Here is a 57,671-nt window from a genome sequence, read left to right as displayed (position 1 = left end):
GGTAGAAAAAGGATTTAAGATATCCTCTCCATGCCGTAGGTATGGAAGAAGGTAGAAATACGCCTACAAGAAGATAAGATTAATTTCCCATTTAGGATTGTTCTTTCAAATAACCATTTATATCGGCCGTCCCTATGGGACTTCGTCAACAATTCAACACCTTATCTGAATTCCAGAGATTGAAATCTCTGGCTAGGAGACCAATCGTCGCTAAGCGACTTAACTCTTAACTTAAAGCTCGATGGTACTCAAAGCCTGCAAGGCTTTAACTTTTCAATAGCCAGGGGTTTTAACCCCTGGTAAGAACGACACAACCGTCCCCCAGCGCTGGCGCATGGGCTTTGTCTGGATACGGTATCACCATGCCAGCAAGACATCCGAAAAACATTGTGAGTATACCCAATCCCATAGGGATTTTAGCTCGGTAGAAAAAGGATTTAAGATATCCTCTCCATGCCGTAGGTATGGAAGAAGGTAGAAATACGCCTACAAGAAGATAAGATTAATTTCCCATTTAGGATTGTCCTTTCAAATAACCATTTATATCGGCCGTCCCTATGGGACTACATCTAAAAATTCATAACCTTCTTAATTTCCAGAGATTGAAATCTCTGGCTAGGAGACCAATCGTCGCTAAGCGACTTAACTCTTAACTTAAAGCTCGATGGTACTCAAAGCCTGCAAGGCTTTAACTTTTCAATAGCCAGGGGTTTTAACCCCTGGTACGGAAAACACAACCCTCCCCCAGCGCTGGCCCTTTTACCTTGTTTGGAAACGAAATCTACATGCCAGCAAGATAAAGACGAAATCCAAATTGGATGATTATTAAAAAAACCTCCCGGACCAATAATCCTCCAAGGGATTGGAAACCCTTGGAGGATTTACCTAGACTCAAATCATTTTTTTTGTTAAAAACACGCCAAATGGCACATTTTGGCCCAACTATTTTTCAAATGCGCCAAATGGCTTAGGTGATTTTCAATTTTCTTTTTTAAGTTTCTTTTCCAATTCCCAAAACCTTCGAGGTTTGGAAAACCTCAAAGGTTAGAGGAAAAAGAGGGCCAGCTGTGGAAACTGGCCCGGCAGCCTGAAAACCTGCAAGTAAGGCTGCAAAAAGTGAGATAAATATAGTTAAAATACGGAAGTTCATTTCTCTCGATGGTTTGGGTGAGAGACAAGCCAATACCGGTGAACCTCCTCCAGGGAGATGCCGAAAACCCTTGTTAGAGTAGGCAAACAACCAAAACGGTTTGTCCCTTTTTGATGCGTTAAAAAAGGGTCCACAACAATGAATAAACTTTCAAAACTGCTTCCTGCACTGGCTTTGGTGCTGGGGGCAACTTTAGCCATGGCGATGAATTTCGCCCATAATCCGGAAGTTCGCTATGCAGAAGATCCAGCACCAGGTACCGAGATCTGGTATGATCTTACTGACATCACTCCTGGTCCCAATACCTATGAGTGTAATCAGTCCGTTCAACAAACCTGTTCATTTGAGGAACCTATGGTTACTTCTTCTCAGGTAGAACAAGGTGAGTTTATCAAAAACGGATCGCTTCCGTTAGCTCACCCTTAAAATTCAGGGAGGAACTTTCCGGTGGAGAGTTCCTCCCTCCTTTTATCTGGAATTTTGTTGCATAGGATTCAAGTTAATCTCTGCGGGAGGAATCAAAAAGGCATATCGGGGATCATTGGGAGGCAAAGTCTCTTTTCTTTGGTTAAATTTCCGTTCCAAAGTCACCCTGAGATCGGGATAAAGATTGAATCTTTTTAAGTCCAACCAACGGTTACCTCTAAAAACCAGCTCCTTTCTCCTTTCCTCGATTATTTTTTTGAGCAAATTGCTTTCCGACACATCAGCGATAGGTTCAAAATCATTATCAAAACGATGTTCCAACAAATAATTCAACTGTAAGAGGGCCTCAGACTGCTTTCCAATTCTAACCGCGCTCTCTGCCAAATTCAGGACCACCTCATCTACTGCGATTCCACCAAAATGATAGAAATCCCCGGTATAGTTTCCTTTAAAATTAAACAGTCCCGAACCGGAAGACTGGCTAAAGAATAAAGTTTTTCTTAAATCCCCATCTTCATAAAGTTTGATCAGATCTGGATTCACATAACTACCCCCGTTGGTCGTATGGCGGGCGGTAAGATGTTTTTGATAAAAAATTACTTCTTTATTAAAGATTTCAAAAGAGTAAGGAAGAGAAGAACCTAAGTTCTTGAAATCCATCAGTGAATTATCAATGGTTAAAGCCGCTTTGGAATAGGTATAGGCATTTTCATAATCCAGCATACTCAAATAGACTCTTCCCAGAAATGCATTATTGGCCCAAAGTGAGGGACGGGTAGGAATTTCAGCCTTAGCCGGTAAATAGGCTAAGCCATATTCCAAATCCCTGATGATCTGTTCAAAACATTCCCGCATTGTAGATCTTCTGTTTTTTACATTGATGTCAGAAGTCAAGCGGATGGGAATCCCCTGCTGTTCATTCTGGCTGGGGTCAAAAGGAGGAGCAAAATGCATCAATACCTCATAATGTCCCAAGGCCCGAAAGAATCTTGCAGCAGCCCCCAGTTCCTGAATCCGCTTTCGTTCAACTTCATTGGAAGGCTGATACTTTTCAAGCCCCTCCAGTACCAGATTGGCATAGAGTACCTTTCGGTAGGAAAAGGCAAATCCCGGCTCCCATTCATCAGGAAGAAAGGGTTCAGGTTCCCAGAAATAGTGGGCTGATTGACTAAAACTGAGAAGATTTAATAAACCTTCGCTAAAGTAGATATCATCGGAGCTGAACAGTCCATTAATATGGTAGGTATTGAGCCCTCTTTGCTCGGCATCCAACATTTGTTGAAAATCATCCAGGCTCTCAGGAATCACCAAATTTCGATTGGGTTTGCTGTCCAAAAATTCCGAACAGGATTGAATCCCCAGGATCAGGAATCCAACGAATAAGATATGTAATTTTTTCATCTGTTTATTATTTGTTTTTTAAAGGTCACTTGTAATCCCTGCCTGCGTCAGGCAGGTCGCACAGTTTCCCCGATACATCGGGGCACCTAAGTATGTGTCGTTCTCGTCGTGCTCGATATCATGAGTAAATATGTATTATGACCAAGTTTGAGAAAAAGCCCGGGGGTGGCTAAACCATAAACCGGGGAGATGAAAGAGAAAAGCTTTATCTATTTCCCTTTTACCCCAGGGCATGCTATCAGAAGGAGGCCCTCATCCCCACAGCAATAGATCTTAAATTTTGAACTGTTTGAAAATCAGGATCCGGAAGAACTTTGCTGGCTTTCCAAAGTATTCCAAGATTATTGATATAGAGATAAGTTTCCAGACCATTCAAGCCCAATAAAGAGGATTTTTGTGCATTCCAGGAATAAGCCAACCGGATATCCTGAAAGCGGATGTGATCTCCTTTTTCCACCAAAGCCCCACTGCTGAGATAAAATCCGTTCATCAAAGGGTTGACTGTTCCCGGGTCTGCAGGAACTTTTGTGGTACGCTCGTCCCCTGGCTGCTTCCATCTTCTCTCATAATCCGCGTGACCAAAGCCTCCCCGGTTAATGTCCACGTAATCCACTCCTGCTCTTTTGACAAAGTAGCCCAAACGGTAGGTAATATTGGCCGATAGACTGAATCCTTTATAGCCCAGGGTATTTCTGAAAGAACCAAAATGAGTTGGCCTGCCAGCCCCGTGAAATTGGATATTTTCAGGGGTTGCTTCGGCATAAATAGCCGCATACTCCCGACTTGGCTCTCCGTCTAAAATTCCCAGGGGAGCTCCGTCATTGGGGTCCAAACCCGCAAATTCAAAACTGTAAATTGAAAACAATGGTCTTCCTACGGCTGGAGTAGGCAATGCGGGTGTATAATTGATCAGCTGATTGGCAGTCGGTAAATTTTCCACCTCAATCACCTGATCTTTTAAAATGCTGTGAAAGAAATTGGTTTCCCATTGAAAGGCCCCCTTACTGTTGACTGTATTCAAAACCAGATCCCAGCCTTTGGTCAGGGTTGAAGCATAATTGAGAGTAGCCGAAGTAAACCCCGAGGAAATAAAAATGGGGATATTTCCCAAAAGGTCCAGTCCCTTTTTCTGGTAGTATTCTACCGATCCCGAAACCTCGAAGCAAGGAATTCAAAATCCAATCCTGCATTGATAATTTTGATCCGCTCCCATCGAAGCTCAGGGTTGGGTGGTGTTTCCACTCCCAAAAATGGCAGGCGTGTAATCAGGTTTTGGGCGGCCACAAACCTCCTGGCAGTAGAAACTGCCGTCGCATTGGGATTGGTATTTCCGTTAAAACCATAACTGAGTCGAAGTTTGGCAAAATCCACCCATTGGCTTGACGCCATAAAATTTTCTTCCGATAGGATCCAACCCATCCCTGCTGACCAAAGCGGAACCGACTTCTGATTGGTATTTACACCAAAAAGATTGGATGCATCCCTTCGAAAACTGCCATTGATCAAATATTTATCCTTATAGGAATACCCCAGGTTGGCAAAACCTGACACAAAACGGTTGACCCTTCCTCCGAATTCCTCTGTAAATGGAATATTTCTGGAAAGGCTGGAGCCCTGGTTGACAAAACGTGTGAGGTAATCAACCGGAAGCGAGGAACCATTTTCTGCGATATATCCATAAGAGGTATTGCCATACAATTCAGACTGAAAATCCTTCAGTTCTCCTCCTCCAAATACGTTCAGACGGTGATTCGTCCAGTTTTTTTGGTAATTGACCTGGGTCCGGAGGGTATGACTATAGGAATCCGAAATCCGCTGATCCAGGGTTCCGCCCAGCGGGATAGGCAATTCCAATTCCCCATTTCCCACCGGCTGGGCAAAAGAATTGATCAAATGGCGGGCTGCATAGGAATCGGGGGAGTTATGGGTCGTGTTTTGATTCCTATTAGTCCAATATTGGTAATTGGTTGACCATTCCAGTCCTTTTGTTAGTTGATAATTTGCCGTAGCAAAGAGTCGGAGGTCTTGGGATCTGTTGACAGTGCTACTTTTTCCTATCTCTTCCATGGGGACATAGGCCCAGGACAAGGGAAGTATGTCTTTGACAGAATTTTTAAAACGAATGCTGTAATCTCTGTAAACTTCCTGTGGATTACCTTCACCGTCAAGCAGTCTTTCATATGGGAAGAGCCCTGCAACCTGAGGCATGCCATTATAGGAATCGCTTTGTACCCAATAGGCCCCGGTCTGAATCCTAAATTTATCTTTGGCCAGTTTCCAGCTTTGCTGGGTAGAAAGGGTCAATCTTGAAAAATCGGAGGCTATTTCCGAACTCAGGTTTTTGTCATAACCTATACTCACCTGATAATTGTGATTAGTTCCTCCCCCACTCACATTGAGTGCATGCTGTTGCTGGCTGGCAGGACGGGTCAGGTATTGGTCGATGTCTTTTCTGATATCCGCATTGCGGAACTGCTCAAGGGCGGCATCTCGCTCCTGGGCTGAAATCTGTCCCTGCTCAAAGGCGTAGAGGGTTTCGGCAAGTGGAGGAATTACGGGATTTCTTCGGTTTCTGATCAGACTGCCAAAAGCTCCGTTTTCATACAACTCGGATTGTTTGTCGATCAGGAATTGATGGACATTTTAGGATCGTAGAAAGGATCGGCTCGCTGGAAGGTAGTCAGGTTGGAAGTGAAATTGACCTGTATGGGCTTATTGAACGAACCCTTTTTGGTGGTTATCACAATCACCCCATTCCCTGCTCTAGCTCCCCAAATCGAAGCAGCTGCTGCATCCTTCAAAACGGTAATACTGGCTACATCATTTGGATTGATACTGGAAAGGGGTCCGTCATAGGCCAGATTATCGACCACTATCAGGGGCTCAGCCGAAGATATCAAGGTAGCCGTTCCCCGAATGGAAATACTTTCTCCCGATTCCCGGCCACTTATATCTCTATTAAAGATCAAACCGGGAGTCAGGTCTTCCAATCGGTCGATCAGGTTGGTCGAGACTCTCCGGTCCACCAGATCCTGATTTAATCCCACAAAGGAACCGGTAGATCGGGAAAGCGGGAGCTCCTGAAAGCCCGTGGAAACCACCGTGACTTCCTGCAGGTTTAAGTCCAAACTTTCCAGCAGGATATTCAAAGTTGTTTGTTTTTCCCCAAGGAGAATTTCCCGGCTCTGATAGCCAATGTAGCTGACCAAGAGGATGGCTTCCCCATTAGGAATAGGGAGCGTAAATTTCCCCTCATCATCCGATACGGTCCCGACCGTAGTTCCTTTTAGAATCAGATTGACTCCCGGTAAAGGGGATAGATCCTTGGCATCCAGGGTGTTTCCCCGGATTTCTCGTCCTTTTTCCTGGGCCATGGTCCTGCCAAAAATCAGGAACAAAGCCACCAGGAGAGTCAGTGTGTGGGTAAGGCTAGATTTCATAAACTGGTATTGGTTTTAGTGGATAATTCATCGTTAAATTTTTTCCGGAATTCCTGAAGGAGTTCCTTCTGCGTTTCCCCCAAGGGTTTGATGTCAAAGGAGAGAATCCTTGAATCTCTGTCCAGCAACATTACCCGGGGAAAGGAGGTAATTTCATAGAGCTCCTTCCATCGTTCTTTGGAAAGTCCCCTGAGATTGAAATTGGGGATGGAAGGATCCGAGTACTTGAAGATCCGTTCTTTCCACAGATCGGAATCCTCATCTACTGATATGGCTATCAGTTTGATCCCCTCAGCCTCTAGCTCCTGATAGAGTGGGAACAGATAGTTTTTAAAGTAGCTGGCACTGTGTGCGCAGGTGCTGAAATAGAAATAGACCAGGGTCGGCTGATTAGGCAGATCGGAAACGTTTAGGGTATCCCCCGACATACTGATGAGCTGGGCGTCCTCGATGGGTTCGCCGGGGATGGTTGCCCGTTTGAGGTTTTCGATCCGGTCCTTCCATGGACTGGATTCGGTTTTTGAGAGGTAGTTGAGGAGGATCTCTTCCTGTCCGGTATGGGAGGCGAGGTAATTGGACAGGTAAGCTGCCTGCAGGCGGTCTGCCAGTTCCCCGGAATGGTTTTCCTGTACCAGCTCGAGAAAGGATCTGTTTTTCCAAAGGGCATTCAGTATCAATCTTTCCAGTTCCAAATCCAGAAAAGCGGCAGAAATCAGCTTGGATTGGGAATCAAATTCCAGATTCCCCACCCGGGTCAGCAGTTCAGTCAAGCGCTGTCTATAGCGTTCTCGGTCCTTCGCACTGAATTTATTCTCCACATAGGGATAGTGGAATTTTCGGAAGGTGGACAGGATACTGTAGTAGAAGTTGCCATAAACTTCGGCACGGAGGAGGTCCCAGTTCTTAGGGCTCAGTTTGGGCTGATAGAAGTCCAGTATTTCTAGTTTGGGTTTCAGGATGTCCTCAGCTTGGTCGGCTTGAGCAATCAGGTAATGGAGGCTTTCTTTACCGGGTTTAAGGATCAGGAGTTCGGCTCCGAATTTCCCTCTGAAATAGTCGATCTTCTCCCGGCTTCCGGGCCGGGTGAGCAAACTGCTGGTTTCCGGGATGATGAGTTGTCTGGGGGAATCAAATTCCCTCCGTTGGTCCAGGCGTTTCAGGGCAAATTGGGCTTCATAGAAGTCTTGGTTTTTGCCTGCAAAGATTATGGCATTTTTACTGAGGTCCAGCTTCAGTTTGATGCTATCACCGGGCAAGACCAGATAGTCTTCCAGGAGCGGGCGGTTGCCCAAGAAAAGGGAAAGGTACCCAGGTCGGTCGGAAAGTGAAATCCGCGTGTCAAACTTTCTTGTTCTCGGGTTGACAACCCCATCATAGAATTCGCCATTTATTGGATCCAGCAGAAGTTCCTCTTGGAGGAAGGTCGTTCTTGGAGAAATGTAGTATGGCGTAATTTTCAGGGACAATGGACCCAGCGAATCCGGATTGATGATTTCCCCATAGATGAGGGTATAGTTCTCTTCCCCCTTTTGGGCGGGAGTGCTGTACTCCTCCCGCCCGGGGTGAAGGGAACTGGCATCAACAAGACCATTCCCCGGGGGTGAATCAACAACTTGACTCCAACAGGTGAATTCACTTCCGACAAGGCATAGCAATGCCAGGAAGCATGTGAATAGAATTTTTTTCATGCTCATTAATTGTTAGATGACCGATGCCCGATGCCCGATGTCTTGGCCGTCACTGCGCCTGCCCGATAGTGCGGGAGGAGCCCCAAAGGGCGACGCGGCAGTCTCATCATTGGAGTTACAGCTCTCATCTATGAGATTGCTTCGTCGGCTTTTAGATCCCTGTAAAGACAAGGTTTTCGTTTGCCTCCTCGCCCGCCTAAGGCGTACAGGCAATGACGGGGACAGACCTCTCCCATCCTGAGTCCAGATCCTTATCCGGGTCAGTCGGTCTTGATTAGAAATTGATTACATGTGATAAGCGAAAATCCTCTGCAGCGGAAGGCTTATCTAAATTTACCGGAATAGGAATCTTTTTCGTGGTCCGAAGAGCCATTATTAAGTAGGCTCGATGGTTTTAGAAATATGCTTTCAGCGAAATACACTCTGTGAAATACGCTCTCTTCGTTCGCGAAATAATAGCTTCGAAGTAGGAGTCTATTTCAGCCAGCTTGCTGGCTATATTTCTAGGATATTTCTACTGTATTTCCATGACAATTCCACGATATAACTATACCAATCACGGATAACGTCACTCCCTGATCATCGGTGGTAGTCCCCTTGGGTAATACAAACCCCTTGGGAAGCAATCAGAGAGAATAAAAATAGGTTCAAGTTGGGTTCTTGATTAGGTTTTTGAAGAGCATTTTGAGGGAGGCAGAGATTGGCTCACCGCTGGTTTTAGAAGAATGATTTTTCATAGGACGGAAGTTGTTAATTGTCCGATGACCGATGCTAGGTGTCCGATGTTTCGTCCTAACTCAGCTCAGTTAACTAAGGGAACAAAAATCGGAACCAATGATAACAGGATTATTAAACCTGCACATAGAAATAAAATTTCCACCATGCCCGAAAGGGCTGCAAAATACATGGGCTGGGTTATCCATTGAATTCAGCCAAGCATCAGCCAGGTAGTTTAGTAGAATTATCTTGATTCTTGATTCTAGCTACCTGATACTGATCTCATCGTCGCCCGCTGACTCTGAGTGGGATGTCCGTGATGCCGGAGCTGTCAGCGAGAAAAAAGGGTACGTTAAGTTTTAATTCCGGTCAAATCGGATTTTTGGGTTTCAATGCAAATAACTTTTCAAATTCAGTATATTGGAATATGAAGGATTTAAAGCTTTCAAATGTCAATGGCTTTTGCCAAATACCGGCTATCCAATCGCTATGTGTTTGACACAGATTGACAGATTTTGAAAAATTTAAAACTTCTTTCATTTCTAATTAATTCATAGAAAGTGTAGATTGAATTTGATTTAGGTGAGGAGCTAAGTATTCAGTGTATAACTACCTCATATCCAAATGTGAAAAAATCATTTTAGGTAAAAAACCATCGTCCGTGGTATTTAACCACAAACAGAAATTTTATATTTACTTTATGAGTGACGGATTAAAAGACAGAAAACAGATCCATATAGGATACAATCTTCAGCGGGTGCGCGAGATAGTTGGCATGAAGCAACTTGCCCTTGCTGAATTATGTGGATGGAGTCAGCAGCAAATGTCTAAGCTGGAAAATTCTGAAGAGGTAGAAGATGACACTCTGAAAATCATTGCTGAAAAATTGGGAGTAACTCCAGAGTTTATCAAAAATTTCAATGATGAAAAGACTGTTTACTACATCCAAAATAATAATACCTTCAAAGACAATTCTTCCACTCAACATTTCAAACCTCAAATCAACAACGGTTCGGTAGATCAACTTTTCCAATTGTTGGAAAAATATCTTCAGGATGACCAGAAGAAGACAGCTCAAATTGAGGCATTGACTAGAACTGTGATGGATTTGGCGGAGGAAGTGAAGAGAATAAAGGGGGATAAATAGCCCTGTCAAGTAATTTTGATCAATTTTAGAAAAACACTTTGGATGTAGGTGGAATGAAAAAATGATTTTAAACTAAACAATATATTGATGGCAAGTTCTCATGAAATTCTCTGCATTAACAAAAATGACAGACAAAACCCACAAGAAAGGATTACCCACATAGGAGGCAGAAACTCTCCTACTGAGCGTTGGAAACTAAGTTTGGATAGCGCTATTCGTTCAATTGAAAATGGGGAATATTCCTTTTATGTGAACAAAGGTGGACAAAGAGTTGATGTGATTATTTCTACCAGCAAATCTGGAAGGAAGTATCTAAAAACCCGAAACGATGGTGAAGAACCAAACAACCTGCTCAGTTTACCAGAATGTCCTTAATACTTAAATTAGATTTTTAAGTAAAAACCGAGGTGATATCTTTTTGACTATTGGCGTCTAAATGGGTCAAGCATTACAAAATCCAAACTTGTAAAAAAGAAATTACAACTTAGATTTAGGATTATTTTTGTAAAATGAAAAATTTAAAAGCTGTTGATTTCTTCTGTTCCGGAGGTGGCATGAGCTACGGAATACAACAATCTGGTATACAAATACTTGCAGGGATTGATTTTGATGAAAACTGCCGTGAAACCTATGAAGCCAACATTCAAGGTGCCCAATTTATTCTTGCAGATATATTTGAACTGAAGGAAACAGACCTTGAAACCAAGCTTTCACTCCAAAAAAATGATGATGACCTGATCCTGATTGGTTGCAGTCCATGTCAGTTTTGGAGCATAATCAATACCGATAAAACGAAATCGGCCAAGTCAAAAAATTTGTTGATTGAATTTTCACGGTTTGTGAAATATTTCAGACCTGGATACGTGGTTGTCGAAAACGTGCCCGGTGTTTTGAGAAGAAAGGAGGAAAGTGGCTTAAATGAATTTATTGGCTGGTTAAGCGAAAACGGTTATGGCGAACCCCATTTCAAGGTTCATAATGTAAATGATTATGGAGTCCCACAAAGCAGAAGAAGATTCACCTTAATTGCCTCACGAGTTTGCCAAGATGAAATCAAACCTTTAAAAGAACATGGTCCAAAGAAATTGGTGAAAGATGTCTTAGGAGTCGGAAATGGGTTCCCTATGATTGAAGCCGGTCACCGAGATGAAACCGACTTTTTACATACTGTTCCAGCGATTTCCGAGATAAACAGAAAAAGGTTAAAGAAAATCAGAAAAGACGGAGGAAACAGGCTTGATTTCGCAGACGATCCTGAATTACAGCTAAGGTGCTTCGTCGGCAAAGATGAATCATTCAAAGATACATTTGGACGACTATGGTGGGACAGACCAGCCCCAACTATTACCACTAAATTTTCAAGCATTTCTAATGGAAGATTTGTCCATCCTTTTGAGGATAGAGCCTTATCAATCAGAGAAGGTGCTACTTTACAATCGTTTCCACTTACATACAAATTCAAAGGAACTAGTATCGCCAATATCGCCCGAATGATAGGGAATGCCGTTCCACCGAAATATGCTAAAGCAATTGGGGAGGCTATAATTCAAAAACATAATAATGCAGTTTAGAACAAAAGCACGAGCCGTAGATTTATTGGGTAAAGGACAGATTGCTGATCTTCCTACTGCCATATCTGAACTTTGGAAGAATGGATATGACGCTTACGGTGATAATTTGGAATCAGCCTTATATATGCCAAATTATTATGGATATCCAGATCCAGTTTTTGTGCTCTCTGATGATGGCAAAGGCATGGACAATAACGACATTGTGGAAAGATGGTTCGTATTGGGAACAGATTCTAAATCACGTGGTATTGAAGATTCAATTGGCCCAGAAACTTTGAATAAACCGTCTAGGGTTAAGATGGGAGAAAAAGGTATCGGAAGGTTAGCAGTTGCATATTTGGGCCCGCAGATGTTGATGCTTACTAAAAAGCGAGGAAAACCTCTTGAGGTTGTATTTTTTGATTGGAGGATTCTAGATAATTATAATTTATTTTTATCAGACATTAACATACCGGTTCGTTCAGTTGATTCTATTGATTCGTTTTTTAAAGTTTTTCAAGATTTAAAGGAGGAGTTTTTAACAAATTTCCCTAAAATTAAAATAGGGCAAAAAGACCCATGGGAGGATCAAAAAAAACTTAAAGAAGAAATTATTAAAGAGTGTAACCAACTCAATGTACCAAATTTTATTCTAGAAGATTGGATCTCAGATTTACTTATCAATCCCGCCCAATCTCATGCAACAAGGTTTATAATTTTTCAGCCAGATCAGCAACTTGTGGAGTTGAAGAACTTTATAAAGAAAGATGATAATAATGACGATATCTCATTCGCACACACAGTCGCTACACTACTGGGATTATTTAACTTATTCAAAACAAATGAACCAGAACATAAAACACATTTTTGGATCTATGAAGACGAAAATAGGGAGAGATATGATTTATTGACATATCGATCCTTTTTTACTCCTGATGATTTTGAATTATGCGACCATCTTATAGATGGGCAGTTCGACGACCATGGGGAATTCTCAGGAACAGTTAGGATATACAAAAAAACTATCCCGCATAATTTCAAACCGCAAAAGAAAATAGGAAAAAGCTCTTACGGACCATTTAATGTCAAAATTGGCTATATCAATTCAATCGCAGAAGAAAGTATGCTGAACCCAGAACTAAAGCGAGCATTTGAAGATAAGCTAGAACTTTACAGCGGTTTATTTATTTATAGAGATGGATTCAGAGTTTTACCTTACGGACGACCAGATACAGATTTTTTAGAATTTGAAGAGCGCCGAAGTAAAGGAGCTGGTACATATTTCTTCACAAAGAGAAGAATGTTTGGTTATCTAGAAATCACCAGAAAAGACAATGGTAAGTTAAAAGACAAATCTAGTAGAGAAGGATTTATAAATAATCAGGCGTTCAGAGATTTTAAAACGGATTTAATAGCTTTTTTCAAAGACTTGGCGAAAAAGTACTTTGCCACTAAAGCGGAATATGATTATAAACGAGATCAGCAAGACGATCTAAAGGAAAGAGCTGAAGCAGAACATCAAGAACAAGAAAGAGATAAAGAAGCGCGAAAAAGTTTTGCAAATGAGCTAAAGGAAAAGCCTAAGCAACTTGAGGAGCTAAAGAATAAGTACAATAGCCTTCTCGAAGAATTAAGTAAGAAATCATCGCAGACGAATATAATTTATGAAGAAATTCAGGGATTAATAGAAAAAATTGAGGAATGTAAGGTTAAAATTTATAACTATAAAATCAATAAACCCGCACGTTTCAAACCAACAGAACTTCAAAATAAAAAATTTAGAGAATATAGTAAATCATTTGCTCTTACATTAAAACAACTAGACAAGTCTGAAGAAGTTTTATTTCCTATTCGTGATAAACTTAAAATTCACGAACTATTTAAGGAATTCGAGGATAAATCTACTTACTATCAGAATACTTTATCTAGATATTACCAGGACTACGATACTCAATTAAATCAAGCATTTGAAAAAATCAGAGAAGAGTTTAACTCAGAAAAACTTGTTTTTTTGAATGACTTCAATGAAAAGTTCGAAGCTATTATTCCAAATCGAACTGATGCTATTGAGATAACACGTAGTATGAAAATCTTGGAAAATATTTTTAAAGATTCTCAAGAACGAATCCAAAAAAGAATAGACCCCTATCTCGAACATCTCAATCGGCTGAGCTTCGATGTCAACGAAGATAATCTTGTAGGGTACTATAAAGAAAAATTCGTAGAAATGAAGGAAGAGTGGAATAAAACTTATGAGCTTGCTCAATTAGGAATTGCAGTAGAAATAATAGATCATCAATTTAATACACTTTATGCACAGATGGCAGAAGGTATTAAAAAAATGGCTCCCCATTTAAATGATGGACATGAACCTGAGCGTGTATACAGAAACCTATCCACTGCCTTTGAGCACCTACAAGACAACTACAAACTCCTTCAACCGCTATACCGAACTACTGGACGAATTAGGAAAGAGATAACAGGTTTAGAATTAAAGGAATACGCTGAAGATTTTTTTGGATCCCGAATTAATGAAAACAGCATATCATTAACAATTTCAGAATCTGGAAAAAAGTGGTCAACCATTTCGTATGAATCAATCTTTAAACCTGTCCTGATTAACATTATTAACAATGCAATTTATTGGTTACGGCGAGCTGAAAACAAAGAAATAAAAATAGATGCAGAAAAAGAGAAGTTGTTAATCATGAATTCTGGAGAACCGATTGATGATTACAATTTAAAAGACATTTTTAAACTTTTCTATTCGGATCGGCCGAAAGGAAGAGGAATTGGCTTATATCTCGCCAAGCAAAGCTTGAATGGAATTGGTTATGATATAGAGGCAACTAATGACCCTAAATATAATCACCTAAATGGCGCTTGCTTTATTATAAAACCTATCTAACAATGAGTGCTATCGAACCAGTGACACCAACCACCATAATCCAAAACTCTATTTTGTCATCCGTATACATTGATGATAAGATAGTTGAACCTTTTTCGGAAAAGACAACGAGAAACGAAAAATACTACAATGTATCAAAGGGCCTTTTTGATTCATTCAGAAGCGCAAAAAAGACAATAGATTTCTATCAATATAGAAAGGATAAAGATTGGAATATTGATATTGATTACATCTTTAAAAATAGAGATTTACTAATCCTAGACTGGCAATTAGATGATACCGAAGAAATTAAGCAACCAGATACTTTGAAGATTTTAGAAAAAGCGGTGCAAATGGATAATTTGCATTTTGTATCTATCTATACCGAAACAAAAAATCTTGAAGAAATTCTCTATTCTATAAAATCATACTTTGATAATGCTTTTAATAAAAACAGCTTTGAAGCGTGTGGAGAGTTAATGGGAGATTTAGAAACAGTGTTAGGTAGTGACATAATGAGACTTTTCAAAACCTATGATAACGACTTCTTTCAATTAGCCTTAACAGCTGGAGAGGAAAAACAAAAATATCTTACTGAATTAAGATCGAAACTTCAACAAGAACTTGGAGATAATTATAGATATTTCATCAAAGGATTAAAAAAGATAAATATAGATATCAATAAAGCCTGTGACGTTCTTGGATATTATGTACGTAATGAGGACTTTGGCGAAGTTGAATTTGAAACGGAAGTTAAAACAGACTATATCGCCGACAAGTTTATTGTGGTAAACCACACAATTATACAGGTTACAAATAAGAATGATCCTAAACCAAGGGATGTCTTCGATTTTTTCACGAATGCAGTTCAAAAAGTAGCCGGTAATTTACTCACACTTATCAGTCTTGAAGTAAGAGGACTCCTAAGAGAAAGCTCTGGTTTTGTTGGCAAGGATGCTGACATGATTAAAGACGAAATACTCTTTCATCAACTGGAAAAGAAAGAAGGCTTCATTGACTTCCTTATGAATATAATAAAAAGTCATACGGTCTCCTATTTTGACCATAAACAAGGAAGACTGAAAAGCGTCAATCGAGAGTTTTGGGATTCATACCGACAAGAAAAACATAACGAGGCGGATATTAGTCATTTTAATCAAGACAACGCTAAAATACTGCAAGAAATTAAGAAACTAAATGTTTATTATAACATTCTACATATAAAGAAATACCCAGGTTCAAAGCTCAGCTTCGGAGACATATTCTATACTGTAGACCAGAATGAAAAAAAAGACGGCCGTTTCTTCCTATGTGTTACCGCACATTGCGACTGCCTTAACCCTAAAGATAATATTAAGAATAACTTTTTTTTCATTAGTGGCAGTAAAGACGATTTAAATAAGCTAATAACTGAGGGGGACAATGTGTTCTGCTCTTATATTAAAGAAGAAAACGAGGTTTTAGGGATTAGGTGGATGCCTCGGCCGGTAGTAATTAATATTCAGAATTCAGAAATTATGGAAAACAAATTGAAAGGGAGCGATGGTTTACTAAGAGAATACACACTTGTATATCATTCGACTATTAAAGAAAATTATGCTCAAAGAATGGCAAATAACTCCTTCGCACACGCAATGCGTGTTGGAATAGATTTCGCATCAATATAGTTAATCAACTTAAGCGTGAATTTACAATAAAAAAAGAAAATACTCCCGGCATTTAAAACCACCCTCTATACTGCACTGGCTCTTTTCTACAAAAACTATCGAATCCTCCCTTTACTGTAAAAAACCTTGGCGATTTCCCCAAATCAAACACCCGGTAAAGATGGTAATTCGCTTCATTCTCTATTGAAAACCGATATTCATTCGAGGAGAAATAGATAGGAGTTTCTTTGGCCAGTTTCGTAGTTTTTACTTCGATGTATTTGTCGGTGCCATTTGGATTTTTGGACAGAATATCAAAACCAGCTCCGTCATCATAACCGGAAACCAATTCTACTTTTTCAGACAAGTTATAAAAACCGATTTCATTCAATTTCCACTTCTCATACTGTAAGACCAGCGATTCTCCCCTCTTGCCCAACTCCTGATTCTCCTGCTCGCGTTGAAGGTAATTGATTTTTATCTGTCGTCTTTTATAAATTTCTCTTGGTTCTGCCACCTCTTCAATCTTTGGTGGTGCCACCACCATTGCATCAAAACTGATTTTGGATTTGACCATCTCTGGAACCGTTTCAGCAAAGAGCTTGAAACCTTGTTCAAAGTCCTTGAAGTTTATTTTAAGGAATTCAGAAATCTTCTTTTCCAATAATACTTTCTGATAATTCCATCTTGGTTTATAGCCTCTTATAAATGGAAGACCAAAGCTTGCTAAGGCAGCACTTATATTCTGGTGTTTAAACTCGATTGAGCTTTCTGTCCTATTGTTCAACAGCTTAAGTAATTCTTTCCGACGAAAACTCTTATTATAGGATCTACCAAGAAGCTCATCATTAAGCATTTGAAAGTAATCAGCAATTGTTAGTTCTACTTCTTTTTCAGACCAATCTTGGGGCATGGCAATGTCTTATTTTTAGAGGTTTAAGAAAAGTAAGAATTAAATTAACCTTTTTGATTTAGTTAGGAGTAATAGGTGGATCAGAATTCACAAAAACAAGCTCCATGTCCCCCCACGGCTTGTTTACAAACTTATCACCGATAAGCTTATCATAATGAATAGGATTAGTAAGGTAATATCCAATTCTTGGATATCCTCTGCTCTTCTCCATATCAGGCAATCCATTTGTTAGAGTAGAGAGAAATCCAATCATTTCCTCATTAATGCCTGTATCTTTATCAAACGATTTGTGCATCCACCCTTGACGTGTGTTGCAAAACCACCCCTTACCTGCAATGCAAATATTCCCAACTAAAGGCGAATCAAAACAACCAGGATCAACTTTGCTATAAATTTCCAAAATCTTTTCAGGAGAATATGCCTTTGCTTTGTAGCCGAAAAAAAACAGATTGTAGTGAGATTTTACAAAGTAGCTGCTAAGGATTTTGTCACCTTCATGAAATGCAGCGGTGTAGATCAGCTCACTATCTAAATGCAGAAATTTGGCATAAGCATCTCTTATATTTCTAAGGTTAAAATCTGATTTAACTTCAATCGTCTCCAACACTGATTCAATTGGAAACAAACCTGTTTTCTCAAACTGAGAAAAGAATATTGGAGGATGCAAATTTTTGCTGTAGACACACAAATCTATTTCGCCGGAAATGTTACCATGTAGATCGATGATTTTCCCACTTCCTACAGAATAATTCCCATTTAGCATGGGTTCAATTAGCTGATGTAAACAGATCTCTCTTAATCTTCCAGTCAGATATGGATGCTTAATTTCAATTGCTAGCTCAGCATCTTTAAGAGCCTTCTTAATTTTACCATCCAATATCGATCTAAAATACTCATTCATTAAACATAATTATTGTAGGAGATTTGATATTGATAAAACGAAAGCAAATAACCAATGCCGCTGGTTAGCTTTATAGACAATCTCGTGCCTAATACTGTTGGTCTTTTGCCTGTAGGAAATTTGGTTCATTGCTCAACTAAACTAATGAATCTTGGGATAATTTCAAGAAGACACAATGAAAAAATCAGAAAAATTGAATCTGTTTTTAAAATTGAAGAAAATTCTCAATCATATTTTAACCCCAATAATCTTCCCTTTACTTGCTCCATTATAAATTAAGTTTTACTCTGAGAGCAATTTCTGGTTCTTCCCCAAATGAAACTACGAATTGAAATCGAAAAACTTGATCTGGGTATTCATGTAACTGAAATTTAACCGACATATGACAAAAACCCGAAAGTATTTAGATTCGCAGTCCAGATTTCGGACAACAATGGGAGTGGCCCACTACCCAAACCAATTAGGCAAAGTTTTTATTCAATAGACTAAAAAACTATCCTTTCGTACTTGAATAATAATTTTTTTATTAACCTCCGACATTTTTTGTCACTTTTGGTCTAGGCAGGTTAGAATCTTCGGAAGAATTTAAATCTTCACTTTTACCAATACCCACCAATAATTCAAATGACCGGAATAGAATGTTTGATTGGAGAAGTAATTCTCAGCTTTTCCAATGCGGAATTTTTGCTGGATAACCTCTTTCTAAAAATCGGAATAACCCAGGAAAAACTTGAGTATCTTGCCAATAGCAAAACTGGCCAAAAAATCACAGTTTATAAAGTAAAGCTGTTGGAGTCAGGGTTGGAAGAAGCCAAGCAGATCGCCGCTCTAATGGATGAAGTCGATTCATTCAGGGAGCTGAGAAATGCTTTAGCCCATTCCATCATTTTACGAAATAGTGCCGAAGAAGAAGAATTTATTCGACATAAGTTCTTCGCTTCCAAAAAGGGAATAATCCGAAATGTCGAGATATTTTCCATTCCTGAGTTACAAGTTCAAGTTCAGGAGTTTAAAGAAGTATGCCGAAGTTTAAATGATCTGTTGAAGGGATTAAATTGATTTTGTTGTGGGTAAATAGAATTCTACCATTTTGGTCTTGGTAGAAAAATGCTAATTTTATAAGGTATTATGGAAAAGAAAGGCGCTAAAAAAATAGGGTTATTTTCATTTTTTGCAGGAGCAGGATTTTTAGATCTTGGATTTGAGACTACCCCGGGATTTGAAACGGTATTTGTAAATGAATTTCATGCTCCCTTTATGGAAATCTATCGGGCAAGCAGGGAAAAAATGAATATCCCCTCACCGATCTTAGGGCATCATGTTAGGGATATTTCTGACTTTCTGGAGGATTCACGACTTTTAAAATTTTCAGAAAGTCTTGAGGCTGCCAAAGAAAAATTTGATGTCACCGGATTTATTGGAGGTCCCCCTTGTCCTGATTTCTCGGTTGGCGGAAAAAACAAAGGCAAAGAAGGAGAAAACGGAAAACTTTCTGGGACTTATATCCAGCTTATCTGTAAAACACAGCCAGATTTTTTTCTCTTTGAAAACGTCAAAGGACTTTGGAGAACCAAAAAGCACCGGCAGTTTTATGAATCACTCAAGGATAAGCTCCAGAATAGTGGGTACTTCCTCACGGAACGCCTGATTAATGCCATTGAATATGGGGCACCGCAAGACCGGGACAGAATCATTCTGGTTGGATTTCACCGAGATTTTTTAAATAGAAAGTCTTACGAGCATAATCAGACTCAATTTCTTTGGAACTTCGATTGGGATTTTGCCCGTAAATTCGATGCCAACACTATATTTGATTTGGACTGGCCCAAGACAGAGCCCTTTGTTGAAAATGAATTCAAGCCCTCGCCTTACGGTGTATTGAAAGAACTCACCGTCAAGCACTGGTTTGAGAAAAATGAAGTGGAAGCTCATCCCAATAGAAACAAGTACTTTCAGCCGCGGGCGGGTCTGGCAAAATTTCTGACGATAGCCGAAGGGGATGACAAGAAAAAGTCCTACAAAAGGCTTCACCGATGGCGATACTCTCCTACTGCAGCTTATGGCAACAACGAAGTACACCTTCATCCCTATTTGCCCAGAAGAATATCAGTTGCCGAAGCACTTTCTTTACAATCGCTCCCTAAGGATTTTGTGATTCCAGACCATATCACGCTCAGTAATTCATTTAAAGCTATCGGAAATGGAGTTCCCTTTCTGGCCGCAAAAGGACTTGCCCTTACGATTTTAAATTTTTTAGGAAGTATAGATCCAACTTATAAAATATACCTAGATGGAGAAATTGACCGCTCAGAATTTGGCAGCATTTATAAATCAGTTGCCAAAGCAAAACAGCTATCAGTACTTGAATCCGAAGAACAAGAGCCTTATAAAAATTGATCATGTAGAGCTTCCTGAAGGGCCAATTAGGATTCGCAGATGGAACCCGAGTAAAGGGGAAACCATTGACAGCAAGAAACAGGTTACTATTTCTTCACAAATGCTATGGAGGCTTGCCAATGCCATTCAAGCAAATCAACCAATCAATGCGGACCGGACGCTTGGGGCCAGCTATAATACCCGCTCTGTTTTGGAGACTTTACTGGCACATACTCCCCAATTTTATTATTGCTATCCAGGAAGGATAGAGAGCATCAATTCTAGGACAAAAATAAAGGAGGGACACAAGCATCTTCTTTGGAAGCCAGATTCACCCCATGAAAACGGTAAAGCCATCTTAGCCGAAACCGATATTGTGATTTCGGAAATTCCATCCATGGAGGTGTATTATGATTCTTTAGTGCTTCCCCAGTCTAAAGAGAGCACAAATCTGGATATCGAAATACAGCGCAGACATGCTCAAATTCAGATTGCATTATACTTCATAGGACAACAGTTGGGCTTCCGTACTTGGATTGCCCAAAATGATAAAGGTTTGATGTATCAGAATAAGCGGTTGGGAGAATATGACGGTGTAATCAACCGCCTTGAGGAGGAGGTTTTGATCAAGTCTCATTCAGATGCCATAAAAGCCGCTTTATTGATTGATTGTATTTGGTTTAAAAACGGCAAATTGATGCCCGCTGTGATGGAAGTGGAACATTCGACAGGAGTAACTAGTGGGTTAACCCGAATGCTTAATTTTAAGAATCACTTCCCTCCTTTTCCTACACGGTATGTAATTGTAGCTTCTGATGATGACCGTAAAAAAGTGGTTCAAGAAGCAAATAAACCACAATTCAAGGAGCTTGAAGTTAAGTTCTTCCCTTACTCTGCAGTTGAAGAACTTTATTCTCTATGCCAAAGAAGAAAAATACAGGGTGTTTCTCAGGAATTTCTGGATTCTTTTATGGAAAAGGTTGCATAATAATTTGAAAATAAACCTATGATCTTAAAACCGGGCAGTTTTACTCAAAGTAGTAATAAATTAATTTCAGTTTCCAACGCCACCGCCAACTTCTCCATCACCTCCAAAGACACATTCCGTTTTCCCTGCTCGATGGCGGAGATGTAGGGTCTGTTGAGTCCTGACTTTTCTGCCAGTTCCTCCTGGGAAAGTCCCTTTTCCTTTCTGACCAATCTTATCCGCTGCCCAAATTTTTCCTTGATATCCATTATTTATTTTTGTTTACTATTGTAAACATTTTGATTTTTTTGTATCTTATTATCGTTCGATTTGACAACGATATTAACAAAAAAACCATGTACAGCAATTACCTCCCTTCTACTCTACCCCAAAATTGGGTCTTGGCCGAAATCGACCAAGAAAACGAATACATCGAGTTTCTGGGCTTTGACGAAGAACTCTTAGTCTCCATCATGGCACAGCCAGCCGAAAATCCGCAAGAGCCTTATTTCCTTTGCTTGAGCCAGCTCAAGGGAATAGTCGGAAGATACGATTTCGAATCATTAGACTGGCCGGAATGGCATCCCGATGCGGAATCAGCAGTCCTATCCGCCATTAAACTGATGGAATGGATCAATCAGAATTATCAGGACATTGACCCAGTTAGCCAGGCGCTCTATATTTCTCTCGGCACGGAAGAACAGCTTCCAATCCTTCAAAAATACTATGAGGAAGAACTTTTCATCAATGAATACAGAGGAGAGAATCTGGTGTTTAAGAATGCAAGGCTTCTTTCTGGTTCTACTTCCTATTCTGAATCAGCTATTCAATCTATCAGTCATTTTGCAAAATGCTACAAGCTCCCCATCCGTGAAATTAAGGGCGGTTTACTCTGCAATGAGCAATTTGAATTGATAGAGGATATTAGAGACGAATTAGCTACAAGGTTAAAAACCCAATATGCTTAGTGCTTTGATAAGCGTAAACAATGTAGAAATTTCCTTCCATCATCTTATTCATGAAGAAAGATTGAATTTTCATCCCGACGAGGGTTTTGAAAACTACATAAATCTGGAAACCAAGCGTCAAACTTACACAGATGAAGAGGCTGCAATAAGAAATAATTTAATGGAACAAGCCTTTCAAGTTTGTGATAGACAACAAGCTGATATCTATCAAATTGGTGCTGATTTATTAATAAAATACCTGACCTCCAAAACCACAAAAAAATGAGAACACTAAAAATTAAAGATTTGATTAAAGAGCTTAGAAAAGCGAAGAAAAAAGGAGCTAATAATGTAAATTTTGAAGGTACATTGATGCTTTCAGAGTTAAATAATGACATAATTATTTCTACCGAAGCCCAGTGGTGAAAATCTCAGATGAATTAGGGAATTGAATCTAAGACTGCCTTTACACAAATCCCTAAATTCTCCTTCACCTCCAAATCCCAAAACCTTAAAACCGTCCAGCCCTTGGATTGGTAATAGGCATTGACTTCTTGGTCTCTTTCCATATTCCTTTCTATTTTGGCTATCCAGAATTCTTTGTTGGTTTTGATGGCATGTTTACGATTTTTCCAATCATAGCCATGCCAAAAGGACCCGTCCACAAAAATGACGAGTTTATATTTCTTTATGCTAATATCTGGTTTTCCATATAATGGCTTTTCAGGTGTTTTATAACGCACTCCTGCATCCCATAAGGCCTTTTTAATCAATTTCTCGGGTTTAGTGCCCTTGGACCTGATTTGAGACATGTTGAAGGAGCGCTCCTTGGTAGTATAAAATCCATTAGCTTCTGAAAAAGCAGGAACAGCAACCTTTGGACGTTTATACATCTTTTCTCCCATTACCAAATCTAGTCATTTCTCAATCATCTCCCCTTCTTTTCAATAGGGCATACCTCTTATTTAAAGCTTGAATGTGGAAGTTAAATGAAGTAACTCGCTTCTGCCAGAACTTTAAATCAGATAGTCATCTTTTTTACCGACATAAGTTGCCATTTGAAATTTTTTAGTTTCTATGGTTCTGGGCTTGTTAAATTAATTTTGACCATGAACCAACTCATTCCCATCACCACCGAATACCTTACACCCTCCAAAACCATAGCTATTTTGAACTTGGTCCGATTTGAGAAAAGTAAGCAGGTGTATGTGTATAATTATGAAGGAACGCAGTTCAGGGTTTTTGAAAGTTTGGTGGACTTAATCCGGTTTTTTGAATTGGGGAAAGAACCGCTTTGTTCTTTTGATTCAGAGGAAGATTTGGATGAGTTTTTAGAGCAGCTGCCATTCAAAGAGGGTAAGCGACCTTTGAATCTAAAACTCAACTATCGGTATCGGGACGGGGCCAATTACAAGCAATTTGGCTGGGTGATTTTTGCAAATTCCAACTCTCTCAGCCCTCGGGAAGCCAGTGAAAAATTAAAGAAGAAATTGATTTATAGTGAATATTTTGTACCTCAGGATTGGGATTTACCCAAACTTCAAAATCATTCCTATGATCCTGAAATTGATCATGAGTGGCATGAATTTGAGAGTTTTGAGTGGTCAGATGAAGAAGTAATGGATAAGCGGGAAATTTCCAGCTTCTTACATGAGATTCAAAAGGGATATGAGATTTAGTCTAACTGATTTTCTCTGATTGATGCAGATTTTGATTTCCATGGAACCTAAATCTGTGAGCATATGCGAATTTTTCTGCGGTGATCTGCGGGAGAAAAAAAATCCTGCTGATTGGCGAGAAGTTATTTCAATGAATTTAGGCTATAGCAAGAATTGTGTTAGCAAAGACTAGTTTAATTTTGAATACTGAAAAGACTATCTATTCCTTGCTTCGTTCCGCCTGCATTGCAGCGATATTATTGTCTTTGTAGAACTTATCCCGGTATTCCTGGAACTGTTCTTCGAGTTCAGATACAAGGTTTAAGTTGGTATCTACCGCAAAGAAAATAGCGGTAAGTTTCTCTTCTAGCAGTTTTACTCCCAAGTTGATATTGTCGGCTTCTATCTTGGATATTTTCTTTAGTACGGAAGTTTGGGAATTTCTTAAGTCCTCAAATTCCCGAAGGATTTTATCCATCATATCCAGTTTTTCTAGCTTATCCATGTGCGTTTATTTTGGGTTTTATGAGTTGATTCAATTAGAATATAAAAAAAAATATGCGGTAAATGATAATTTATAATTGATTATCAGAAGGTTATTGGGTTTCGGCTGCTCGAGATTTGCAATTCCGAGCAGCTATCGTAGGATTTTCAATCCGACAATACTAAGCCCCTTCCCTGTCTTGCTGGCAGTGAGATATCGTTTTCAAACGGTGATTGTGCGCCAGCGCTGGGAATGCAATTATCCGATTATTACCCCGAGTTGCACTCGGGGCTATTAATGAGTTTAAGCCCTTCAGGCTTTTGATTTCGTGTCCGCTCCCCTCCTTCAGGAGGGGCTGGGGGAGGTCGAAAATGAATTTGTAATCTCGAGCAGCTATCGTAGGATTTTCAATCCGACAATACCAAGCTCCTTCTCTATCTTGCTGGCACTATGATGTCGTTTCCAAACGTAGATTGTGCGCCAGCGCTGGGAATGCAATTATCCGATTATTACCCCGAGTTGCACTCGGGGCTATTAATGAGTTTAAGCCCTTCAGGCTTTTGATTTCGTGTCCGCTCCCCTCCTTCAGGAGGGGCTGGGGGAGGTCGAAAATGAATTTGCAATTCCGAGCACCTATCATAGGATTTTCAATCCGACAATACCAAGCCCCTTCCCTGTCTTGCTGGTAGTGAGATATCGTTTTCAAACGGAGATTGTGCGCCAGCGCTGGGGGTCCAACTATCCGATTATTACCCCGAGTTGCACTCGGGCCTGTGCGCCTTAGGCGTAGCTATTAATGAGTTTAAGCCCTTCAGGCTTTTGATTTCGTGTCCGCTCCCCTCCTTCAGGAGGGGCTGGGGGAGGTCGAAAATGAATTTGTAATCTCGAGCACCTATCGTAGGATTTTCAATCCGACAATACCAAGCCCCTTCCCTGTCTTGCTGGCAGTGAGATATCGTTTTCAAACGGAGATTGTGCGCCAGCGCTGGGGGCGAAATGGTCTCCTTTGACCCGAGTTTCGTTGGCTTAGTTCCTCAGCCATCTCACACGGGGTTATTTAAGAGTTTAAGCCCTTCAGGCTTCTGGTTGAGGTGCCAAAACGGAGCAGGGTGAACATTGAACCATGAACGATTGAACTAATAAATCCATCAATAATATCCAAAAGCTTTGAGCTTCGATTACTCAATTAACCAATTACACAATTACTCCTTTTCACACCGAAGGCATATTTCTAGTTATTTCTAATTTTAATATCTACCCGTCTTGCTGGCATTTAGATAACGTTTTCAAACGTAGTTCTCGGGCCAGCGCTGGGGAAATAGATTTGACTCTTAGACCAGGGGTTAAAACCCCTGGCTAAAAAATTACGCTCCTTCGGAGCTCTTTGAAGGTAGCTTACTAGAAAGTCGCATAGCGACGTACGATTACCTAGCCAGAGATTTTAATCTCTGGAAAAGTGCAGTTAATATGACCAGAGTGAAATAGTCCCATAGGGACGGCCGATTGTAAGGTGTGATATGATGATATATTTTCATCCACCACGACGGGGCTAAAATTCATGCTCCTCTGGAATTTTTGATGCGGGTACTATTTAAGGTTTATTTCGCCGAAGGCATATCTGGCTCGACAGAGGAGAGTCTATCTTGCGAAGCATATCTGTTGAATAGTATTTCGCTGAAGGCGTATTTCTATTTTATTTCTACTGTATTTCGATTAAAATCCCCCCTGCCCCCTTTTATGATACTTATCCTCCCTAATCAATACAGAATTCCAAAGGGGGATTTGATCCGTATCTCGCCGAAGGCATATCTGGCTCGACGGAGGAGAGTCTATCTTGCGAAGCATATCTGTTGAATTGTATTTCGCCGAAGGCCTATTTCTATTTTATTTCTATTGTATTTCATTTAAAATCCTCCTTGCCCCCTTTTAATTTTTCTCACTTCTCCGAAATTTGTATAAAGGTCCAAAGGGGGATTTGCTTCTTTGATAATTTAAGTTTTGTGTATAAAAAAAAATGGCCTGTGGATCCCACAAGCCAAATCGAAAGGTCATTCGAAAAATAAATCAATCAAAAAGTTCCAAAAATCACCCCTAAACTAATATGTAAAATCCCCTCCGATTGATATCTATCTGCAGTAAGGACAGTTTTGCATAGGTGTAGTTATCTGATTCATTTGAGCATACAATCGGCAATACTCTTTCACTTCTCTTGAATCAGGACTTAATCCATTTTTACATAAGTACAGCCAAGCCGCCTGACAAAATCCATCTCGCTGAGGCGCTCCTGTTGGCCCTTGGTAGGTAGTTGTACAATAAGACACTGAAGAACCACCAGATCCTCCTGAGCCACCACCGGAGCCGCCGGAGCCTCCAGAACCTCCTCCTGATCCCCCAGAGTCATCACTGGAAACTGGTGGGGTATAAGGAGGATCATCCCTATTATCAAAACTTACTCTGAAATCAAAACTGATCGGGGTAGGCGGAAATCTAGGGTCAGATCCACCAAATTCTCCATTTCCTTGAAGTCTGAAGGAAATTTTTCCTCTGGTTTCATCTTTTATGTCTTTGGAAAACTCAATTACTGTGGCAGTACCTGATTTGAACTTTGAAGAAAAACCATCTGCATAAATATCTACTTCATCATTGCTAAAGGTATCTGGAACTATGGTAAAAGTCCCTTTTTTAGCAGGAATGGAGAATGTGAGATTTACCATGATATTGTTTCCCAGTATTAAATTCACTTTTGATTCACTGGCATTGAATCCATATATTCTCAAATTGGAATCAGTTTTATCGCCATTTTTTAAGGTACCTGATAATTCTGGAGTACTTAAAGAACCTATGCTGGATATATAATATGAGTCAAGGCTATCACCTTTCAAACCCTCAATCAAATCACAGCTAGGTATCATACAGAAAACCATCAATATGAGTATTATTCTAAATAAGCTCTGCACATGTTTCATCTGTAAATATTTTGTTTTTAAAAAGGCCAGATGGAATGCCCCGGATAATCATTCTCCTTTATGAGATTTTTCCTCATGGGCATTTCATATTTACCTGATCAATTTGAAAATACTCCTCCTCGGTCTTTCTATTTATTTCACAAGTTTCAGCCTAAATATGAAGCCTTCCTATACCTAAAAATTGGTATTTTTATAGAGGATTGTTTTGAATTCAGTTCAATCTTTATCTTGCTTCCGAATTCACCCATCACCCTACACATTCACTCTAGTTTATCCTCTAAATGGGTAAGTGTTTAAAGAATAGCTTCTTTGTATTCATCTGGTACCACCGGTGGAACTTCCGTTCCATTCTTGGCTCTATTCTTTTGATCAATTTGCTTTCCTGCAATGAAAAGGAGGACCAATTGAACTTTGGAGTCTTTCCAGATCAGAATTACACTCCTTCAGAGGCTTGGGAAAGGTTTGACACTTTAAAGCAGAATAAAAGTTTGTTTAATCAGGGTATTACCAAAAGTCAGTGGTGGCTGGGATTTACTGTAGTAAATGATGCGGATAGTTTACAGTCATTATTATTCGTTTCCAACAATCCTCATATCAACCGTATCCAGGTTTTTGAAAATGGAGCTAATTCCTCATCAATGGATCTGGGGGACTTATATCCTTTCGAAAAAAGGCCATTCCTTGACAGGGATTTAATTATCCCATTTACTATTCCTGCGAATGGCAAGCTTCAAGTCCTTTTGCAGATGGATAAATCTGGGGAAACATTTCACATAGAGCCTGAGATTCTGGATTTCCAGACTTTTTATCAAAAAAAGACCAATGATACTTTGATCATAGGGGGAATCCTGGGCTGGATGTGTATCATTTTCATTTTCGCAGTTTTCTTTGCTGCAGAACTGAAGTCTTGGAGTGGAGCAATATATGCGGCCTATGTTTTGGCTATTTCTCTTTGGTTGGCCACCCACTGGGGCTTGACATTTCAATTTCTCTGGCCTACTCAGACTACCTGGACTGGAATTGCCAGACCTTTTTTCAATTTGATGACCAATGTGCTGATTTTGCTCTTGGTGGTCAACTTCTTTCCTCCCACTGTTACTGGAAAAAAAACAGCAAAGTGGATTTGGGTTACTTCAATTTTCCAAGCTTTGATGGCTTTGTCCTTGCTTTTACCTTTTGGAATAATGGATGGTGTTTCAAGCAAATCACTTTTTCTCCAGATTACGCTGCTTGTTTCCTTACTTACCAGCATTTTGATTCTATTATATCCTTTTCTCCAATGGAAAGCCAAGGTGCCTCTTGCTGGATATTACCTGCTCGGTATAGCTATTTTGGCTCTGTTTGGGATTGTACTGCAACTCAATCAAAAAATATTACCCATGGGTTTGCCTCATTATTTGGTGGATTACGGAAGTGCTTTTGCGTTGATGGGTGAAACGGGAGTAATTACCGCAGCTTTCGCCAAAAGAGCCTCACTTTTCAAAAAGGAAAAAGAAAAGCTCTCCATTGAGATTTTGGAAAGGGAGAAACAGACTGCTGAACATTTGATACAAGTTCAGGAAGATGAGCGTAAGCGATTGGGCCGGGATCTTCATGATAGCATAGGCGGAATGCTGGCAAGCCTTTATATCAAAACTGAGACAATAGAAGAAAATTATTCTAAGCAATCTTTAAATGAATTGAGGCAAATGATAGAGCAAAGCATACAGGAAGCCCGCTCGCTTAGCCACAATTTAACTCCTCACTATCTGGAAGAGAATGGTTTGGAAAATGTATTGAAAGTGCAGATTGAGCTCTTGGAGAAAAAATACCCACTGAAAATCCATTTCTATTATCAAGTAAGTACAGATTTGGGGAAATCCACGGAATTGATACTCTATCGAATTATCAATGAGCTACTTCAAAATATGGTTAAGCATTCGGAAGCAAAAAAAGCGCTGATTAGTATTTCAGAGAGGGAGGGTGAACTAGAACTCATTGCAGAAGATGATGGAAAAGGAATTGATCCTGATCTTAGTCTAAAGGGAATTGGCCTAAAAAATATTCAAGAAAGAGTTGCTTATCTTAAAGGGAAAATGGAATTGGAATCCAGCGCAAGCGGAACAAGCCATATCATAATCATACCGCTACATGCTTAACTTCAGTGAAATTAAAATTGTGCATATAGACGATCACTTGCTATTTGCGCAAGGAGTTTATTCTTTGATTGGTACAGAGTCGTTTATTCAGGAACTCGCGCATGCACAGTCTTTTAAAAAGGGTTTGGAGGAGGTTAAAAGAATCCAGCCTGACATTATTTTATTGGATTATTTTTTACCTGATTCTGACGGTATAGCTTCTATCAGGGAATTGAAAAAAGTATCTGTTTCCAGTAAAATAATCCTGCTTACTATGGAAAGTAATCCCAACATCGTGGATAAATGCAGAATGGAAGGAGCTATAGGATATTTGCCGAAATCGATCAGTAAAAAGGCATTGATTCAGGCTTTGAATAATGCTATCGAGGGGATCCCAACTTTTCCTGAGTCCACAGGAGAAAATACCCAGGTTTCAGAAACTTATTCTAAACTAAATATTCTCAGTAAGCGGGAGAAAGAGATTGCATATTTAATAGCGGAGGGTTTGACATCAGCGGAAATTGCCGAGAAGCTTTTTTTGAGTGATTTGACAGTCAATACCCATAGGAGGAATTTGATTCAAAAGTTAGGGTTGAAAAATTCAGCTCAATTGGTGGCATTTGTGGAGAATCAGAAATTTATGGAGTCCTGAGGTTTATCTTGACTTAATTTGTAATTCTCGGACATCTTGCTGGCATTGGGTTATCGTTTCTAAATAGAGCTATTGGGCCAGCGCTGGGGTGATTCTCGTTAACATTTATACCCCGACTTCCAGGCGGGGCTAAGAAATTACGCTCCTTTGGAGCTTTTGAATCGGCTGGTCGAGATTCGCTGCTCGAGATTTGTAATCTCGAGCACCTATCGTAGGATTTTCAATCCGACAATAACAAGCCTCTTCCCTGTCTTGCTGGCATTTAGATAGCGTGCTCAAACGTAGTTCTCGGGCCAGCGCTGGGGAGAAATCGTTACCATTTATACCCCGAGTTGCACTCGGGGCTATTAATAAGTTTAAGCCCTTCAGGCTTCTGGTTTAGGGATCAAACGGAGCAGGGTGAACATTGAACTATGAACGATTGAACTAATAAACCCATCAATAATATCCAAAAGCTTTAAGCTTCGATTATTCAATTAACCAATTACACAATTACTCCTTTTCACACCGAAGGCATATTTCTAGTTATTTCTAATTTTAATATCTACCCGTCTTGCTGGCATTTAGATAACGTTTTCAAACGTAGTTCTCGGGCCAGCGCTGGGGAAATAGATTTGACTCTTAGACCAGGGGTTAAAACCCCTGGCTAAAAAATTACGCTCCTTCGGAGCTCTTTGAAGGTAGATTACTAGAAAGTCGCATAGCGACGTACGATTACCTAGCCAGAGATTTTAATCTCTGGAAAAGTGCAGTTTATATGACCAGAGTGAAATAGTCCCATAGGGACGGCCGATTGTAAGGTGTGATATGATGATATATTTTCATCCACCACGACGGGGCTAAAATTCATGCTCCTCTGGAATTTTTGATGCGGGTACTATTTAAGGTTTATTTCGCTGAAGGCATATCTGGCTCGACGGAGGAGAGTCTATCTTGCGAAGCATATCTGTTGAATAGTATTTCGCCGAAGGCGTATTTCTATTTTATTTCTACTGTATTTCGATTAAAATCCCCCTTGCCCTCTTTTATGATACTTATCCTCCCTAATCAATACAGAATTCCAAAGGGGAATTTGGTCCCTATCTCGCCGAAGGCATATCTGGCTCGACGGAGGAGAGTCTATCTCGCCGAAGGCATGTCTTGATAATATCTTAAAGAGTATCTTCTGAATATTTCGCTGAAGGCGTATTTCTATTTATTTCAACTGTATTTCGATTAAAATCCCCCTTGCCCCCTTTTATGATACTTATCCTCCCTAATCAATACAGAATTCCAAAGGGGGATTTGATCCGTATCTCGTTGAAGGCATATCTGGTTCGACGGAGGAGAGCCTATCTTGCAAAGCATATCTGTTTAATAGTATTTCGCCGAAGGCGTATTTCTAATTATTTCTACTGTATTCGATTAAAATCCCCCCTTCCCCCTTTTATGATACTTATCCTCCCTAATCAATACAGAATTCCAAAGGGGGATTTGGTCCCTATCTCGCCGAAGGCATATCTTCTTTTATCTTAAAAAATATCTTTCCCTTAATTCAGGAACTCCTACTATTTCTACTTGTTATATGCTCTAAATCTGAAACAGGATAATTCTAGAGTTTAAAAATATCTTTTAAGGCTATATTGCAGCCCAATTGAAAATACCCAATGAATAGAGCCCAAATCCAACAAAACTTACAAGTAATTTTAAAAAATATGCCTGCCGATTGGCTTAACTTAACCACGCATCGGTTGGATATTTATGAAGAAAGTCTCGCAAAAACCCAATTTTTAGAGCATTTCAAAAACCTTGTTGAATCTGGAAAAATCAATTCGGAAGGACTTAAGCAACTGCCAACGGCTTACGATTATATTCGCTTGGGGCATCCCCTATCCAGTGTCCTGGAATGGGCAATTGCTGAATTAAATAACTTGCCTTTTGATCAGGTAATCAGCTTTTCTTCTAAAACAGCTCCCATATTAGCTGTGCTTAGAAAAAACCTTTTTCTCCATAAAAAAACTCAAATCGTTTACTCAGAAGATATTTCAGATTTCTTCGGAGCTGAACTCATTCGGGAAGTTTATGGATATGAGTTTGAACTCTTAAAGGCAAGCTCCAATGAGTCTCTTCCAGATTATAAAGGCAGTAGGATTTTTATTTCATCAGCAAACTCATTTGACCAACCTAAACTTTCATTTTCCATTGATTTTGCCGTCAGCATTCATGGGGATTTGGGAAGTGTAATTCAGATTATTGGAGCAAAAAATACTTCCTACATTTCTGAAATACAACATGTGCGAAGACGGGAAACAATCGCCATGACTCCTGCCAATTGCTTTACCGCTTTGGAATATTTAGCCGGTAATTCAAGCTCACTTACATCCCCTACCCGAGATCCAAAAATCAAGGATTCGGTTTTGGAAAGCATCGCTAATATTACAGGCACAGATAGTAAGCCCTTAGTAGCATCCAGCGGCTTATCTATCCAATATGCCATCATGATGGGATTGGTCCATGATGCCATGGAGAAGCATCCTGGAAAGGAAATTAAGTTTATTGTTCCACCTAACTGCTATGGTGGCACCAATGATCAGGCAAGAAGGGTTGCCGCTTGTTTAGATCAGGTAGAAATCGTGGATTTACCGGTAGATGCCGGAAATGACATGAACCAAAGCCTGGAAAGAATTTTAGGTGAATTAGCTCAAAAGGATGCTGTTCCTTACATCATCGCCGAAATTCCTACCAACCCTCGTGTTGAAGTTCCGGACTTACAAAGATTAAAGGAAGTACTCAGTGCCAGCCGTCAAACCAAAAATGGGGAAACGGCTATTGAACCTGTTTTTATCCTTGATCAGACATTTTGCCCCAATGTACAATTCTTGCCTGAGGGGGAAACACTCTCAGTAGTCCCGGCTATTTCTTACGCCAGTGGATCCAAATTCCCAAGTGGCGGTGAATGTACCGCTGGTTACTGTGTAGCCAATTTAAAGGCAGAGAACTTGATGGATAAAATAGCACTTCACCTCGCTCTGTGTGATAATGAAGCCACAGCCCAGCAATATGAGATTTTGGCCAGACAACTCCCATCCATGAACCAGCGAATTCAGGATGCCTATGTGAATACAAGAGAATTTGTCAACTTTATACAAGGCCAACTGCCAAGCGCCAAAATCAATTTTGTATCTGAGGAATTAGCTGAAAGAGGATTTACTCCTTCTGTTTTTTCTCTGGATTTGCCTACAAAAGGAAAAACAGAGGAAGAAAGAGAAGCATACAAAAGGGCCCTAAACTTAAAGCTGATCAATAAAATGATTACTGAAATCCCTGATGAGAGTAAGTTTTGCGTGAGTTATGGACAATTAAAGGGTTGCTATTGGACTGTTCCTGCTACATCCACTCAAGGAACCACCAAAGAAGGAGATAAGGATTATATTGTCAGAGCATCTGTTTCTCACAATATTGACCTGGAGCGACATAAACAGGTTTTCAAGGACTTTGCGGAAAAACTATAGTAGCGAAATTCAGATTTACGATTTTCGACTTACGAAGGGTAAAGTAATCTTTGAAGAGTTAAATATCAATTCAATTTTATAGACAGGATCAAACTTTCGCTTTTCGCACCATCTCTATATGTTCGATCCCATCTTCATCGTAGGTATCTCCTTCTGCCTGGAATCCTAAAGACTCATAAAATCCTAAGGCATAAGTCTGAGCACCTAGTCTGATATTGCATGGCCCAAAAAGTTGATAGCAGTACTCTATAGAAAGCACCATCACCTTTCTTCCCAATCCTTTTCCTCTGTGTGCAGGTGAAGAGACAACACGGCCTATGGCTACTTCTTGATAGGATAATCCTGCAGGAACTATCCTAGTATAAGCCACCAATTCATTCTCTTGATATAGAAGCAAGTGATAGCATTTTTGATCTTTATTATCCAAGTCAAGGAAAACACAGTTTTGTTCTACCACAAACACCTCGCTTCTCAAGCGTAAAAGATCATACAGTTCGGTTACACTTAATTCATGAAAGGCTTTTACAGTATGGCTTAGATTCATATGGCTTACAATTGATTTTTCTTCATTTTTTCAAAAGGCTAATATAACCCATTCATCCTGCAATCACGGAAATTAATGGTTTTCTCATTGGACCATAAAAATTTTAAATAGAACACATCAATCAAAGGAAAATCAACTTCAATATTATGATCTGAAAATCAATAATTTATACCTATATTCCTCAATCTTTCTAGAGAGGAATTACTCACCCAGCCTGAAATGAAAACTTCGCCCAAAGTGTGCCTGCTTTTTTGCTTGGTACTGACCCTCAATACAGCATTAGCACAAGAAAATTCAAGTCCTTCATTTAGAAAAAATGGACTTTCAGGCAGTTTAGGCTTTGCAGGAATTGTGGCCACTGCAACGTCTAATTATGAGCGAATCCTCACTCAGTCTTTGGACAAAGGAATAACAGCGACCTTTGCGAAGGTAGGCCTTGGGACATACGGAGGTTGGGTGGATTCTGGAAGTTACCTGTATTTGCAATATGGATTTTTGACAGGAAAAAACGCCAACCATTTAGAAATCAGCGCAGGTCCTAATTTTAATCTGAACAATGCAGAGGATATGCTTCCAGTAGCCTTTAATATTGGATACCGACTGCAAAAACCCGGAAAAGGATTTATGCTGAGAACTGGAGTGGCCTTTCCAGAAACCCTTTATCTGGGCTTAGGCTGGTCCTTTTAATAGCAGTGTTTATTTCATGTTTGATAGATCAACTGGAGGCCTAAAATCCATCAATCCTTTTTTCTGAATCGTAGCCTCAACATCTTCCAATTTGGAAGGCACAAAGTCGCTGAGATTTTCTACCCCATCTTTGGTCACAAGAGCCACATCCTCTATCCGAATATAAAGGCGCTCATCATGAAGCCATATCATGGGATCTATGGTAAATACCATCCCCTCTTTCAAAGGAACTCCCCTTACTACTCCTACATCATGTACCGCCATCCCTACTGGATGCTGGAAGTGTCCTCTAAACTTCAAACCATCCTCAACAGCTTTTCTATGACTTTCCTTTACAAAGCTTTTATCTTTCAAATATTCTTTCATTTCTGCCGCTGCTTTATCCAATACTTCATCAGAAGTCACTCCGGGTTTGATGTATCTGAATAAAGCATCTCTATAGGCTACAATAAAATTGTATAATTGCTTTTGCTCTTCAGTGAACTTGCCATTCACAGGCCAAATCCGGGTTACATCGCTGGTATAATACCTATAATCCGGAGCATAATCCATCAAGACCAAATCACCATCCTGAAGCATATCTTTTTTATGAAAATAATGTCCCATATAGGCATTGGTTCCACCTCCGATGATAGCTGGATAGGCATCCCCCTGAGATCCGTATAAGTAAAAAATATATTTTGCCACAGCATCCAATTGATATTCATAAACTTCGGGTTGTGTAGACTTCATGGCTTCTATGATTCCCAATCCTGCAATTTGAGTTGCTTTTCGGATGACAGCAATTTCCTCTTCACTTTTGATCAAGCGCATCTGATCCAAAATCGGTGTCAGGTCTTTAATTTCAAATTGTGGGAATCGGCTGTTCAATGTTTGGATAAATCTGGCTTCTCTGGTGGAAGATCCGTCCCATGGATCTGAGGCATTTCTTGCAAGGCCAAAAAGTATCTCATCTCTACTGTCATTACCGATTTCAGCCGGGCTAAATTCCGTAAACAGAACCGGTGCGGGAGGCTTGATCAATCCAGACCCTACTAAATCTGCCGATAAGAATTCTATGCCTTTTACCTGCTCTACCCCGGTCAATTCTTTAACCAGTTCAGCATCTTCCGCTGACAATACTTTTCCTTGATTGTTTTCCATAGCTTCATCTCTATGAGGGAGATAAAGCGTTGCTCTTTTATTCCTTCCATTGAGCAATAAATAGGCCCTGGGAGTTTCTATTCCGGTGAGGTAATAAAAGCTATTGGATTGGCGGAAAACACTAAATCCAGGAATTCCACTGGCTCCCTGAATTACTGCGATTGCCTTATTCCCAATTTGATCAAAGATCTGGGATCTTCTTTTGGCAAATTCTGCCTTAGAAAACTCTGATTGGAAATAGTAGTTGGTTTGCGCCTGAAGAGAAAAAATATTTGTCAAAACAAGTAAGCAAATGGAAATAAGTTTTTTCATAGTAGTGATTTATCTTCCTGAATATAAAAAAATTCTTTGGCAGGAAGTACTATTTAAAAACAAGGCACATTTTCTGGATTTGAATAATATTCAAAAAAGAGCGGGAATTGATCCCGCTCTGATTAATTGGCTCTTCCTAATTGACGAAGCATCAGGATATGGTCCCATAGAGCTGAAAAAAATGTCCCTCTGACCAAATAAGGTATTTTAAACTCTTTGGCTGTTTGGGAGACTATTTTGGCTAGCTTGTTATAATGAACATGACAAATATTTGGAAATAAATGGTGCTCTACTTGGAAGTTCAAGCCACCTATCAGCCAAGAAAAAACTTTGCTTTTAGGAGCATAATCACTCGTAGTTGCCATTTGGTGTTTGATCCATTCACTTTCAATGATCCCCTTTTCATTAGCTTGAGGAAATGAGGTACTGGAAAGAATATGAGCCGTCTGAAAAACCACACTTATGACAATCCCTGTTACAAAGTGCATGCTCAAGAAAGCAGCGACAATGATCCAAACAGGGAGCTGAATCATTATTAGAGGTAAAATCAGAGCATAAGAGTAATAAAGGAGTTTCCATGCTGTAATTTTCATCAACAACTTGGAATACTCCCCTTTTTTGGAAAAGAATCCCATTTTTCTATACCTCGTAGCTTTAACGTAATCCTTCAAGGTGATCCATGAAAAGGAAGAAAGTCCATAGAAAAACCAGATGTAAAGGTGTTGGAAACGATGAATCCAATAGCGTTTGGCATTTGGAGAAAACCTCAGGAAAAACGGAGCATTGATATCATCATCCTCGTGATCAATATTTGTATACGTGTGGTGCAAAACATTGTGCTGAATTTTCCAGACGTTTGCATTGGCACCAATCAAATTCATGGTATAGCCCACCCATCTATTGACAGTTGGATTTTTACAATAAGATCCATGGATTGCATCATGCATAACTCCCATGCCTACCCCTGCCATACCCAGTCCACTACAGATATATAGTGCAAAGACTAGTCCTACGCTAGTGACTATTCCCGTACTCAGAATTACTAAGGGTATGAAGAATAGCGATAGCATAAAGACAGTTTTGATAACCATTCCTTTCCCTCCAAATCTGTTATGATTTGAGCTGCTGAAATAATCGTTTACTCTTTTATTTAAGGTTTTTGAAAATTCAGCGTCGTTTCTTTTTTCAAATTTTACATGTTTCATTGTTTCATTGATTAGCGCCTCAGTTGATCTAGGATTTTATAGCATAGACCAATTCAAAGCGGTTGGTTAGTAAGTTTGGAGTTCAGCGAAAAGCAGCTCCAATTCTTCTCTTGTTTTGTTCAATTTGACAGAAAGCTTTTTCATCATTTTTTCTCTCTGTCCTTCCGGATACTCAAAATCCGCATCAAGCAAAAAAGTAAAACGCTGCTTGAGCATTGCTTTTTGTTCTCTCCAACTTCTGATGATTCTCATAATAGATTTAATAAGTTTCCATTTATATAATTTCACGCTCAAAAAGAGCCAATTCTTTTTTCTCAGGATCTTCAGCGTACGTACAGTAATAAATCTCTTTATAAAACCTTCTTACAATTAAAGGAACTGTTGGATTAACCTTGGTGTAGACCTTATCTCCTGCTTTATACTTCGTGTTATTATCATTTTCCATGATTCTATTTTTTTACGTTATTATATCCTGACGTCCTCATATCCACTTTTGATAATGGTAGAAAGCATCTTAAATCGTTGATTCGCCTTCACCAAATGTTTTACATGAGCAGGAGATATTATGATTTGACCTTCTTCGACTGTACTCCATTTTTTATCTATGCAGACTGATGCATTTCCTTCGATCACCTGAATCAGATGATCAAAAGGGAAATAATAGACCTGCACATTTCCAATGTCGAAAGAGGATAAAGTGACATTTCCTGTGTTTTGCTTTAGAATTATTTTATTGACTATGGAGCCATGGCAATATTCTATTGCGCTTCCTATATTTTGAGGAAGTGATTTTATTAATTCAGAATCATTCATGACTTTGAGTTATTAGGTTTCCGTTAGTCCATATTTTTCTTTTCCTTTTTCTTGATGGATTTAGCTTCTCGTTTTTCCTTTAAAGTTTTTTGAGGAGCCTTGGCACCTGATTTTTCGCTTCGCTTTTTGTCTTTAGACATGATGTGTTAGGTTAGACTCTAGAGAAATGGGCAGTTTATGCCTATTTATCTCATATTCTAAAGTTCGCTTAATTATTATCCTAATGTGTTACACCTATCTGACAGATAGTTACATAAATCCAATGTTTAGGACTTCAAAAAGTCTCTGCAGGATTTTTAAAGATTTTCTAAGTTTTGCTTTCTCTTATTTTTCAGGCCTTTATAAAAAGTGGGCGTAAGGCCGGTGATGCGCTTAAATTGATTGGATAAATGCGCAACGCTACTATAATGCAACTTGTAGGCGATTTCAGTTAGATTCAATTCATCATAAATCAATAATTCCTTCACTCGTTCGATTTTATGAAGAATGATAAATTGCTGCAAGGTGATCCCGTTAACCTCTGAAAAAATTGAGGCCAAATAAGTATAATTGAGATCTAATTTTTCGCTGATATAGTCTGAATAATTCACTTTGGGCAACTCATCCAAATAGTGAATCATCTCGATCACCACATTTTTTATTTTCTCAATGAGAATGCTTTTTTTATCATCCAATAACTCCAAACCGGCTTTTTTGAGATTCTTTTCAAACTTAGCTCTTTGTTTCTCGCTGAATTTTTCTAAGATTTCCACTACTCCCAGCTCCACAATCATATTTTTTACACCCAACTTCTGAAGCTCATCCTTCACCAACATCTTGCATCTCAGACTTACCATGTATTTAATATAAAGCTTCATGAGAGGATAAGGGTTGAATAATAATGATAACAATTAAGCTATTTCTGAGAAGGAATCACTCGATCCCACCTAATCATCTAATGATTGGAAAAGTGTACTTGTCAACCTAGAAATGTTTAATTCCTGCTTTTATATAAACCGGTAAGTCATTCTCTTTGGGGGGAATTGGACAGGAATAATTGGTACTATAGGCACAGTAGGGATTATATGATTTGTTAAAATCGAGAACAATACTATCTCCTTCCGGAATCTCAACATCCATGTATCTCCCACCTCCATAGGTCTCTTTTCCATTTGTTAGATCAGTAAAAGGAAGAAAAAGACTATTTTCATAACCGGGGGTAATGACTTTACTGATACTTTTAAAAAGTGTCAGCTGCATTTCTTGGCCGTCCAAAGTGAAGGTTGCTATGCCATATTTCTCGTAATCTCTGAGGCGATTGTCACTTGTTTTAAAAGTATGTAAGTCGACTTTTGGTAATTTTTGGAAAGTAGCCACCACTCGATAGTTTTCATCAATTGGAAAGAAAGGCAAACCTTCAAACTCTTGCAGCTTTTCTTTACTCAAAGGTGATTTGTCTGGATCAGCATAGCTTTTATTCAACTTTTCCTGAAATGCCAGAACATCAGAAGTATGAGACTGAGCAAAAGCTCCAGAAAGCAGGAGGCAGAATGAAAAACAGAGGCCTAAACATTTTTTTGATAGAAACACAGCGCTAATGGGTTAAGGATTGCTATTAAAATATAAATTATAAATCATTGGATATCAATTTTTATAGAAAAAGAAAAAAGACTTTTGAGTTTGGAATTAAAATAACCTTCCACTGATCTGACACTTCGAAGCATATATTTTATAAATTCAAACATCCAATATTAACACACTATGAAGAAGCTAAACATTATTTACATTTTGATGATTTGGGTAGGTTTTGCCTGCGGATCTGGATCTGAAAAAGATTGGGGTTCCATGATGACAGATACCCGAGACATTAGCGGGATCAATCAAATCAAACTAGAAGGCGCAATCAACCTTTACCTAAGCCAGGGAGACCTCGAATCCATGGAGATCAAAGGCTTCGAGAAAGCCATGGAGTATTTAAAAATATCAGAAAACGGTTCTGAATTAATTATTGATTTTGATCCTGATGGATCTGAGTTCTTCAAAAATAAAACTCCGGAAATCCATTTAACTATAGCAGATTTACAAAGGCTAGTTTTTGATGGTGTAGGGAATATAGAAACAAAAAACACCTTTGAAGTTGGTCAATTGATGATACGGGGAGATGGAGTTGGAAATGTGGAAATGGAAATTCAAGCAGAAAGTTTGGATGCGCAATTTAATATGATGGGAAATGTGGACTTATCAGGAACTGCGACCTATGCTAAAATCAAATTTGAAGGAATGGGAAATCTCGAGGCATCTAACTTGATCACCCAAACGATGGATTTACAATCAAGAGGAATGGGCAATGTGGAAGTTCACTGTGAAGGTGAATTATCCATTGATGCTCAGGGAATGGGTTCCGTGACCTATACCGGTAATCCTACTGTAATCAAGGAGGAAATTAAAGGGCTGGGAAATGTCAATAGAAATTAACGCTCTCTCCTATTGAATTTAGCATTCATCATAGATTTTGATTGATAGCTCTGTTTTTAATCATGATTAAAACTATTTATATCCGCTTTTATGTCTACTAAAAATCAATACGATCCCTGAAGTTTACAATAATTGGTTTCTAACTTCCATCATCGGTCACCAATGCAAAACGACTCCATAGCCTAAAGGCAAAAATCGAAGCATCTTGCCCAAAATCAATGATAATTTGGCAGGTGATTCAATTAGGGATAATCAGAATTTTCAAACAACACTCTTTAAAATTCTATGGAAATATTTACCATCATTACTATTCTGACCATACTTTCTGCACTTTTTGCTTACATCAATACCAAATTCTTAAAGCTACCTTTTACCATCGGTTTGATGATCATAGCCATGCTTTTCACCTTGGTGATCTTAATTCTAGGCTATTTTGAAAGTGCTGTTTTAGAGCAGTCCAAAAGCTTGATTCAATCCATAGATTTTAAAACAGTACTGCTCGAAATCATGCTGAGCTTCTTACTCTTTGCCGGAGCTTTGCATACCAAATTGGATGAGCTAGCTAAGCAAAGAGGGCCTATTATGCTTTTCGCAACTTTTGGGGTCTTGCTTTCCACCTTTTTGATCGGAACGCTTTTTTATTTCTTGGCTGAATTAACCGGTCATCCGATTGCCTACATCTATTGCCTACTTTTCGGGGCATTGATCTCTCCTACTGATCCCATCGCAGTATTGGGTATCCTCAAAGAGGCGAATGCTCCCAAAAAACTTGAAATCAAAATTGTAGGAGAATCCCTTTTCAATGATGGAGTTGGAGTCGTGGTGTTTTTGGTTCTATTATCTATAGCCCAAAGAGGAATAGCATCTGTTGAGGCTGAGGAAGTTGGTTTACTTTTCTTTGAGGAGGTATTTGGGGGCTTGGCTTTAGGTTTGGTTTTGGGCTGGCTTGCGTTCAAACTGATGAAAAGCATAGATCATTATGAAACCGAGGTTTTACTCACTTTGGCATTGGTAATGGGCTTATATGCATTGGCCTCCTATCTACATTTTTCAGGTCCTCTTGCCGTTGTAGTCGCCGGGATTTTGATTGGAAATAAATCGCCCGAAACTGCTTGGTCATCTGTAACTCAGAATTATGTAGACAAATTCTGGGAGTTGATCGATGTTTTCTTAAATGCCATTTTATTTGTTTTAATCGGACTTGAATTATTGATCATCACCATTAATGCAGAATATATTTTACTAGGGGTTTTAGCCATTCCAATTGCTTTGGCCTCTCGTTATCTGGCACTTTCTGGTCCTATCATATTATTCAGGAAAAAACTGGATTTTATTCCTAAGACAGGTCTTTTGATGACCTGGGGAGGAATCAGAGGTGGGATTTCCATTGCTTTGGCCTTATCTTTAGAACCAATCATGGAACGGGAGCTGTTTCTGACTGTCACTTATGTGATAGTAGTTTTCTCCATTATCATACAAGGATTGAGTATCGGTCCATTAGTTAAAAAAATCCTCAGCAAAACCCCTCAATAATGAGCAATTCAAATTCCCTTTCTCAAAAGGGAAAAGCTGCATCTGAAAATCCCATGCGGATTGACCTAGAAGTCTATTTGGATGCCATGGATAATATCTACCATGACAAGGACAATCCTTCGGGTACTTTTCCAATGAATGTAGCAGAAAATCAGCTTTGTTGGGAAATACTCAAAGAGAAAATGCAGGAAATTTCCAGCAAAAAAGAAATCCCTGATTGGGTTACGAGTTATGGAGATCCTGCCGGTGTACTGAGTTTTAGAGAGGCGATTGCTGGCTATTATTCTGACTTTCTGATGAATCATACTGTGGACCCTGAAACACTGGGGCTTTCGGTTGGGGCCACTTCTGTGATTGAAATGACAGCCTTTTTATTAGCTGATCCTGGAGATACCGCAGTAATTCCAGCCCCGAGCTACCCAGTTTACACGGGAGATATTGGAGTTTTCCCCGGTGTCAAGCGTTACGATCTCCAGACTCACTCTGATATTGGAGAATTAAAAGATGGGATTCCATTGCAGATTTCTCAATTAGAAAAAGCTAAAAAGGAAATTGAGGAAAGTGGCAGCAGGTTTAGGATGCTCATTTTGACAAGCCCTGATAATCCTACAGGAGGGATTTATTCTAAAGAACAGCAGGAAGAAGTTGCCGATTGGTGCATAGCCAATCACATTCATTTAATAGTGAATGAGATATACGGGCTTTCCTTGATCGACACTGAAGACCCGGTAGTTTCGGCGGATTATGGAAAGCAATTGAAGTTTTATTCTTTCGGCAACCTGATGAACCAGAAAAAAAGCCCATACCTACATCATTGGTATTCTTTTTCCAAAGATTTAGGGATCTCAGGATTTCGTATCGGTGTAGTTCACACCTATAATGAAGATTTCATTCAAGCTTACAGAAACGTGGGTCTTTCACATGGGGTTTCTAATCATACCCAGTGGTTGCTCGAAGAAGTTTTGAATGATCAAGCTTTCATGAAAAACTATATTGAAACCTATCAAAAAGCACTGAATCAATCCTATAAAATCGTTAGGGGGACTCTGCAAAAGTTAGAATTGAGGTATAGCCCTTCATACGGAAGCCTTTTTGTCTGGATGGATTTATCAGAATTTTTGAAGGCAAAAACAGAACAAGCCGAAAATGAATTATGGCTTAAAGTCTATGAAGAGACCAAAATTTTATTGACTCCTAGTAATGGTTTTGGCCACAAACAAAAAGGCTTATACCGTTTGGTGATCTCCAGTTTTAAACATGCCGATTTACGAGTTGCAATGGACCGGTTCTCAAAATTTGTACTTCAACAAAGAGCAGAAAAATAATAAGCGAAAGGTCATTTTCGGATTAATAAAGTGTTTCAAAAACCCGAATTCAAACTACTATAAAATTCAATTTTTGATTTGAATAAACCATATTAAGTTTCAGATTATCAATATTTTAAATTCATTTTTTTATTTGATACTAGGTTATTTTTTCGTACCTTCTACCAAATCAAAGAGAGTAACTGATGATTAAGCTAGTGGTAGTATACGGACATCCAAAGAATACTGAAGATTTTGAAAAGTATTACATGGAGACTCATATGCACCTTGCTAGAAAAATATCTTGTGAAAGACTTGAGACTTGCAAGTTTATAGGCACTCCAGATGGCAAAAAAGCAACCAACTATAGAATGGCTGAATTGTATTTTGCATCCATGGAGGATCTTCAATCAGCTATGAGTTCAGAAGAAGGTCAAGCAGCAGTTCAGGATATTCCAAATTTTGCTACTGGAGGAGTTGAAGTAAGTATTGCTGAAATTAGTTAATCTGATTATTCGCAATCATCCCAGTTGCCTTATTTTCTTTGCTTGATTGGTTGGAAGACCGATGACCGAAGACCCAGCCACGGCTGGCAGGCGAAGCATCCGGATTCTGATCCTTTTAACAGACAATAAGCCTTATTTTATTCAATTCTGGTAAGAAAGAGGATACAAATATCAGTTAATTACTTAGTCCGGAATTTTTAAGATTATCAAAAAACTTTTATCAAATTTCAAATGCCACACTTTTTAGGGTTATTTCATCTCCTACCCTCTTAAAAACTCTGCTAACAAGCCATGAAAATGATGAACTCCTGATTCCATTTTAGGAGAAAATCTTCCAGTCTGATAGATTCTGGAATGCATCCCTTTAAAGACTCCTTCAACCACAAACTCATCTTCCCTTTCTACTTTATCCAAGGAAGCCCCCGCTCCAGTATCTAATTTGCTTTCATCCCAAACGTAGGTAATAAAACTGACTTTGGTTCTATTGAGAGCAATGGGTTTGACAACGTTGATAGAACAGCCCCATGGATAAAAATTAAACATCATGTTGGGGAATATCCAGAAGTAATAAGCACTGATTTGTTTGCCGTAGTCTTCATGATTTTCCGGTAAATCAAATACATGATCTCCTCCTGAGGAATGCCCTATCTGCAAATTGAGCAAGCCATGTATTTCAGTTTCATACTTGCCATAATCCAAGACTTCATTCAAACCACTGTGAACAAATGGAATATGAAAACCTTCTAAGTAATTGTCACAATAAAGTGCCCAGTGAGCATTGACCAGGTAATCCTTATTTCTGCTTGTATCTAGTTTAAATTCATCCAAAGGGAGAAAACCTACCTTTTTATCCATCACATCTAAGACAGCTTGAAAATCCATCCCGCGCTCTAATGCTGTAAAAAGCCAAGGTCCCCACTTCTTGATAGGAAATGAGTAAAGATGATCTTCTTTCCTAGGAAAATCTTCTGCCTCCTTGAATTGGGGCATATGCTGAAATTCTCCCTTGAGATTAAATCTTCTTCCATGGTAGGCACAGGTAATATTTTTTGTGTTTCCTCCTTGATGGCAGAGGATATTCCCTCGATGCGTACAAACATTTGAAAGACAGTTAATATCTCCTTGATCATTACTCAGCAGCATAGGCTCCTCTAATCCAAACTCTAAAAACTTAAAAGGATAAACTTGGGAATCTAAACCCACCAAACTTTGATCTCCAATGAATTGCCAAGTTTTAGCGAAGACCTTTTCAATCAAAGCATCATATACCTCCTGCGAAGTGTAAAAACTGGAAGGCAGAGTTTCGGCCTTCGTGATATCTGGGTCTATGTAAAAAGGTTTCAATATTTCTTAGTATCTTGATTACTAGCCAAATTACTTAATTCCATTCAATTCATTTTTTCTTTTGAAAAAAACTTCTCCCCAACGTCAACTAGGATTAATTACAGTAATTTCTTTGGTGGCCGGGGGTATGATAGGTTCAGGAATCTTCACGCTTCCAGCTGCTTTAGCCCAATTTGGCGGGATTAGCTTATTAGGTTGGGTTATCGCTGCAATTGGGGCTACTTCCTTGGCAGCCATGATGGGGAAACTCAGTAAAGTCATACCCGAACAAGGCGGCTCTTATGCCTACACTAAAAGAGCCTTTGGGAAATTCCCGGCCTTCCTAGTCGCTTGGGGTTTTTGGCTATCGGTTTGGAGTACCAATTCTGCCATATCCTTATCCTTTGCTGGTTATTTTTCTGTTTTTTTTCCAAAGCTTCAAGGTCAACCTTGGTTTACCACCTCAATTGCTTTATTGGTTATTTGGGGCTTAACTATCTTAAATAGCTTGAGTATCCGAGGATCGGGGAATCTTCAAGTTGTCACTACCCTACTTAAAATTATTCCTATCCTGATAATTGCTATTGGGGGTCTTTTTGTATTTGACATCAATCACTTTATTCCATTAAATATTTCTGAGGTTTCTTCTATTCAGGCCATCACCACGGCCTCTGTACTTTGTTTTTTTGCCTTTATGGGAATAGAGGCTGCCACTATACCGGCTGAGAATATTAAAAACCCAGAGAAAAATATTTCAAAGGGCACACTCATAGGAGTTGGATTGGTCGTTTTTCTGTACTTGTTCAGTTCTATTTCTCTATTTGGAATTCTTCCTCCCTCCGAAGTAGCTCAAAGCACTGCCCCCTTCACAGATGCTGCGAACCAACTATTTGGAACAAACACAGGATTTTTTATAGCCATTGGAGCATGTATATCCACATTAGGTGCTCTGAACGTTTGGATTTTGGTTCAGGGTCAAATTTCTAACTCCATGGCAAGGGATGGATTATTACCGAAATCCCTGGCATTTGTCAACAAACATGGCTCACCCAGTACAGGAATAATTCTCTCAAGTTCAGTTATTTCAGTTCTGCTTTTATTCAACTCCAACAAGGGCTTCGGAGACTTATATTCTTTTATGGTATTATTGACTTCGGCTACTTCCCTACTCTTTTACATTGCAGCAGCATTCTCCTTTTTGAAATTTTCAATAAAATCAGAATTAGGTTTTAAGCCTTCATTTAGAAATATCAGTCTTTCCTTTATTGGTTTGGGTTTTGGGATTTGGATTTTATTGGGTTCAGGAAAAGAGGCCTTGATTTGGGGTGGAATTGGGGTTTTACTAGGGATTCCTATTTATCTTTTCAACAGAAAAAATGACAGATGAAATCGAGCATGTGGAAAAACCTCACACTCAGGCATGATTATTAAGTGGTGCGAGATTCCATCTGACCACTGAATAACAAATTATAAACAGATGAAATGCCCCTGAGGAAAAATCTCAAACAACTTGTCCCGATCCGCCGCGGCGGATCGGGAGGGGGATGATTATCTTGGGCATTCTATCTGACCTCTATAAAACAAATTAAATGGATCCCCGCTTTATTACCAGTATTGACAAAAATAGGGCTTATTGTCTGCTGAAAGGATCAGAATCCGAAAGCTTCGCCTGTCAGTATTCTAAGGTTTAAGCAAGAAGATTTTCAGTTTTTTTTCATGCGGCATATTTTAATATGTCTACATAGCTGGAATTTCGATTGACAACGGCAAAAGCCCTTGCGAGAAGTTTGTTTCGGATGATGTTAAGTGTGCTCATTTTGCTTTTCCCTTCACCGGTTCTTCTCTTGTAATAGGTCTTCATCTCAGTGCTGTATTGGATGGCTGTGCCTGCACATAATGTCAGCAGTGTTTTAATTCTCTTATTCGCCAGCGGACTGATTTTGGTTCTCCCTCGATAGGATGTACCTGACTGGTTGGGAAACGGTGCTGTTCCTGCATAACTGGCAAACTTTCTCCAGCTATCGAATAGGGTAAACCCTTCTGTTAAGACGATAAGTGCAACAGCTGTCTGTGGGCCTATGCCCTTGATAGAGTTAATCAGCTTATATTGGTTCATTAACAGTTCATCTTTGCGTAAAAGTTTGTCTATTTCTTTCTCCACGGTTTGGATCTGCTTATCCAAACAAGCGATCACTTCGGTATTGGATTTTTGATAGACTTTTAATTTGATTTCTGAAACTACAGCTTCATATTCTTTGATACGGGTGATGTAAGCTGCTCTGTCTTTTACAAGTCGCTCTCTGTAATTAAACAGCTTTTTGAGATCCTGGATGACCTTTTTGGGAAGAACAGTGGGGATAATCTTCTCCTGCTTTTCATAAAGATATTCAGCTATGTCTTTAGAGTCTGCCTTGTCTGACTTACCTCTTCTTATTCCCAAGGATCGCTTTAATTCAAGTCCTGAGATGATATAAAATGGTAGGGAGTGCTTTTCAAGAAACAAAGCAAGTTCTGAAGAATAAATCCCAGTGGATTCAAATCCGAAAAGCAGTTCTTCTGCGAGTATTAACCCAGAGTTTTCCATTACCCATTCCACCAGCTCCTGGTAACCTTTCTCATTATTTTCAAAGACTGCGTGGCATTGGTTGATCTTCAGATAAGCATCAAGTGTAGATTTACTTACATCGACTCCAATAATTGATTTGAATTTCATAATTTAGACATTGAAGTTTAACAAATGAGAGTTGCGGAAACTAAAACCTTTAACAGGCCTAAAGCCTAAAATTCTAACTGGTTACTGGCAACTCAACTAAGAATGGGGACTGATACTGGCAAGAGGTCGCTAGCCTAGCCGTGGCGAAAGTTCACCCCATTCTTTTTCAATTTATTCAATATCTGAGTCACTTAATAATCGTAAAGATATTAGCTCTGATTTTCTCAAATAATTCTACTTTGCAAACCTAAAGGCCGTGGCTGGGTCTTCGGTCATCGGTCTTCAAATCGCTCAAATAAAGAAAATATGTTAAATAGCAAGATTGCCGAAAATCAGATAATAAATAAATTGTTTATCTAATATGATTTATCGAATAGAAAATTCAGAATTAGCTGTTAAAGTCAACGCAATTGGCATGGAGCTAACCTCCATTATTTCCAAGTCAACTGCAATAGAACACCTATGGCAAGGAGATCCAAGTTTTTGGAATGGTCAGGCTCCTATTCTTTTTCCAATTATAGGCGCATTAAAAGATGGAAAAACTGAATATGATGGGAAATTCTACAAGATTCCAAAACACGGAATAGTAAGAAATTCGAGCAAACCGGTTTTATTTGATCAAACTGCTGAATCACTTACATTTTCAATGCAATGGGATGAAGAAACTCTTCTTGCATATCCATTTAAATTTGAATTAAAAATAATCTTTTCCCTTAAAGGAAGAACTTTGGAGGTCCTACACGAGGTAACGAATCATGGCTCTGAAACCATGTATTTTTCATTAGGAGGACATCCTGCATTCAATTGTCCGATTCATCAAGGGGAGGTGTACGAGGATTATTTCGTAAAATTTGAAGAGAAAGAGACCGATTCCACCTGGCCAGTGCTGGAAAATGGTCTGATTGGCAAAGAGCCGCTTCCTATGTTGAAGGCTACTGATAAGTTAAAATTGCACGCAAACCTGTTTGATAAGGATGCTTTGATATTTAAAAATCTAAAGTCAAGGGAAGTTAGCTTGGTTTCAGAAAAAAACGGTCCAGTTCTGAGTATGAGCTTTCAGGATTTTGACTATTTGGGAATATGGGCAAAGTCCAAAGCTCCATATGTGTGCATAGAACCATGGTTGGGTATTGCTGATTCAATTGATTCGGATGGAAAATTGATCCATAAAGAAGGAATCATTCTGCTAGAATCAAAAAAGAAAACCCAAAAAAGCTACACTATCACTATTCATTAAATCGAGGAAGGAAGATCATTGACGATGGTTTCCACCATAGTAATAAAACCCCGGTAAGTAAATGGCTTGTGAAAGTAAAAGGAAACAGATTGATAAGCCAATGCTTGATTTCTTTCAGAAAGGCTGAGTTCTTCCGAGAGTGCAACGATTTGAAAAGAGGACTTAAACTGGTAATCAAGCCCATCAAACTTTTTCAAGAATTCCCAACCTAGTCCATTTTGAGCATTTAAGTCGAGAAGTATTAAATTTTCCCTGTTGCTTCTTGGATTATAGTTTGATTTTGGATTTTCGTTTAAAAAATCATCTCCATTGGTGAAGTAAAAAATAGGGGTATTGACACCGATTTTATCTGTGAATTTTTGAATGGCTGAATGAAAAGCAGTGTCTGGATCTACAATGTAAATCGCATTAAATTCCATGAAAGTATTATTAAAATCAGGCTCTGAAAATTTAGAAAAAAAATAAGGGATTTGGAATACATTTAAATGCGTAACAAACTCATAAAAAGCTATTTAGCATTATTTTTCAAACTATTTTTTAAAACAGAATTTTAGATTTTAAAGTAGTGATTTAGAAGAAAGCCATAATCCTTTTTCTAAAATTGTTATTCCCTTCATTTTATCAAAGAATAACAAAATAATAACCTTGAATAATTACAGTTTTTTGGAATTAAAACTCATCTTTAAAGACAATTTTAAAATTCATTCTATGCAAAAAAATTTACTACGATTAGCGGGGATTTTTCTACTGCTTTTTACGGGCTTCCGACTGCAGGCTCAAGAAGTTTTTATCAACGAAATTCATTATGATAATGTGGGAACAGATGTAGGTGAGGCTATAGAAATAGCTGGACCTGCTGGTACTGACTTGACAGGATGGTCATTGGTTTTATACAATGGGGCAAATGGTGCATCCTACAATACCCGAGCTCTTTCAGGTACAATCGCTGATTCTGGAAATGGCTTTGGGTTTGTAACCCTAACTTATCCTACCAATGGAATTCAAAATGGAGCTCCAGATGGAGTTGCCTTAGTTAATAACGGAGTTGTTGTTCAGTTCCTTAGTTATGAAGGAACTTTCCTCGCTGTTGGTGGTCCTGCTGACGGCCTAACCAGCACCAATATTGGAGTTGAAGAAACCTCCTCTACCCCAATAGGATTTTCTTTACAATTAGGGGGTACAGGCAGTACTTACACAGATTTTACCTGGCAAACCGAAAGCGCTGAAACATTTGGTTCAATCAATACAAATCAGACCTTTTCTTCAGAAGTTGTGCTGTTTGTAAATGAATTACACTATGACAATGTAGGTAGCGATGTGGATGAAGGCATTGAAGTAGCGGGCTCAGCTGGTCTAGACCTAGAAGGGTATAAATTGATTCTTTATAATGGAAATGGTGGAGCTGTTTATGGCACTGTGAATCTTACTGGAGTGCTTCCTGACCAGGACAATGGCTTTGGGACTAAATTTTTTGCTATCAATGGATTGCAAAATGGTGCTCCTGATGGATTCGCTTTGGTGAATCCTTCTAATGAAGTGATTCAGTTTTTAAGTTATGAGGGAGTTTTCACAGCAGTTGGTGGTCCAGCAGATGGCTTACTAAGCGAGGATATAGGCGTCGTTCAAATTTCATCTACTCCTGTTGGTACTTCTTTACAGCTACAAGGTACTGGAACCAAATACACAGACTTTACATGGTCTTCCACCTCAATTACCAATACCTATAATCAAGTCAATACTGGACAGAGTTTTGGAGGTGTAATCGTAGACCCAGAACCAGTTTTAATTTCCATAGCAGAGGCAAGAAATAAAGGAATTGGTTCAGAAGTATTAGTACAAGGCGTATTGACTGTTAGTGATCAATTAGGTGGACCTGCATTCATACAAGATGCTACTGGTGGAATCCCGGTTTTTGACTCCCAAGTTCATGGTCTTGGCAATTATCAAATAGGAGACGAAATCAGGATTTTAGGATCTATTGGAGCCTTCAACCAACAAATTCAAATTGTCAATATTTCTGAATTAGAACTTATAAGTTCTGGAAATGAAGTTGTGCCTGCAGCACTTTCCATCAGCCAGATTAATTCAGGAGTAGAAGGACAATTGATTAGCATTCCAAATGCTGCCTTTGCTATTTCCAAAGGTCTCTTTTTCCCAGAAAGTAATTATACCATCACAGATGGTAGCGGAAGTCTTGAATTGAGAATCGATGGAGATGTCAGCAGTTTGGTTGGAAGAGTGATACCAGCTGAGGCACAAACCATCACGGGAGTGTTAGGAAGCTTCAGAGGAAGTCTCCAATTACTTCCTAGATTTATAGAGGACTTACCGGGTACAAGCCCATACGAAGCAGCCGGCTCTGATATTCCAAATGCAGAGACCTTAGATGTGATGACTTGGAATATGGAGTTCTTTGGTGCCACCATCGCGAACTTTGGTCCAAGCAATGTAAGCTTGCAAGCAGAAAATGCTATAAAAGTGCTTCAAGCTACTTTGCCGGATGTAATCGCAGTACAAGAAGTTTCAGATGAAGATTTATTGGCTTTCGTGGTTTCACAGCTACCAGGATACGAAGTCATATGTTCGGATAGATTCTCAAGATCTTTTGAGGCTCCCGATCCTACTTTCCCACCACAAAAGCTATGTTTAATCTATAATACGGCTGTATTAGAAATCCAGTCTTCTAAAGTTCTATTCGAACAGATTTATGATGAAGCTAGATTGGGATTGAATAACCTATTGGATGAATATCCAACAGGAACTCCATCTTCATTCTGGTCAAGTGGCAGATTGCCTTGGTTGGTGGAAGCTGTTGCAGATATAAACGGAGTCAAAGAGCGAATCAACTTTATCAACATTCACGCGAAATCCGGTTCAAGCAGAGATGATTTGGCCAGAAAACGATTTGATAACCTTGCATTGAAGGATACTTTAGATGCCTACTATTCAGATGCCAATATCATCCTATTAGGGGATTACAATGATGATTTGGACATTTCCATTGGCGGAGGTCCTAGCACCTATGAAGTTATTATCAGCGATCCTGATTTCAACGGGGTAACCCTTTCCTTGAGCGAAGCAGGTTTGAGATCCTTTATCTTTAATGATAATGTCATTGATCACATCACAATTTCCAATGAGCTTTATGACAATTATTTAGAGGGATCTGAGCAGTTGTTTATTCCTTTCAATCTTGTTGCTAATTATGCCAATACCACTTCCGACCATTTACCTGTATCTGTCAGGTTTATTGCAGGTGAAGGCATTAGCTCAGATGCAGGAGAGGGAGCAATTGTTTATTTGGGATATGAACCTTTAGCTTCTACCACACTAAAAGCCGCCGATGCAAGTGGTGGCAGTGGCAATTACACCTATTCTTGGAGTAATGGTCAAACGGGACAAGAAATAACTGTTTCACCATCCGAAACCACTACTTACACACTTACTGTGAGAGATGATGCAGGGAATATCTTTCAAGACGAAGTCACTGTTTGCGTGGTCGATGTGAGATGCGGATCCAAGGATGATAAAGTATTGGTTTGCACTTCCAATGGCAATTCTGGAAAAACTCAAACCATTTGTGTGGCACCTGAGGCAGTTCCGGCCTTCTTGAGAAAAGGAGCAACTCTTGGAGATTGCGGTTTGATTCCTTGTGAAAGCAATTCTGAATCTATTAGCAAAGAGGCTAGTTTCAGAAATGCGAAGGTTCAAAAGGCTTATCCAAACCCATTAGAAGATGAAGTAAACATTACTTTGGATTCCAACTTGGATATTGAAGTTGCTTATATCCTATTTGATGAAAAAGGTGAGTTAGTTCAAAGCGGAACTTCAAGCTTCAATTCTGGTAAGCTCCAGCTGATCATTGGATCTAAACAATTGAAAAAAGGATTCTATTATCTTCATTTGAATCATGGTCAGGAGACTAAAATGATTCGATTGATGAAAAAGTAATTTGATTCAAAATACATTAAGCCTGGTCCCAATTAGACCAGGCTTTTTTTTGAATTCGGATTTTGAGGATAAAAGCCTCGAAGACTTTTTTACCCATGTATTTATTGGTAAATTATAGATACTATAAAAAACTGATCTATTGATATTTAAGATTGGTTGATAGCATAATTTTCAACATTAAACCCTAATAACATGGCACTAGTGAAAGTAATTGAAGTAATAGCTTCATCAGAAAAAGGAATTGAATCTGCAATAGAAAATGCTGTTGCAGAGGTTTCTAAAACAGTCCGGAATATTGATTCTGTATGGCTGAAAGACACCAAGGTTCATGTAAAAGATGGCAAAGTCATTTCTTACGGAGTAATCTGTAAAGTATCCTTCAGAGTTGATTAAAATTTAAATAAATAAAGGCGCAGCTGAGCACTGCGCCTTTTCATTTTACTAATCACCGATTATTAGGTCAAATTTCAACCTCAACTTTTAAATCAAAACTTTTTCCTCAACTGTTTGAAGTTCACCTTCCCACTTACTGACAGCTGCAGTAGCTAATCCATTTCCCAGTACATTTGTCGCACTCCGGAACATATCACAGAAGTGATCTATTGGCAATATTAAAGCAATTCCCTCTACAGGAATTCCAAACATTCCGCAGGTAGCCGCCACTACCACCAAGCTCGCTCTAGGGACACCAGCTACGCCTTTACTGCTCAGCATAAGCACCAACAACATAGTGAGTTGAGTACCCAAATCCAATTCGATTCCATAAACCTGAGCAATAAAAATACTGGCGAAAGTCATATACATCATACTTCCATCCAGATTGAAAGAATACCCCAATGGCAAAGTGAAAGACACGATTCTGTCATTGCATCCAAACTTTTTTAAATCTTCAGTTAGCTTTGGAAAAACTGCCTCTGAACTGGTTGTACTGAAAGCAATCACCATAGAACCAAATAGTCCTCGTATTAAGTCTGGTAATCTTTTTCCAATAACCAAATAGCCTACCAAGAGCAAGACCATCCATAGAACCAAGATACCGGCAATAAATGCCCCGAAATACTTGGCATAGGTCAATAATATATCCAAGCCTCTGGTGGCGATCACGGCAGAAATAGCTCCAAACACGCCTAACGGAGCGGTCATCATCACATAGCCAACCATTTTTAAAACTACATGAGCTACTATTTCCAAAGCATTGATCAAAGGCAAAGCTGTAGGACCTAAACCGGCCAAAGCAATTCCAAAGAATATGGAAAACACAACCAATTGAAGAATCTCATTGGTAGCCATGGCTTCAAAAACACTTTTGGGAACTATATGCTCCACAAAATTTAAAAGGGAAAACTGCTTTGTCTTTGCTGTCACATCAGCTACTCCAGCAGCATCTTCAGAACTTAGATTCATTCCCATCCCTGGCTCATAAAAATTGACCATCACTAAGCCAATTAATAATGAAACTAATGAGGCAGAAAAGAACCAAATCATCGCCTTACCTCCTATTCTACTGACTGTCCTGACATTTCCTAACTTAGCTATGCCCACTACTAGGGTACAGAAAACTAAAGGGGCAATAATCATCTGAACCAGACGGATGAAGATGGTGGCTAGCAGTTTGATATTACCACTATAGGCACTGATTAATTCAGGATCTTCACTTTTGAAAATTGAAAATCCAACGATCATTCCGAGCACCATTGCCCCAATAATCGAATAAGTAAGAAGGTTTTTTTTCATGAAAGGATGGGGCAATTGTCTATTCAAATCGCAAATGAAAGCAAATAATTTGATGCTTTTTCATGCCCCATTCCAAACCAAGAAAAATATTTTTTTAAACCAGAAAATAATAATATAAACATCTGATCTAAAGCCATTTAAAAACCAGGGATTCTTAGCTTATCTCTATGAATAATTCAAATTAATCTAAACATTACAGAGTGAGTTTGAAGATTTCCAAATTACCTTTTCATCGGAAATTGCACTCATTGGAAATCTACTATCACCTACACTACCCAGTTCATTTCCCTGGCAATCATAAATTGGGAAAACAGAATTGCAGTTTGAGCAGCAATTCTTTAAAATAAAAATATCTTGATTACCCGATTTTGCTTGTGTGAAGTATTGGAATGCTCCAAAATCTGAACCCTCTAACTCACGTATTTGCTCATTCAACCAGTCTAAGTCTTCAACTGGGTCCTCAACACCGCAAACCAAAACTGGCAATTCATCTTTTTGACAAGAGAAAAATATCATTCCTAAAAGGAAGATCATGGTTACATGTTTCATAAATCTAAAATTAAAATTGTTTTGATATTTCCTGATACGTACACTAAGCATCAGTTGATACAGATTTTTTTGTAAGTCATCAAAAAAGAAAGATTTTCTCACGTTTTTGAATACATTTAATGAAAATAATGCAATACATTCGAAGTATTATTCAAATGTTAGGATGTTTCAATTAAACGAAATCATATTTGTAGACGATGATGCGATCGTTAGAATGCTCGGAAAGAGGATCTTAGCTAATCTCAAGTTTGACAGAGAAATCACTCAATTTGAAAACGGCCAGACCGCTATGCAAGAAATTCAGAAGCGGGTTTCTCAAAATGAAATCGACCAAAGCGAAAAACCTACTTTGATATTACTGGATATAAATATGCCTGTCATGGACGGGTGGGATTTTTTGGATGAATTTTCAGCACTACCGGAGAGTATCAAAAATCAGTTTTACATATCCATTATCACCAGCTCCATAGACCGTTCTGACAAGGAAAAAGCCTTTTCTTACCCTGTCGTAAAAGATTACATTCAAAAACCCATGTCAGTAAGCCTCTTTATGGATTTTTTGAAAAAACATGAATTTGTAAAGGAAGAATAATCACCAAGCATAAGTCCCTTTCAAAATAATTGTTTGCTTTTTCTCGAGATTGGATGAATTTTAGGGCTAATGAATTCACCCGAGATTCTTGACGCCATCCGTTTAAATTTTTCTCCCAAGGATTTACTCGCCTTAAATCTTGCTTTAGCCTTGATTATGTATGGAGTAGCCTTGGATTTAAGGTTTGAGGACTTCAAATATCTAATGAAGAATCCCAAGCCATTTTTCCTAGGACTTCTTTCTCAATTTCTTCTACTTCCTTTCATGACATGGCTTCTTATACTAGCCATTCAACCTCCTCCAAGTGTGGCCTTGGGTATGTTTCTAGTTGCAGCCTGTCCCGGTGGAAATGTGTCTAATTTTCTAAGCAGTTTGGCAAAGGGAAATACAGCATTATCTGTTAGTTTGACTGGTTTTTCAACACTAGCCTCAATTCTGATCACCCCTCTGAATTTTTCGCTATGGGCAGGTTTTTACGAACCAACCTCTACTCTTTTAAAAGCAATTAGCTTGGATGTCACTGATGTTTTCATCACCATTTCATTGATTCTAGGTCTCCCACTGGTATTAGGGATTCTAACCCGAAGCTACTTCCCTGAGTTTGCTAGAAAAGCAGAAAAAATTCTCAAGCCTTTAAGTATTGTGATATTTGGAGCTTTTATAGTTTTGGCTTTTGCGGGTAATTTTGAAATATTCCTTCAATATATTTCAATCATCTTCCTTTGGGTTTTTGCTCATAATTTGCTTGCCTTGACTACAGGATTCCTTACAGCAAAATTGGGAAAACTTCCTTTGCCCGATGTCAAAACACTAACCATCGAAACAGGAATTCAAAATTCCGGCTTGGGGCTAGTTTTAATTTTTACGTACTTTGAAGGCCTTGGAGGAATGGCTATCATCACGGCCTTATGGGGAATTTGGCATTTGATTTCAGGAATGCTTGTTGCCAGTTTATGGAAATCTAGAAAATGAAAGATCTTTTTAATGCCGTTTTGAGGCTATTGGTTAAAATCGCTTTACGCCTATACTTCAATAAAATCAAGGTTTCGGGTAAGGAGAATATTCCTAAAAACCACCCTGTAATCCTGGTTGCTAATCATCAAAACGCGCTCATAGACCCCCTATTATTAGCCACCCATACCAATTTGAAGCCTTGGTTTTTGACTAGGGCTGCAGTGTTTAAAAATCCCATGGTATCCAAAATCCTTCACTATATCAGGATGCTTCCTGTATATCGAGTCAGAGATGGATTTTCTACTATCCAACAAAATCAACAAACTTTTGAGGCCACATTTGAAGTTTTGAAAAAAAATGGGACTGTGGTGATCTTCGCCGAAGGTAGCCATAGCATTGTGCGAAATGTCAGAACTTTGAGTAAGGGCTTTACCCGCATGGCTTTTGGACTCAAGGAAAAATACCCTCAATTAGAGCCATTGATTTTGCCTGTTGCATTAGAGTTTAGTGCCCATAAAAAATCTGGAAGTTTGGTCATAATCGATTTTGGAAAGCCGATACCTGTGGATATGCCTCCTTCCAAATCAGGCTTA

The 57,671-nt window shown here is 39.1% G+C and carries 53 protein-coding genes (1 of these 53 cut by a window edge); 28 read left to right on the top strand and 25 right to left on the bottom strand.

The genetic code is table 11. The annotated features are described in order from the left end of the window. Nucleotides 1-991: 991 nt before the first annotated feature. Nucleotides 992-1,150, bottom strand: coding sequence for a hypothetical protein (locus GYM62_RS06565; RefSeq protein WP_219958813.1), 159 nt, complete (start codon nt 1,148-1,150; stop codon nt 992-994). A gap of 138 nt (nt 1,151-1,288) precedes the next feature. On the opposite strand from GYM62_RS06565, the gene GYM62_RS06560 reads away from it, so the two are divergent. After that, nucleotides 1,289-1,576, top strand: a complete 288-nt coding sequence (locus tag GYM62_RS06560) for a DUF6520 family protein (RefSeq protein ID WP_219958097.1) — start codon at nt 1,289-1,291, stop codon at nt 1,574-1,576. Between the two features lie 42 nt (nt 1,577-1,618). Here GYM62_RS06560 and GYM62_RS06555 read toward each other — a convergent pair whose 3' ends face one another. The 5 genes from GYM62_RS06555 to GYM62_RS06535 form a co-directional block, all read right to left on the bottom strand. Then, entirely contained in the window at nt 1,619-2,977 is a 1,359-nt protein-coding gene (locus GYM62_RS06555) for a RagB/SusD family nutrient uptake outer membrane protein (protein ID WP_219958812.1), read from the bottom strand. Between the two features lie 238 nt (nt 2,978-3,215). Further along, entirely contained in the window at nt 3,216-4,088 is an 873-nt protein-coding gene (locus tag GYM62_RS06550) for a hypothetical protein (protein ID WP_219958811.1), read from the bottom strand. A gap of 29 nt (nt 4,089-4,117) precedes the next feature. Further along, nucleotides 4,118-5,584 carry a TonB-dependent receptor gene (locus GYM62_RS06545; protein WP_219958810.1) on the bottom strand — a complete coding sequence of 489 codons (1,467 nt, stop codon included), beginning with the start codon at nt 5,582-5,584 and terminating at the stop codon, nt 4,118-4,120. 17 nt (nt 5,585-5,601) lie between these two features. Beyond that, nucleotides 5,602-6,417 carry a carboxypeptidase-like regulatory domain-containing protein gene (locus GYM62_RS06540; protein WP_219958809.1) on the bottom strand — a complete coding sequence of 272 codons (816 nt, stop codon included), beginning with the start codon at nt 6,415-6,417 and terminating at the stop codon, nt 5,602-5,604. After that, entirely contained in the window at nt 6,414-8,105 is a 1,692-nt protein-coding gene (locus tag GYM62_RS06535; RefSeq protein WP_219958808.1) for a thioredoxin-like domain-containing protein, read from the bottom strand. The genes GYM62_RS06540 and GYM62_RS06535 overlap by 4 nt, the downstream gene beginning before the upstream one ends. 1,417 nt (nt 8,106-9,522) lie before the next feature. Here GYM62_RS06535 and GYM62_RS06530 point away from each other — a divergent pair. The 5 genes from GYM62_RS06530 to GYM62_RS06510 all read left to right on the top strand — a co-directional run bounded on the left by GYM62_RS06530 (nt 9,523) and on the right by GYM62_RS06510 (nt 16,073). Further along, on the top strand, nt 9,523-9,969 hold the full coding sequence (locus tag GYM62_RS06530; RefSeq protein WP_219958807.1) for a helix-turn-helix domain-containing protein: 447 nt from the start codon (nt 9,523-9,525) through the stop codon (nt 9,967-9,969). 87 nt (nt 9,970-10,056) lie between these two features. Continuing rightward, nucleotides 10,057-10,344, top strand: coding sequence for a DUF3892 domain-containing protein (locus GYM62_RS06525; protein ID WP_219958806.1), 288 nt, complete (start codon nt 10,057-10,059; stop codon nt 10,342-10,344). Nucleotides 10,345-10,478: 134 nt separating this feature from the next. Beyond that, a complete protein-coding gene (locus tag GYM62_RS06520; protein WP_219958805.1) occupies nt 10,479-11,540 on the top strand; it encodes a DNA cytosine methyltransferase in 1,062 nt (353 codons plus the stop codon). Beyond that, nucleotides 11,530-14,427: an ATP-binding protein gene (locus tag GYM62_RS06515; protein WP_219958804.1), complete on the top strand. Its 2,898-nt coding sequence runs from the start codon at nt 11,530-11,532 to the stop codon at nt 14,425-14,427. Before GYM62_RS06520 ends, GYM62_RS06515 begins: the two co-directional genes overlap by 11 nt. Before the next feature lie 2 nt (nt 14,428-14,429). Then, entirely contained in the window at nt 14,430-16,073 is a 1,644-nt protein-coding gene (locus tag GYM62_RS06510) for a response regulator receiver domain (RefSeq protein WP_219958803.1), read from the top strand. Nucleotides 16,074-16,125: 52 nt separating this feature from the next. Here the strand turns inward: GYM62_RS06510 and GYM62_RS06505 are convergent, their stop codons facing one another. Then, nucleotides 16,126-16,965, bottom strand: coding sequence for a DUF3883 domain-containing protein (locus tag GYM62_RS06505; RefSeq protein WP_219958802.1), 840 nt, complete (start codon nt 16,963-16,965; stop codon nt 16,126-16,128). Between the two features lie 58 nt (nt 16,966-17,023). Further along, on the bottom strand, nt 17,024-17,866 hold the full coding sequence (locus tag GYM62_RS06500) for a DUF6602 domain-containing protein (protein ID WP_219958801.1): 843 nt from the start codon (nt 17,864-17,866) through the stop codon (nt 17,024-17,026). 624 nt (nt 17,867-18,490) lie between these two features. On the opposite strand from GYM62_RS06500, the gene GYM62_RS06495 reads away from it, so the two are divergent. The 3 genes from GYM62_RS06495 to GYM62_RS06485 all read left to right on the top strand — a co-directional run bounded on the left by GYM62_RS06495 (nt 18,491) and on the right by GYM62_RS06485 (nt 21,230). Next, complete coding sequence (locus GYM62_RS06495) at nt 18,491-18,925, top strand: hypothetical protein (RefSeq protein ID WP_219958800.1); 435 nt, start codon at nt 18,491-18,493, stop codon at nt 18,923-18,925. A gap of 69 nt (nt 18,926-18,994) precedes the next feature. After that, nucleotides 18,995-20,263, top strand: coding sequence for a DNA cytosine methyltransferase (locus GYM62_RS06490; protein WP_219958799.1), 1,269 nt, complete (start codon nt 18,995-18,997; stop codon nt 20,261-20,263). Beyond that, nucleotides 20,157-21,230: a restriction endonuclease gene (locus tag GYM62_RS06485; protein WP_219958798.1), complete on the top strand. Its 1,074-nt coding sequence runs from the start codon at nt 20,157-20,159 to the stop codon at nt 21,228-21,230. The genes GYM62_RS06490 and GYM62_RS06485 overlap by 107 nt, the downstream gene beginning before the upstream one ends. 44 nt (nt 21,231-21,274) lie before the next feature. Here GYM62_RS06485 and GYM62_RS06480 read toward each other — a convergent pair whose 3' ends face one another. Beyond that, nucleotides 21,275-21,478: a helix-turn-helix domain-containing protein gene (locus tag GYM62_RS06480; protein ID WP_219958797.1), complete on the bottom strand. Its 204-nt coding sequence runs from the start codon at nt 21,476-21,478 to the stop codon at nt 21,275-21,277. An 87-nt stretch (nt 21,479-21,565) separates the two neighbouring features. On the opposite strand from GYM62_RS06480, the gene GYM62_RS06475 reads away from it, so the two are divergent. From GYM62_RS06475 to GYM62_RS06465, 3 genes are read left to right on the top strand one after another with little or no spacing between them, the layout of a single operon-like run. After that, entirely contained in the window at nt 21,566-22,177 is a 612-nt protein-coding gene (locus tag GYM62_RS06475; RefSeq protein ID WP_219958796.1) for a hypothetical protein, read from the top strand. Beyond that, on the top strand, nt 22,170-22,442 hold the full coding sequence (locus GYM62_RS06470; RefSeq protein ID WP_219958795.1) for a hypothetical protein: 273 nt from the start codon (nt 22,170-22,172) through the stop codon (nt 22,440-22,442). The genes GYM62_RS06475 and GYM62_RS06470 overlap by 8 nt, the downstream gene beginning before the upstream one ends. After that, nucleotides 22,439-22,582, top strand: coding sequence for a hypothetical protein (locus GYM62_RS06465; protein WP_219958794.1), 144 nt, complete (start codon nt 22,439-22,441; stop codon nt 22,580-22,582). Before GYM62_RS06470 ends, GYM62_RS06465 begins: the two co-directional genes overlap by 4 nt. A 14-nt stretch (nt 22,583-22,596) precedes the next feature. On the opposite strand, the gene GYM62_RS06460 is transcribed toward GYM62_RS06465, so the two are convergent. Next, entirely contained in the window at nt 22,597-23,061 is a 465-nt protein-coding gene (locus GYM62_RS06460; protein ID WP_219958793.1) for a very short patch repair endonuclease, read from the bottom strand. Between the two features lie 204 nt (nt 23,062-23,265). Here GYM62_RS06460 and GYM62_RS20970 point away from each other — a divergent pair, with 204 nt between their 5' ends. Next, nucleotides 23,266-23,835 (top strand): hypothetical protein, encoded by a 570-nt coding sequence (locus GYM62_RS20970; protein ID WP_255590599.1) that lies wholly within the window; start codon nt 23,266-23,268, stop codon nt 23,833-23,835. Between the two features lie 199 nt (nt 23,836-24,034). On the opposite strand, the gene GYM62_RS06450 is transcribed toward GYM62_RS20970, so the two are convergent. Next, complete coding sequence (locus tag GYM62_RS06450; RefSeq protein ID WP_219958792.1) at nt 24,035-24,319, bottom strand: hypothetical protein; 285 nt, start codon at nt 24,317-24,319, stop codon at nt 24,035-24,037. A gap of 2,105 nt (nt 24,320-26,424) precedes the next feature. After that, complete coding sequence (locus GYM62_RS06445) at nt 26,425-27,264, bottom strand: hypothetical protein (RefSeq protein WP_219958791.1); 840 nt, start codon at nt 27,262-27,264, stop codon at nt 26,425-26,427. Between the two features lie 281 nt (nt 27,265-27,545). Between GYM62_RS06445 and GYM62_RS06440 the strand changes: the two genes are divergently transcribed. From GYM62_RS06440 to GYM62_RS06430, 3 genes are all read left to right on the top strand, one after another. Beyond that, nucleotides 27,546-29,402, top strand: a complete 1,857-nt coding sequence (locus tag GYM62_RS06440) for a 7TM-DISM domain-containing protein (protein WP_219958790.1) — start codon at nt 27,546-27,548, stop codon at nt 29,400-29,402. After that, on the top strand, nt 29,395-30,033 hold the full coding sequence (locus tag GYM62_RS06435; protein WP_219958789.1) for a response regulator transcription factor: 639 nt from the start codon (nt 29,395-29,397) through the stop codon (nt 30,031-30,033). Before GYM62_RS06440 ends, GYM62_RS06435 begins: the two co-directional genes overlap by 8 nt. Before the next feature lie 1,646 nt (nt 30,034-31,679). Beyond that, complete coding sequence (locus GYM62_RS06430; RefSeq protein WP_219958788.1) at nt 31,680-33,524, top strand: PLP-dependent transferase; 1,845 nt, start codon at nt 31,680-31,682, stop codon at nt 33,522-33,524. Nucleotides 33,525-33,612: 88 nt separating this feature from the next. Here the strand turns inward: GYM62_RS06430 and GYM62_RS06425 are convergent, their stop codons facing one another. Beyond that, on the bottom strand, nt 33,613-34,068 hold the full coding sequence (locus tag GYM62_RS06425) for a GNAT family N-acetyltransferase (protein ID WP_219958787.1): 456 nt from the start codon (nt 34,066-34,068) through the stop codon (nt 33,613-33,615). Between the two features lie 219 nt (nt 34,069-34,287). Between GYM62_RS06425 and GYM62_RS06420 the strand changes: the two genes are divergently transcribed. Further along, a complete protein-coding gene (locus GYM62_RS06420) occupies nt 34,288-34,755 on the top strand; it encodes a hypothetical protein (RefSeq protein ID WP_219958786.1) in 468 nt (155 codons plus the stop codon). Nucleotides 34,756-34,764: 9 nt separating this feature from the next. Here the strand turns inward: GYM62_RS06420 and GYM62_RS06415 are convergent, their stop codons facing one another. The 7 genes from GYM62_RS06415 to GYM62_RS06385 form a co-directional block, all read right to left on the bottom strand. After that, nucleotides 34,765-36,210 (bottom strand): aminopeptidase P family protein, encoded by a 1,446-nt coding sequence (locus GYM62_RS06415; protein WP_219958785.1) that lies wholly within the window; start codon nt 36,208-36,210, stop codon nt 34,765-34,767. 122 nt (nt 36,211-36,332) lie between these two features. Further along, entirely contained in the window at nt 36,333-37,415 is a 1,083-nt protein-coding gene (locus GYM62_RS06410; protein WP_255590598.1) for an acyl-CoA desaturase, read from the bottom strand. A gap of 66 nt (nt 37,416-37,481) precedes the next feature. After that, nucleotides 37,482-37,667, bottom strand: a complete 186-nt coding sequence (locus GYM62_RS06405) for a general stress protein CsbD (RefSeq protein WP_139217481.1) — start codon at nt 37,665-37,667, stop codon at nt 37,482-37,484. A gap of 22 nt (nt 37,668-37,689) precedes the next feature. Next, nucleotides 37,690-37,860 (bottom strand): hypothetical protein, encoded by a 171-nt coding sequence (locus GYM62_RS06400; protein ID WP_219958784.1) that lies wholly within the window; start codon nt 37,858-37,860, stop codon nt 37,690-37,692. A 20-nt stretch (nt 37,861-37,880) separates the two neighbouring features. Further along, a complete protein-coding gene (locus GYM62_RS06395) occupies nt 37,881-38,228 on the bottom strand; it encodes a hypothetical protein (RefSeq protein ID WP_091653883.1) in 348 nt (115 codons plus the stop codon). Nucleotides 38,229-38,524: 296 nt separating this feature from the next. Beyond that, on the bottom strand, nt 38,525-39,085 hold the full coding sequence (locus GYM62_RS06390) for an AraC family transcriptional regulator (RefSeq protein ID WP_219958783.1): 561 nt from the start codon (nt 39,083-39,085) through the stop codon (nt 38,525-38,527). Nucleotides 39,086-39,191: 106 nt separating this feature from the next. Continuing rightward, nucleotides 39,192-39,797, bottom strand: a complete 606-nt coding sequence (locus GYM62_RS06385; protein WP_219958782.1) for a DUF1684 domain-containing protein — start codon at nt 39,795-39,797, stop codon at nt 39,192-39,194. 171 nt (nt 39,798-39,968) lie between these two features. On the opposite strand from GYM62_RS06385, the gene GYM62_RS06380 reads away from it, so the two are divergent. The 4 genes from GYM62_RS06380 (at nt 39,969) to GYM62_RS06365 (ending at nt 44,025) form a co-directional block, all read left to right on the top strand. Beyond that, entirely contained in the window at nt 39,969-40,682 is a 714-nt protein-coding gene (locus tag GYM62_RS06380; RefSeq protein ID WP_219958781.1) for a head GIN domain-containing protein, read from the top strand. Between the two features lie 285 nt (nt 40,683-40,967). Beyond that, nucleotides 40,968-42,215, top strand: a complete 1,248-nt coding sequence (locus tag GYM62_RS06375; protein ID WP_219958780.1) for a sodium:proton antiporter — start codon at nt 40,968-40,970, stop codon at nt 42,213-42,215. After that, nucleotides 42,215-43,540, top strand: coding sequence for an aminotransferase class I/II-fold pyridoxal phosphate-dependent enzyme (locus GYM62_RS06370; RefSeq protein WP_219958779.1), 1,326 nt, complete (start codon nt 42,215-42,217; stop codon nt 43,538-43,540). The genes GYM62_RS06375 and GYM62_RS06370 overlap by 1 nt, the downstream gene beginning before the upstream one ends. Nucleotides 43,541-43,725: 185 nt before the next feature. After that, the gene (locus GYM62_RS06365) at nt 43,726-44,025 is read left to right on the top strand and encodes an EthD family reductase (RefSeq protein ID WP_144605152.1); all 300 of its coding nucleotides are present in this window, start codon (nt 43,726-43,728) and stop codon (nt 44,023-44,025) included. 261 nt (nt 44,026-44,286) lie between these two features. Here the strand turns inward: GYM62_RS06365 and GYM62_RS06360 are convergent, their stop codons facing one another. Continuing rightward, entirely contained in the window at nt 44,287-45,369 is a 1,083-nt protein-coding gene (locus GYM62_RS06360) for an SRPBCC family protein (RefSeq protein ID WP_219958778.1), read from the bottom strand. Between the two features lie 61 nt (nt 45,370-45,430). On the opposite strand from GYM62_RS06360, the gene GYM62_RS06355 reads away from it, so the two are divergent. Continuing rightward, nucleotides 45,431-46,735, top strand: a complete 1,305-nt coding sequence (locus GYM62_RS06355) for an APC family permease (RefSeq protein ID WP_219958777.1) — start codon at nt 45,431-45,433, stop codon at nt 46,733-46,735. A 327-nt stretch (nt 46,736-47,062) separates the two neighbouring features. Here GYM62_RS06355 and GYM62_RS06350 read toward each other — a convergent pair whose 3' ends face one another. Then, on the bottom strand, nt 47,063-48,061 hold the full coding sequence (locus GYM62_RS06350; protein WP_219958776.1) for an IS110 family transposase: 999 nt from the start codon (nt 48,059-48,061) through the stop codon (nt 47,063-47,065). Nucleotides 48,062-48,422: 361 nt separating this feature from the next. On the opposite strand from GYM62_RS06350, the gene GYM62_RS06345 reads away from it, so the two are divergent. Beyond that, on the top strand, nt 48,423-49,298 hold the full coding sequence (locus GYM62_RS06345) for an aldose 1-epimerase family protein (protein ID WP_219958775.1): 876 nt from the start codon (nt 48,423-48,425) through the stop codon (nt 49,296-49,298). Here the strand turns inward: GYM62_RS06345 and GYM62_RS06340 are convergent. Further along, complete coding sequence (locus tag GYM62_RS06340) at nt 49,295-49,717, bottom strand: hypothetical protein (RefSeq protein WP_219958774.1); 423 nt, start codon at nt 49,715-49,717, stop codon at nt 49,295-49,297. The two genes, GYM62_RS06345 and GYM62_RS06340, sit on opposite strands and share 4 nt — an antisense overlap. Nucleotides 49,718-50,006: 289 nt before the next feature. On the opposite strand from GYM62_RS06340, the gene GYM62_RS06335 reads away from it, so the two are divergent. Further along, entirely contained in the window at nt 50,007-53,249 is a 3,243-nt protein-coding gene (locus tag GYM62_RS06335) for a DUF5689 domain-containing protein (RefSeq protein WP_219958773.1), read from the top strand. A 192-nt stretch (nt 53,250-53,441) separates the two neighbouring features. Next, entirely contained in the window at nt 53,442-53,642 is a 201-nt protein-coding gene (locus GYM62_RS06330; RefSeq protein ID WP_091653902.1) for a dodecin family protein, read from the top strand. An 87-nt stretch (nt 53,643-53,729) separates the two neighbouring features. On the opposite strand, the gene GYM62_RS06325 is transcribed toward GYM62_RS06330, so the two are convergent. Next, nucleotides 53,730-54,983, bottom strand: a complete 1,254-nt coding sequence (locus GYM62_RS06325; RefSeq protein WP_219958772.1) for a dicarboxylate/amino acid:cation symporter — start codon at nt 54,981-54,983, stop codon at nt 53,730-53,732. 186 nt (nt 54,984-55,169) lie between these two features. After that, complete coding sequence (locus GYM62_RS06320; RefSeq protein ID WP_219958771.1) at nt 55,170-55,634, bottom strand: hypothetical protein; 465 nt, start codon at nt 55,632-55,634, stop codon at nt 55,170-55,172. 61 nt (nt 55,635-55,695) lie between these two features. On the opposite strand from GYM62_RS06320, the gene GYM62_RS06315 reads away from it, so the two are divergent. From GYM62_RS06315 to GYM62_RS06305, 3 genes are all read left to right on the top strand, one after another. After that, nucleotides 55,696-56,124 (top strand): two-component system response regulator, encoded by a 429-nt coding sequence (locus tag GYM62_RS06315; protein ID WP_219958770.1) that lies wholly within the window; start codon nt 55,696-55,698, stop codon nt 56,122-56,124. Between the two features lie 69 nt (nt 56,125-56,193). Continuing rightward, nucleotides 56,194-57,096 (top strand): bile acid:sodium symporter family protein, encoded by a 903-nt coding sequence (locus GYM62_RS06310; RefSeq protein WP_219958769.1) that lies wholly within the window; start codon nt 56,194-56,196, stop codon nt 57,094-57,096. Then, a protein-coding gene (locus GYM62_RS06305) for a 1-acyl-sn-glycerol-3-phosphate acyltransferase (RefSeq protein ID WP_219958768.1) crosses the window boundary here: on the top strand, nt 57,093-57,671 show its 5' portion. The gene runs 423 nt beyond the window's last position; the window shows 579 of its 1,002 coding nt (coding positions 1-579); the start codon lies at nt 57,093-57,095; its stop codon lies off the right edge, out of view. Before GYM62_RS06310 ends, GYM62_RS06305 begins: the two co-directional genes overlap by 4 nt.

It is taken from the genome of Algoriphagus sp. NBT04N3, assembly GCF_019443765.1.
GTDB classification, from domain to species: domain Bacteria; phylum Bacteroidota; class Bacteroidia; order Cytophagales; family Cyclobacteriaceae; genus Algoriphagus; species Algoriphagus ornithinivorans.
This window is presented reverse-complemented; position numbering and strand designations above follow the sequence as displayed.

What these genes read in the sequence shown, in the direction of transcription:
- GYM62_RS06565 (WP_219958813.1), bottom strand. Translation starts at nt 1,150, where the DNA reads ATGAACTTCCGTATTTTAACTATATTTATCTCACTTTTTGCAGCCTTA.
- GYM62_RS06560 (WP_219958097.1), top strand. Translation starts at nt 1,289, where the DNA reads ATGAATAAACTTTCAAAACTGCTTCCTGCACTGGCTTTGGTGCTGGGG.
- GYM62_RS06555 (WP_219958812.1), bottom strand. Translation starts at nt 2,977, where the DNA reads ATGAAAAAATTACATATCTTATTCGTTGGATTCCTGATCCTGGGGATT.
- GYM62_RS06540 (WP_219958809.1), bottom strand. Translation starts at nt 6,417, where the DNA reads ATGAAATCTAGCCTTACCCACACACTGACTCTCCTGGTGGCTTTGTTC.
- GYM62_RS06535 (WP_219958808.1), bottom strand. Translation starts at nt 8,105, where the DNA reads ATGAAAAAAATTCTATTCACATGCTTCCTGGCATTGCTATGCCTTGTC.
- GYM62_RS06530 (WP_219958807.1), top strand. Translation starts at nt 9,523, where the DNA reads ATGAGTGACGGATTAAAAGACAGAAAACAGATCCATATAGGATACAAT.
- GYM62_RS06525 (WP_219958806.1), top strand. Translation starts at nt 10,057, where the DNA reads ATGGCAAGTTCTCATGAAATTCTCTGCATTAACAAAAATGACAGACAA.
- GYM62_RS06520 (WP_219958805.1), top strand. Translation starts at nt 10,479, where the DNA reads ATGAAAAATTTAAAAGCTGTTGATTTCTTCTGTTCCGGAGGTGGCATG.
- GYM62_RS06515 (WP_219958804.1), top strand. Translation starts at nt 11,530, where the DNA reads ATGCAGTTTAGAACAAAAGCACGAGCCGTAGATTTATTGGGTAAAGGA.
- GYM62_RS06510 (WP_219958803.1), top strand. Translation starts at nt 14,430, where the DNA reads ATGAGTGCTATCGAACCAGTGACACCAACCACCATAATCCAAAACTCT.
- GYM62_RS06505 (WP_219958802.1), bottom strand. Translation starts at nt 16,965, where the DNA reads ATGCCCCAAGATTGGTCTGAAAAAGAAGTAGAACTAACAATTGCTGAT.
- GYM62_RS06500 (WP_219958801.1), bottom strand. Translation starts at nt 17,866, where the DNA reads ATGAATGAGTATTTTAGATCGATATTGGATGGTAAAATTAAGAAGGCT.
- GYM62_RS06495 (WP_219958800.1), top strand. Translation starts at nt 18,491, where the DNA reads ATGACCGGAATAGAATGTTTGATTGGAGAAGTAATTCTCAGCTTTTCC.
- GYM62_RS06490 (WP_219958799.1), top strand. Translation starts at nt 18,995, where the DNA reads ATGGAAAAGAAAGGCGCTAAAAAAATAGGGTTATTTTCATTTTTTGCA.
- GYM62_RS06485 (WP_219958798.1), top strand. Translation starts at nt 20,157, where the DNA reads ATGGAGAAATTGACCGCTCAGAATTTGGCAGCATTTATAAATCAGTTG.
- GYM62_RS06480 (WP_219958797.1), bottom strand. Translation starts at nt 21,478, where the DNA reads ATGGATATCAAGGAAAAATTTGGGCAGCGGATAAGATTGGTCAGAAAG.
- GYM62_RS06475 (WP_219958796.1), top strand. Translation starts at nt 21,566, where the DNA reads ATGTACAGCAATTACCTCCCTTCTACTCTACCCCAAAATTGGGTCTTG.
- GYM62_RS06470 (WP_219958795.1), top strand. Translation starts at nt 22,170, where the DNA reads ATGCTTAGTGCTTTGATAAGCGTAAACAATGTAGAAATTTCCTTCCAT.
- GYM62_RS06465 (WP_219958794.1), top strand. Translation starts at nt 22,439, where the DNA reads ATGAGAACACTAAAAATTAAAGATTTGATTAAAGAGCTTAGAAAAGCG.
- GYM62_RS06460 (WP_219958793.1), bottom strand. Translation starts at nt 23,061, where the DNA reads ATGGGAGAAAAGATGTATAAACGTCCAAAGGTTGCTGTTCCTGCTTTT.
- GYM62_RS20970 (WP_255590599.1), top strand. Translation starts at nt 23,266, where the DNA reads ATGAACCAACTCATTCCCATCACCACCGAATACCTTACACCCTCCAAA.
- GYM62_RS06450 (WP_219958792.1), bottom strand. Translation starts at nt 24,319, where the DNA reads ATGGATAAGCTAGAAAAACTGGATATGATGGATAAAATCCTTCGGGAA.
- GYM62_RS06445 (WP_219958791.1), bottom strand. Translation starts at nt 27,264, where the DNA reads ATGAAACATGTGCAGAGCTTATTTAGAATAATACTCATATTGATGGTT.
- GYM62_RS06440 (WP_219958790.1), top strand. Translation starts at nt 27,546, where the DNA reads ATGGGTAAGTGTTTAAAGAATAGCTTCTTTGTATTCATCTGGTACCAC.
- GYM62_RS06435 (WP_219958789.1), top strand. Translation starts at nt 29,395, where the DNA reads ATGCTTAACTTCAGTGAAATTAAAATTGTGCATATAGACGATCACTTG.
- GYM62_RS06430 (WP_219958788.1), top strand. Translation starts at nt 31,680, where the DNA reads ATGAATAGAGCCCAAATCCAACAAAACTTACAAGTAATTTTAAAAAAT.
- GYM62_RS06425 (WP_219958787.1), bottom strand. Translation starts at nt 34,068, where the DNA reads ATGAATCTAAGCCATACTGTAAAAGCCTTTCATGAATTAAGTGTAACC.
- GYM62_RS06420 (WP_219958786.1), top strand. Translation starts at nt 34,288, where the DNA reads ATGAAAACTTCGCCCAAAGTGTGCCTGCTTTTTTGCTTGGTACTGACC.
- GYM62_RS06415 (WP_219958785.1), bottom strand. Translation starts at nt 36,210, where the DNA reads ATGAAAAAACTTATTTCCATTTGCTTACTTGTTTTGACAAATATTTTT.
- GYM62_RS06410 (WP_255590598.1), bottom strand. Translation starts at nt 37,415, where the DNA reads ATGAAACATGTAAAATTTGAAAAAAGAAACGACGCTGAATTTTCAAAA.
- GYM62_RS06405 (WP_139217481.1), bottom strand. Translation starts at nt 37,667, where the DNA reads ATGAGAATCATCAGAAGTTGGAGAGAACAAAAAGCAATGCTCAAGCAG.
- GYM62_RS06400 (WP_219958784.1), bottom strand. Translation starts at nt 37,860, where the DNA reads ATGGAAAATGATAATAACACGAAGTATAAAGCAGGAGATAAGGTCTAC.
- GYM62_RS06395 (WP_091653883.1), bottom strand. Translation starts at nt 38,228, where the DNA reads ATGAATGATTCTGAATTAATAAAATCACTTCCTCAAAATATAGGAAGC.
- GYM62_RS06390 (WP_219958783.1), bottom strand. Translation starts at nt 39,085, where the DNA reads ATGAAGCTTTATATTAAATACATGGTAAGTCTGAGATGCAAGATGTTG.
- GYM62_RS06380 (WP_219958781.1), top strand. Translation starts at nt 39,969, where the DNA reads ATGAAGAAGCTAAACATTATTTACATTTTGATGATTTGGGTAGGTTTT.
- GYM62_RS06375 (WP_219958780.1), top strand. Translation starts at nt 40,968, where the DNA reads ATGGAAATATTTACCATCATTACTATTCTGACCATACTTTCTGCACTT.
- GYM62_RS06370 (WP_219958779.1), top strand. Translation starts at nt 42,215, where the DNA reads ATGAGCAATTCAAATTCCCTTTCTCAAAAGGGAAAAGCTGCATCTGAA.
- GYM62_RS06365 (WP_144605152.1), top strand. Translation starts at nt 43,726, where the DNA reads ATGATTAAGCTAGTGGTAGTATACGGACATCCAAAGAATACTGAAGAT.
- GYM62_RS06350 (WP_219958776.1), bottom strand. Translation starts at nt 48,061, where the DNA reads ATGAAATTCAAATCAATTATTGGAGTCGATGTAAGTAAATCTACACTT.
- GYM62_RS06345 (WP_219958775.1), top strand. Translation starts at nt 48,423, where the DNA reads ATGATTTATCGAATAGAAAATTCAGAATTAGCTGTTAAAGTCAACGCA.
- GYM62_RS06340 (WP_219958774.1), bottom strand. Translation starts at nt 49,717, where the DNA reads ATGGAATTTAATGCGATTTACATTGTAGATCCAGACACTGCTTTTCAT.
- GYM62_RS06335 (WP_219958773.1), top strand. Translation starts at nt 50,007, where the DNA reads ATGCAAAAAAATTTACTACGATTAGCGGGGATTTTTCTACTGCTTTTT.
- GYM62_RS06330 (WP_091653902.1), top strand. Translation starts at nt 53,442, where the DNA reads ATGGCACTAGTGAAAGTAATTGAAGTAATAGCTTCATCAGAAAAAGGA.
- GYM62_RS06325 (WP_219958772.1), bottom strand. Translation starts at nt 54,983, where the DNA reads ATGAAAAAAAACCTTCTTACTTATTCGATTATTGGGGCAATGGTGCTC.
- GYM62_RS06315 (WP_219958770.1), top strand. Translation starts at nt 55,696, where the DNA reads ATGTTTCAATTAAACGAAATCATATTTGTAGACGATGATGCGATCGTT.
- GYM62_RS06310 (WP_219958769.1), top strand. Translation starts at nt 56,194, where the DNA reads ATGAATTCACCCGAGATTCTTGACGCCATCCGTTTAAATTTTTCTCCC.